Genomic DNA, 57671 nt, shown 5'->3' on the forward strand with positions numbered 1-57671 from the left:
CGCTTTTAGTTCTTGAGTTCATTGCATCCTATTTTTAGCGACGCAAGCTCTTGTCTACCTTCGCAGTGCGATGCTCCTTGTATTTCTCCGTATATTCAACCAGCCCGATCCGGCAGCCTGGACCAATCGTGACTCGCCGTCCTCGCACAACCTTTGCCTCCACATGCTCAAGCCTGATGTTATCACCCTCAATCAGATCAGCCGACAGGGTCTTGTTGATTCCCTTACTAAGGAAGTGCGGAAACCAGGATAAAAACGCCTGCCCAACATCAATCTGTGCCCCGCATAATTCCCTTGCACGACTCGGACCATTCAGTTTAATTCGAATATGCTCCGCGTTCACGGCTCCTTCTGCCGTAATCACACCTCGTATGCGCACTTCTTCAGAGATACAGTCTCCTTGAATTTGCAGCTGCCCTGAGCATTTCAGCTTCTCACCGCGGAGATTCTGTCCTACTTTCATTGCCCCGAGCAGCTTCATATGACGAATCTGCAATGTTCCATCTACACGAAGCTCCCCCAGCGTTGATGCCGAATCACCGGATAATCCGCCTTTTATATGCACATTTCCCAAGAGTTTGAATGAGGATGCATCTAATTGCCCTTGTACAGAGGCGTCCCCCATACAGCGAAACAGCTCGCAGCTCGCATCCCCTTCAATTCGGCCTAGACCCATAATGCTTATTTTCCGAAATGCTCCTCCAGCTGACTCCCCTTCGCCAATCATTCTAAAGTCACTTTTCCAATCGCTGTTAAGCTCACGGTTACCTGTAATCACAACAATTCACCTCTTTACGTTTGAATGTAGCGATCGACGACCGTATCCTCATCCTGATAATAGGATTCCTTATACTCCACAAGACCAATCTGGCAGCCTGGGCCAATAACCACTCGGTTTCCCCTAACCGTTTGAGCATAGGTCTGCTCCAAGTAGATGTCGTCTCCTTCAATCACTTTGGCCTTCAGCTTAGGCGCGAGTCCTGGCACAAAATCATCGAGAAGCTTTACCTTGTGATCACGGCGCACATGAATACGTTCTCCGCCAATATCCTCCGCCTCACAGCCCAGAAGCAGTTTAATATCAATATCACCCGCGTTCAGCAGCCCATGGATCTTGAAGCCGCCCTGTACCTCGAGCTTCTCGCATTCCACATCCCGGTCTGCAGACAGGGTTCCTGCTACTTCTACGCTGCTGGCAATGAGTTTGCCGCCTACGTTAGCTTTGCCGTTGACGACAAGCGATTCTGTATCCAGCTGTCCTCTAATCGAAAAGACACCATCCACTCGAGTTCGGTCAGCTCCCACATTCCCTTTTGCTTTACTTGTGCCGTTAACGATGATTTCTTCTGCAGAGATGTCACCATTCACCGTTGATAGCCCGTTCACGAAGTAGCGATTACATTTGAGAGCACCATTCAAACTTGCGGTTCCGTTCACTTCATAACTGATACAGTCGATATCACTGGAAAATTTGGCCATCCCATCTGCTCTGACATGCTGGTAGATCCCCCCTGAAGTACTGCAAATTCCCGCAATATTCCGATTCCGTCTTTCTGCTTCACTCATAGCGATAACCTCCAGATCGATTTAAATGCACCTTCAGCTGTTCTATATAAACTGCAATTGGTAACCTCAGAACTTCCTTAACGCCTATATCGTAATATATTCCGCTTCCTGCACTGACCATCACAAGAATCGGCACGCCCATTTTGCGGATCAGAATGATGTCACAGCCCTTATCCTCGAACTTCCTGTATTCATGATGAAACGTACGAATGAGAAGCGCTCCCTCATCTCGGGTCATTTGTCCACTGGACAAAGCCTGATCCAGAACATAAAGGCAAAGTAGCTGCTCAAACTCCAGCTGCTCTGTCTCATGAAGCTCCGCTTGCTCTATGTACAATTGCATGGTGATTGGTGTAACCAGCTGTCTATGCATGATTTCTTCCTGTGTCAGAAGAAGCGTGCTGACCGATGGAGAGAACACATCTGCGAGCTCATCCAGAGATAGATCATCTTTCATGTTTTTTATTTTGTGAATTCGTGATAAGATGCTCTCCCTGGGGAAAAACGTCTCCTGACCCGTAAAGGAAGATCTGCGAATGAACCAATCCTCCGGAATTAAATTCTTCCGCTTCCATCGGTATAACTGTCCATATGAAATACCGGTGATCTCCAGCAGATCTTTCTTCGATATCAAGTCCTCCTGCATGTGAAATCAACCTCCTGAACACAATGTAACATAACATTGTTACGCTGTAAATGAAATAGAGCAGCACATTTTCCTTAAGGGCGGTAATTTGCCTGCGGAATAGGCATTCTAAGCGTTGGATAACCGTGAATAACATGCTCACACTTCTTCATTCTATCCACATTTTCACGCAGAATAAGGATAGTGTCTCTGCCTGTCTGTGAGTAATGTGTATAGAAATGTGCATAAACGTGAAAAAATTGTCGTTATTTCGTGCGCGCTGTGTATAACACAATGTTATGCACATGAAAACGCATGATTTTACCCCGAATCGTGAATAAGACTCACCATAAATTCATTTTCAACAGAAAGTTATCAACATTTTGGTATCTGTTGATAACTTTTCGTTCAGCGCTCACGCAATATACAAGACCGAGATCAGGCCCCTTTTTAAACTCTCCACTCCCCACTCATGGTATCAGCCCTGATTGAAATGAATCGTTACGATAAAAATGAAACCGCTTTTTATTCGAACATGCTTTATAATAGAAATGACGACAATTCATCTCGATTTGAAGGGAGCACTTCTAATGGCCTTTATGCAATGTCACTTTTATTCCGAAGTACTAGGACTGAATACAACGATGCACGTCATTCTGCCCCAGCAGACTTTTTCTCAGATTGGAGTGGATACGAAGCAGGGACAAGGGCCCTACCCGACACTCTATCTGCTGCATGGTCTCTCCGATGATGACTCCATCTGGATGCGCCGGACCTCCATCGAACGCTATGCTTCCGCGCTAGGAATTGCGGTAGTCATGCCGAACGCATATCGCAGCTTCTATACCGATATGGCTGAAGGAAGTAAGTATTACACGTACATAACGGAAGAGGTTCCGAATCTGGCGAGATCCTTCTTCCCGTTATCTTCTGCACGTGAGGATAACTTTGTTGCCGGGCTCTCCATGGGCGGATATGGCGCTATGAAGATTGCACTGTCCAGACCAGAGGAATATGCTGCTGCAGCAAGCCTCTCTGGTGCTGTCGATATGGCGGCCCATTATGACAATCTCAAGGCTCAGGATGACGCGCGCAGCGTGGAATTCAAACGGATCTTCGGCGACATCATTGCAGGAACAGAAAATGATCTGATCCATCTTCTGAAACAGTGCGATCAGCAGCCAGGTCCTAAGCCTAAGCTGTTCCAGTGCTGCGGAACAGAGGACTTCCTATATGAGGATAATCTCAGCTTCCGTTCGGCAGCTGAACAAACCAATCTTGACTTCACTTATACCGAAGGACCGGGAGAACATGAGTGGGGATACTGGGATGCACGCATTCAGGATGTTCTGGAGTGGCTTCCTTTGCAGAAATAATAGAACATGTGATAAAAAAGGGATTACTTCAAGGACGGCAGCCTTAGCCTCCTTCAAGCAATCCCTTTTTACATTTAGAACGATCTTAGTTACTCTGTATGCTCTTTAAGCCATTGCGTGGTCAGACCCAGCATCGCTTCGCTCCGGCGAATCGCATCGGCCACTTGAGTAGTAGCCGTACCTCCGTAAACGTTACGCGCATTGACGACCGCTTCCGGCTGGAGCACCGCATAAATCTGATCATCGAACAGCTCGGAGAATTGCTTGAACTCATCAAGGGATAGATCAAGCAAGTATTTTCCGTTCTGGATACAATACAGCACCGTTTTACCGATAACTTCATGTGCCTGGCGGAAAGGAAGGCCCTTGCCTACGAGGAAGTCGGCAATATCGGTCGCATTGGAGAAGTCCTGATTCACGGCTTCGCGCATCCGCCCTTTGTTCACCTTCATCGTAGCAATCATCGGCGCAAACAGCTGCAGTGCTCCTTCGAGTGTTGCCACAGTATCAAACATGCCTTCCTTGTCTTCCTGCATATCTTTGTTGTACGCAAGCGGAAGGGATTTAAGCACGGTGAGCAGACCCATCAGGTTACCGTACACACGTCCTGTCTTACCGCGGACAAGCTCCGGCACATCGGGGTTCTTCTTTTGCGGCATAATGCTGCTGCCTGTGCAGAACGCATCATCAAGCTCGACAAAATTGAACTCCGTGCTGCTCCACAATACGAGCTCCTCACTCAGACGAGACAGGTGCATCATAATAAGGGAAGCATCCGCCAGGAACTCAACGATAAAGTCACGGTCACTTACCGCATCAAGGCTGTTCTCATATACCCGGTCAAATTGAAGCTGCTCAGCAACAAAGTGACGGTCGATCGGGAAGGTTGTTCCTGCCAGTGCGCCTGCACCCAGTGGAAGCACATTAATCCGTTTGTAGCTGTCGATCAGACGCTCGGCATCGCGCTGGAACATGGAGACATACGCCATCAGATGATGAGCGAATAGAATTGGCTGTGCTCTCTGCAAATGAGTATAGCCTGGAATAATCGTATCCAGATTCTCTTTGGCCTGTCCGATCAGTGCTTCCTGCAGCGCATGCAGCATCCCGACAATCTCGATAACGCGAGACCGCAAGTAGAGATGCATGTCGGTTGCTACCTGGTCATTCCGGCTGCGTCCCGTGTGAAGCTTACCGCCCACCGGTCCGATCTCCTCAATCAGATTCTTCTCGATATTCATATGGATATCTTCATCTGAGACTGAGAACTCAATCTGGCCTTCACGAATTTTGCCGAGAACCGTATTCAAGCCTTCTTTGATCTTCTCCACATCATCCTGTGGCAAAATTCCGCATTTACCCAACATTGTCACATGTGCCAGACTGCCTTGAATATCTTCCTCTGCGAGGGCCTTGTCAAAATTGATCGATGCTGTATATTCCTCCACCAAATGATTCGTCTGTTTTGTGAAACGCCCGCCCCATAATTTACTCATGTCTGTGCCTTCCTCCCTTTCACATCTCATGGATAAAGGCCGCTCCTGAGTTCTCTTCAAGGAACGGCCTTACGCTTCCTTACCAGCTTACAGCTGCTTCATCTATAATCATGCCACATTACTTCTAGGGCACATCATTATTGGTTCTGTGCTACACCCGATCCGACCTTGAGACGCAGAGCATTCAGGCGGATGAAGCCTGTTGCATCCCCTTGGTCATAAGCCTGGGTAGGATCTGCCTCCATCGTCGCGATGTCCGGATTGTACAGACTAACAGGGCTCTTCACGCCAGCCGCAATAATATTGCCTTTGTACAGCTTCACGCGAACCGTTCCTGTTACATTCTTCTGGCTCTCCGTCACCAGTGCCTGCAGTGCGAGACGTTCCGGTGCAAACCAGAAGCCATTGTATACGAGCGTGCTGTAACGTGTGATCAAACTGTCACGCAGGTTCATCACTTCACGGTCCATGGTGATGGATTCCATCTTGCGATGCGCAGTGAACAGAATCGTTCCACCTGGCGTCTCATACACACCGCGGCTCTTCATGCCAACGAAACGGTTCTCTACCATATCAACACGGCCGATTCCGTGCTTACCGCCCAGCTCATTCAGCTTCTCCATGACTTCAAGCGGACTCAGCTGCTCACCGTTCAGAGCTACACAGTTCCCTTTTTCAAACTCAAGATCCAAGTACTCCGCTTCGTCAGGAGCATCCTCTGGTGAGTTGCTAAGAAGGAACATTTCCTTGTTCTCTGGTGCACTCGCATCAAACCAAGGATCCTCAAGCACTCCGCTCTCATAGCTGATATGCAGCAGATTGCGGTCCATGGAATACGGCTTCGCTGCCGATGCCGTTACGGGAATACCATGCTGCTCTGCATAAGCGATCATTTCCGCACGACCCGGGAATTGATTGCGGAATTCTTCCAGACGCCATGGTGCGATCACTTTGATGTCTGGTGTAAGCGCAGCAGCATTCAGCTCGAAACGTACCTGGTCGTTCCCTTTACCTGTTGCACCGTGTGCAATGGCTGTCGCGCCTTCAGCAATCGCGATATCAACCATCCGCTTCGCGATCAGCGGACGCGCGATACTGGTGCCGAGCAGATACTGGCCTTCATACAAGGCACCCGCCTGGAACATCGGGTAAATGAAGTCACTGGCGAACTCATCCCGCAGATCGTCGATGTATACTTTGGAGGCACCTGTTGCGAGTGCTTTTTCCTCTAATCCGTCCAGCTCTTCCTTCTGTCCGATATCTGCTGTGAACGCAATAATCTCTGCATCATAAGTTTCCTTGAGCCATTTTAGAATGACGGAAGTGTCCAGTCCGCCGGAATAGGCCAGTACAATTTTCTCTTTTGCCATAATGTCCTCCTTAGTCGCTTGAACAATAGTCCATATAGATTCCAATATCTACAATTTATTTTAACATTAACGAATCCATTTCATATACCTTCAACTGCTTAACTTAAGAGTATATAAAAATCTCTTCATTACCCCATCAGGGCAGCCATCAGTGCTTTTTGGGCATGGAGACGATTTTCCGCTTGGTCAAAAATAGCCGAGTTCGGTCCATCAATGACCCCTTCACTTACTTCTTCACCACGGTGTGCTGGAAGACAGTGCAGGAAGATATAATCCTTCTTCGCTCCTTTAATGAGCTCTTCATTAACCTGATAGTCAGCAAAAGCAGCTTCACGGGCCTGCTGCTCTTCCTCAAAGCCCATGCTTGCCCATACATCCGTGTAGATAATATCCGCATCCTTCACTGCTTCCTCTGGACTGCGGGTCACGACAACCTGAGAACCCGACTCTTGTGCAATGCTCTTCGCCTTCTCCACAATCGCTGAATTCGGTCCGTATCCTTCAGGACTCGCCACCGATACATGAATACCAAGCTTGGCAGCACCGAGCATCAGGGAATGAGCCATGTTATTGCCGTCGCCTACATAGGCCATCTTAAGGCCCTTCAGCTGTCCCTTGTGCTCCAGCACCGTCTGGAAATCAGCCAGCACCTGGCAAGGATGCGCATCGTCGCTCAGCCCGTTGATTACGGGAATATCCGCATACTTGGCAAGCTCCGTCACATTGCTGTGCGCAAACGTCCGAATCATAATCCCATCCAGGTAACGAGAGAGCACCTGAGCTGTGTCGCTGATGGTCTCACCGCGTCCAAGCTGAATATCATTTTTGCTTAAGAACAGCGCATGCCCGCCTAGCTGGAACATCCCTACTTCAAAGGATACGCGCGTACGTGTCGATGATTTTTCAAAAATAAGTCCGATGGTCTTGCCCTTCAAAGGCTGATAGACCTCACCGCTTTTTTGCTTCTTCTTGATATCAATAGCAAGCTGGAGAAGATATTCAATCTCCTCTTTGCTATAGTCTGTAAATTCAATAAAATCCCGGCCTTTGAGGTTCAGCTGTGTAATTGTCATGTGTTCATCCTCCTTCAAACTTCGTTCGCAGCGATGTGTTCTTCAATCAACGTCTTGATTAGAGCCACTGCTGTATCAATTTCTTCTGTGGTCACGTACAGGTTTGGCAGGAAGCGGATCACTTCAGGCCCTGCATTCACGAACAGAAAGCCTCTGCTCTGGCCTGCTGCGACAATATCGCCAACCGGTCCCTGACATGCAATCCCAACGATCAGACCTCGGCCGCGTACCTCGGTTACAAATGAAATGCCTGCCAGCTCCTTGCGCAAGGATTCGATCAAGTAATCTCCCATTTGCTGTGCCCGTTCAGGCAGCTTCTCTTCAATGATCGTCTCGATCGTTGCATTGACTGCTGCCATCGCCAGCGGTGTGCCCCCGAACGTAGTCGCATGACTTCCTGGGGTAAATGCATCACGCAAATAAGCTTTACCCAGCATCGCACCAACCGGGAATCCACTGCCGATCCCTTTGGCTGAAGTGAAAATATCCGGCTCCACATCATAATGCTGATGAGCAAACAGCTTGCCTGTTCTGCCCATGCCTGTCTGCACCTCATCCATAATCAGCAGTAAGCCGTGTTCCTCGCAGAGCGCCTTCACTTTTCTCAAAAATTCCGGCTCGACGACATGAATGCCGCCTTCAGCCAGGATCAGCTCTAGCATAATCGCCGCCGTATGCGGTGTAATTGCTGCTTCCAGTGCAGGGATATCATGCAATGGCACATGAACAAAGCCTTCTGGCAGCGGAAGGAAGCCTTCCTTCACTTTATCCTGTCCAGTTGCAGTGAGCGTCGCTAGTGTCCGGCCATGGAAGGACTGTTTGAAGGTGATAATCTCAAACTTGCCTTTGCCAAGCACTTTTTGCTGATATCTGCGCGCAAGCTTAATCGCCGCTTCATTAGCCTCTGCCCCGCTGTTGCAGAAGAATACCGCATCAGCACAAGTATTTGCTGTCAGCAGCTTCGCTGCCTGCTCCTGTCCAGGAATGGTGAACAGATTCGATACATGCCACAGCTCATCCAGCTGTTCCTTCACTTTATTCACAATCTTATCCGGCGCATGACCCAGATTGGTGACGGCGAGACCGCTCATGAAATCCAAATATTTATTGCCCTTGTCATCCCACAGGTAGCTGCCCTTGCCCTTGACCAGGCTAAGCGGATACCGTGCATAGGTTGGAAAAAGCGAGCTCCCTGCCTCATTCGTCACTTGCTTATCAGGTGCTGCCGCTTGTGTCTGCTGTGATTGATTCGTAACGGTCATCATCTACACTCCCATCTGATTTTGGCGCATGCGCCGTTTTAATAAAAAACATTCGTTGCTCTAATTGCGAGCTGTCCGTTCATACACCTAGATCTTCTTGCTGTCATCGTTACATCCGTACGATTCTTGTGCCAATGACTTCTCCCTCAAGCACCCGGCTCAAGATCTTCGGCTCGCTGCCGTCCACGATCACGACCTCTTTCACTTTGCCTTGAATGCATTGAATGGCGGCTCTAACTTTTGGAATCATTCCACCGTATATTTCGCCGCTCTGGATCATGTCTTCAATCTCCTGCACTGTAACTGAAGGAAGCACCTTCTTCACTCCATCGACATTCTTCATAATCCCGGGCACATCGGTGACGACAATCATGCGGTCCACGCCAAGGTGGGAAGCGACAGCTCCAGCTGCCGTGTCTGCATTGATATTGTAGCGTTGTCCTGCTGCATCAACACCTATAGGCGCGATCACCGGCATATATCCCAGATTGACGATTCCTTCTATAATAGAAGACTCTACCTGAGTGACATCTCCTACATGACCGACCTCAGCGCTGTTGCTCACCGGCTTCGCCTGAATCAGACCACCGTCCACACCGGACAGTCCGATTGCTCTTGCACCAGTCCCTTGAATAAGACGGACGATCTGCTTGTTAATACTGCCTGCCAGCACCATTTCCACAACATCCAGCACTGCCTCTGTCGTCTTGCGCAGTCCACCGACAAATTCAGTCTCAATACCAAGCTTCGCCAGATTGTCCGAGATCGCCGGACCGCCGCCATGAACGATAACCGGTGCTATGCCTTCAGCCTGAAGATCACGCAAATCCTCGAAAAACGAAGCCGGCAGCGCCGCAAGTGTACTGCCTCCGCATTTCATGACAAACGCTCCTGCTGTATGCCCGGTCGAGCTCTTCTTCACTTCTGTGCTTGCCTGCGTCATTCCCCTCTCCCCTTTTCCAAGTATCTTTAAGTTCTATAAGCTGCATTAATCCGTACATAATCGTAAGTCAGATCACAGCCCCAGGCAGTCGCCTTACCTGTACCCCCATGAAGATTAACATAGATCTGAACCGTATCTCCTTGAAGATAGACAAGTGCCTCATCTTCACTGAATGTCACAGGGCGAGAGCCTTGCAGCACCAAAATATCCCCCAGCTTCACATCAACCTGCTCTGGATTCAGCGGCACGCCTGCACGACCAACGGCAGCAATGATTCGTCCCCAGTTCGCATCTGCGCCAAACATCGCTGTCTTGACCAGACTGGAACCAATGACCGTCTTCGCGATGGCTCTGGCAGAATCATCTGTGTCTGCACCTTGAATGTTCACCTCAACCAGCTTCGTAGCTCCTTCGCCGTCTCTCGCGATCGCCTTGGCCAGCACTTCGCATACATAGTTGAAAGCCTCTGCAAATGACGCCCAGTCTTTATGCTTCGGAGTCAGTGTATCGTTGCCTGCCAGGCCGCTGGACATCGCAACCAGCATATCATTCGTACTGGTGTCGCCATCCACTGTAATCATATTGAAGGTCGCATCTGTCGATTGACCCAGCAGCCCTTGCAATGCCTGCTGTTCAATCGCTGCATCACAGGTTACAAAAGCAAGCATCGTCGCCATATTCGGATGAATCATTCCTGAACCCTTTGCCGCTCCGGCAATCGTGACTTGTTTACCGTCCACTTGAGTCGTGACACAGATTTCTTTTTTCACAAGATCGGTGGTCAGAATCGCTTGAGAGAACTCACCTGCCGCCTCTGCATCCTTCCCGATCTTCGCAGGCATCGCCTTAATTCCCGCGTGCACACGATCCATCTTGAGCAGTTCACCAATAACTCCGGTAGATGCAACAGCCACATCCGCTTCAGCCACACCCAGCTCACGCGCAGCAGCGGCTCTCATCGCGTATGCATCTTCTTCTCCCTGCTTGCCCGTCACGGCGTTTGCGTTACCGCTGTTCACAATGATCGCTTGAAGCTTGCCATTCTTCAGACTGTCTCTTGTCACTTGAAGCGGTGCTGCTTGGAATACATTCGTTGTATACACGGCAGCAGCATTCGCGATGACATCACATTTGATGGCGCCAAGATCGTTACGCTCCGCCTTTTTGAGTCCACAATGCAAACCTCCTGCGCTAAACCCTAATGGCGATACGATCGATCCGTTATCCACGATGCTAAAAGCCTGAATTGCAACCTGTCCCATGATTTCTTCCCCATCCTATCCAAGTTAATATGAAAAGCCGGACATGCACGGATTATGCTTCCTTCTATTTATGGGTATACTGGTGAGAATTGAAGCCCTGTCGCTTCATCCCAGCCCATCATCAGATTCAAATTCTGAATGGCCTGCCCAGCAGCACCCTTCACGACATTATCAATAACAGCGAAAATGGTAACTCTTCCTGTGCGCGAATCGGCTGAGAAGCCAATGTCACAATAGTTGGATGCGAATACTTCCTTCGTCGCCGGCCAGCTGCCCGCCTGCCTGATTCGAACGAACGGCTTGCCTTCGTAGTACTGGTTGTATGCATCAATGAAATCCTGGTCTGTATAATTTCCGTTTAGGGATGCATAAATCGTGCTCATGATCCCTCTAGTCATAGGTACGAGCTGTGTTGTAAACGTGACCGTTACTTTATGACCTGCAATATCGGTTAATACCTGCTCAATCTCCGGAATGTGCTGGTGCTTATTAACCTTGTAGGCTTTGAAATTCTCGTTAATTTCAGCATAATGAGAAGTCAGGCTTGTGCCACGGCCTGCTCCGGATACACCGGATTTCGCATCAATAATGATGCTTGCGGGATCAATCATGCCTGCTGCGATGGCAGGAATCAGACCCAGCAGCGTTGCTGTCGGATAACAGCCCGGGTTAGAGATGAAGTCTACACCTTGAACCTTCTCTCCGTACACTTCGCTCAGTCCATAAACAGCCTGCTCCAAATACCGATTCTCTGCAGGAGCGTGTTTATACCATGTTTCATACTCTGCTCCATCCTTCAGCCTGAAGTCGCCTGACAGGTCAATGACCTTGAGACCCGCATCAATGAGCTGAGGAACGAGCTGTGTACTTACGCCGGATGGAGTCGCGGTGAATACCAGATCCACATTTGCTGCCATTTGGGCTACGTCGATGCCGTCCAGTGTCTGCTCCATAATGGTATTTAAATGGGGGAACCCTTCTGCTATGGATACTCCGCTCGTTGATGACGAAATGACGGAAGTGATCTCTACGTTCGGATGATGCTGTAAAAAACGAATGAGCTCCACTCCGCCGTACCCAGTGGAACCCACAATTGCGACTTTTAATTTGTCCTTCATAATGTCTCCCCTTCTCTCTTCAGCTGAGCTCACAGTTCATGCAGCTCTCTATGTATGCAGCACTCTATCTGACGGTGCCTGTCATATCGGCAATTGCTGAATTTCTGCTTACTATTATCCGATTTCCTCAAACCATTTAACGATACGTTCTCTTTAATAGATGTGAATTATTATACATCCACGCTTATATAAATACAACACTTTATGCATGATTTCTATTTGTTATTATTCATTCCTGTTTCTTCCTCAGCTCAAAAAAATGATGACAGGCTATGAAATCTCTTTTCGTTGATTCCGATTGAGTGATATGATGCATAATAGGGTTAATTAAGATAGATTGATTATTAGGCCCAGCTACATAGATATCATCGAATTTGGAGGAACAACTCACTTGGATATCAACCATATCAGCTACATTGTAGTGATCATCATTAACATGTTACTAGCGGCCGCTCTTATATTTCTGGAACGCAAAGACGCTTCTTCCACCTGGGCCTGGCTGCTGGTGCTTACCTTTATTCCGATTGTAGGGTTCGTGCTCTACCTGCTGCTCGGGCAGAATCTTACAAGATACCGCCTTTTTCAATGGAAGGAACGCGCCAAGCTCAACATCGACCAGATGGTCATCGATCAGATTCGCCACCTGCAGGAGAAGGATTTCCCATTCCGCAAACAAGACACATTAGAGTACAAGGATTTTATTTATATGCATTTGATTCAGAACGGTGCATTATTTACGGAAGACAATAGTGTCGAAATCTTCTGCGACGGACATCATAAATTCAACAAGCTTATGGAAGACATTGAAAATGCAAAGGATCATATTCATATCCAGTACTATATTCTTCGAGGAGATGGGCTGGGGAGAAGCATACGAAATGCGCTGATCAAAAAAGCCCAAGAAGGCGTATACGTGCGGGTGCTGTATGATGCGCTCGGCTCACGGAGCATGAAGAAGAGCTTCTTCAAGGAGCTGGTTGCCGCCGGCGGGAAGGTCGAGGTCTTTTTCCCATCGAAGTTCAGGCTGATCAACCTGCGTCTCAATTACCGTAATCACCGCAAGCTCGTTATTATTGATGGAATTATCGGCTATACTGGCGGGTTTAATGTCGGGGACGAGTATCTCGGCAAGGATATAAAGTTTGGATACTGGCGCGATACCCACCTGCGAATTCAAGGAACTGCGGTTTCCACGCTGCAGGCCCGGTTCATTATGGACTGGAATGAAGCGTCCCGCTATCATGACATTACATTTGTGCCCGAACATTTTCCCGAGCCCGAAGGCAAGGATCATGTCGGTATGCAGATTGTAACGAGCGGGCCTGATGCCGAGATCGAGCATATCAAGAATGGTTATATCAAAATGATCTCTGCTGCGAAGAAATCCATCATCATTCAGACGCCGTATTTCATTCCTGATGCCAGTATGCTCGATGCGGTGCGGATCGCCTGTCTGTCAGGAATTGACGTGCGTATTATGATTCCGAATAAGCCGGACCATATGTTTGTCTACTGGGCAACCACCTCGTATGTCGGTGAGCTTATTAAGGTTGGCGCCAAGATCTATATCTATGACAATGGCTTCCTGCATACGAAAATGATTGTCGTGGATAAGAAAATTGCGACCATTGGTACAGCCAACTTCGATGTCCGCAGCTTCCGGCTTAACTTCGAGATTAACGCATTCATTTATGATACCAAGATTGCGCTTGAGCTGACGGATGCTTTTGAAAAAGATATGCAGCTCTCTGCCGAGATGACGGCAGAACACTACCGGCAGCGTTCACTCTGGATTCGGTTCAAGGAATCGATATCCCGGCTGCTGTCGCCTATTTTATAGCTTTATAATAGAGAAAAAGGGAGTGCCTCCGTTTAAACGTGAGGTCACTCCCTTTTGTCATTTCAATAATAACCCATAACTATATAGTCTTGATTGAAGCAAATGATCGTATTATGAAATTGATTCACTCGGTCTGCCTAGACCTCTGTAGTTGTACATCTATTCATCAACATGTGTACTTGCAACGATCGAACGATTTCTTACACTTCATTTATCCACAGTGCGTCTATAAAGTACAATTGCAAATAAACAGCTAAAGCCCAGCTCTGTGTCTAGAACGTCTTCTTGAACCCTTCTCCCAGCACCTCATGGGCGTTCGTAATGGTCACAAATGCATTCGGGTCCACCGAACGAACGAGCGTCTTCAATCTCGCAATCTCACTTTGACCCACAACCACCATCAGCACCGTACGTTCATCATCCGTATAACCGCCTTGGGCAGAGAGCTTTGTTACTCCTCGGTCCAGATCGTGCAATATTGCCTGCTTAATCGGTTCTGTGAAATTGGATATGATATAAGCAACTTTGGACGTACCAAATCCCATTTCAACGGCATCGATCACTTTTCCCGTGACATATAAACTGATAAGCGCATACAGTGAGTTCTCTAGTGACAGCAGCATCCCCGCTATGACAATAACCGCTCCATCTAAGAGCATGACACTCAGCGACAGCCGGAGACCACTGTATTTCTGAATAATTTGCGCAAGGATCGTCAGTCCCCCGGTTGATCCTCGTCCGCGGTATACGATACCAATTCCGAGTCCAACACCAATTCCGCCAAAGATCGAGGCCAGCAGCGGGTTGCTGGTCGGCACTGTCCAATCCTTGGTTAGATAAACGAACAACGGAAGCATGACACTTCCCAGCAGAGACCGGATGGCATATTGTCTTCCCAGTATCGAATACCCTGCAATAAATAATGGAATGTTCAGTGCCCACTGTGTAAATGCCGGTTCGAATCCGAAGGCCGCCTGCCCCAGAATCGAGATCCCCGATACACCCCCTGAGGCGATTAAGTTCGGCACGAGGAACAAATTAAAGGCAATCGACATGACAAATGCCCCGAATATGATGAAAAAGGCATCAACGGCCACTCGCAGCGGACCGTCTACCGGAATGAGATTTGAAGCTCGTTTGTTCCTGCTCTTGCGCTCTTGTGCGTGCTGCATCTTGATTACTGTCTCCCCTTAAATAGATGATCAATGACAAAAGTTCATAATTAAAGACAACCAAAAAAATTCCTACACGGCTATACTTACCCTTACCATGTAGGAATTCCATATAAATTATTCAGACTCCACCTTAATTTGCTTGCGGAGGTATCCATCAATGAAAGCATCGAGATCGCCGTCCATCACTGCACCTACGTTCCCCGTTTCCACGGATGTACGGTGATCCTTTACCATACTATAGGGATGGAATACATAGGAGCGGATCTGGCTGCCCCATGCAATATCCGACTGTTCTCCTCGGATTTCATCCAGTTGTTTTTGCTGCTCTTCCAGTTTTCTCTCATATAGCTTTGAACGAAGCATGGTCATGGCACGCTCACGGTTCTTGATCTGAGAACGCTCATTCTGGCAAGTAACGACGACACCAGTGGGAATATGCGTGATCCGTACAGCAGAGTCCGTCGTATTGATGTGCTGACCGCCGGCGCCGCTCGCACGGTACGTATCGATCTTCAGATCTTCCGTCCGGATGTCCACTTCCACGTCCTCTGTAATCTCAGGTACAACATCACAGGATACGAAGGAGGTATGTCTGCGCCCAGAGGAATCGAATGGCGAGATTCGTACCAGACGGTGCACACCCTTCTCGGCTTTGAGGTAACCGTAAGCGTTATAGCCCTTAATGGACAAGGTCACACTCTTGATGCCTGCTTCATCCCCAGGAAGGTAATCCAGCACTTCCACCTTGAAGCCGCGCTTCTCTGCCCAACGGGTATACATCCGAAGCAGCATCTGTCCCCAGTCTTGAGATTCGGTACCGCCTGCTCCTGGATGCAGCTCCAGAATGGCGTTCATCTTGTCATAAGGCTGATCCAGCAGCAGCTGCAGCTCGAATTCCTCCAGCTTGCTCACCAGGGCTGTGATTGCTTCGCCAATCTCTGCCGCGATGCTCTCATCGCCTTCCTCTTCGGCCAGCTCGATCATCATGCTTGCATCATCATATTCCTGCTGCAGCTTCTTATACTGATCGACAGAGCCTTTCACCGCATTCATCTCGGAAATGAGGGCCTGTGCTTTATCATTATCATCCCAAAAATCAGGGGCTGACATCTTCTCTTCGAAGTTCGCGATCATTTCATTCTTCAGATCTAAGTCAAAGAGACCCCCTAAGGTTGGTTAATTTCTTGCTGATCTCGCGCAAATCCTGCTTAATGCTTGGTTCAATCATGATTCACTGATTCCTCTCTTTACTTGTAGTTGAACACTCCCACCATCTAAAGAGATGGGGGATTCTTGGATTGTCAAACCCATCGGTTTGAAACTGTCCTGCTTGTGCAGTACCCCAAGAGAAGCTGTGGTTCCCACAACTTGTCTGTGCGAGCAGCTATATAGCGACTCGCTTAATATTTTGAGCGGCATTGTCGTCCCGATCATGGCTCGTCTTGCAGGATGGACAACTCCATTCCCGTATAGACAGAAGTTTGATCTTTGGATTTACATAGCCGCATACATGGCAGGTTTGGCTTGTCGGTGCGAAGGTATCCGCAAACTTCAAGGTTCGTCCATACCATTTCGCTTTATAGGTAAGCTGGCGTTCAAATTCACCCCACGACGAATCCGCTATCGATTTCGCAAGTTTGGTGTTTTTAAGCATGTTCACCACATCTAAGCTTTCTATGCTGATCGTTTGGTTTTCACGAATCAGCTTGGTTGTCAGCTGCTGCAAGAAGTTCTGGCGAATGTTCGCGATCTTCTCATAGATGCGAGCCACGTTCATCTTGGCTTTATGCCAATTTGAGCCTCCCTTTGTACGGCGGCTCATGCGGCGTTGCCAGAAGGCTAACTTCTTTTCATAGCGGCGAAATGCCTTCGGGCTTTCTACCCGCAGCCCGTCTGAACAGACGGCAAATTCCTTTAAGCCCAAGTCAATGCCGATATGCTTATGTGCGGCAGGGAGCGGCTCTTGCTCCACTTCACAAAGGATGGAGACGAAATACTTGCCTGATGCATTGCGCCGTATGGTCGCTGAAATGATACGACCTTCGCATGCCCTGGAGTTGGCAAAGCGCATCCACCCCAGCTTGGGAAGCTTGATCTCATGACCACGGATCGCAATATTCCCATTCGTATGCTTAGCCGTGTAGCTCTGAACAGGATTGCGGCGGCTTTTGAAACGCGGAGCACGGCTTTTCTTCTTGAAAAAACGATTAAAGCTGTCTGCAAGATGGCGTGCGGCAGTTTGAAGCGCCGTACTGTCCACTTCTTCAAGCCATTCCAGTGAGGTTTTTAATACAGGCAGTTGTTTGGCACATTTGCTGTAAGACAACCCTTTGCCTGTTTCAGCATAAGTTGTATTCCACTGTTCTAGGAAGTGATTAAAGACGAAACGGCAACAGCCCAACGTTTTTTGAATAAGCAACTGCTGTTCATTGTTAGGGTAAATGCGATACTTGAAAGCCTTTTTTACCAACATGCCCAAAACCTCCTTTATCTGGATGCTTAGACACATTGTAGCACATACGTTCGTCTAGTGGGCAAAAAAGTCGCTCCCCCTATTCAAGTGCTTGAAGAGAAGTATTCTCGCTAGGGTATGATAAAGCCCCACTGAGACCTGCGTACATGAATACGGGCAAGTCTCAAGGAGCTGTATTATTAAATAAAATCTATTTTGGATTATGCATCACGCTATAGCACGTATTCTTCCCATCACACAGGTGGGATTCTGAGCAAAACCCTTAATTTATATTATATTCTATGCCGAATTAAGAAGTTTGACCATGGCAATGTTTATATTTCTTACCACTGCCGCAAGGACAAGGATCATTGCGTCCGATTTGGTCTGCTACCTTCACGGGACGCTTCTCCGCAGGTTCACCGCTTGTCGAGATCTGCTTCTCGTCCACAACCGCTTGACGCTCCTGGTTGCTCTCGATTTGAGCTCTCATGACATAAGTCGCGACTTCCTCCTGAATCGTGGAGATCATCTCGTTGAACATCGCAAATCCTTCGAACTGATACTCGCGAAGCGGATCTGTACCGCCGTACGCCCGAAGGTGAATCCCTTGACGCAGCTGATCCATCGCATCAATATGGTCCATCCATTTGCTGTCTACCGCACGAAGCACAATAACCTTCTCGAACTCACGCACCATTTCTTCCCCAATGCGTTCTTCACGGGCATCATACTTCTCCTGTACCTTGCCAAAGATGAACTCAACGATCTCTTCAACCTCTTTGCCCCACAGATCATCGCGGGTAATTGCGCCCTCTTCGAGCATCTTGCTGTTTATATAATCTGCCACTTCCTGCAGCTCCCAGTTCTCTGGGATATCATCCGGACAGTGAGCTTCCACATTACGCTGAATCGTTCCACGGATCATCTCCATCACGATCTGCTTAATGTTCTCGGACTCCAGCACTTCACGGCGCTGCTTGTAGATGACTTCACGCTGCTGATTCATCACATCGTCATATTGAAGAACGACTTTACGCATATCGAAGTTGTTGCCTTCAACACGCTTCTGAGCCGATTCTACGGCACGCGTAATCATCTTGCTCTCGATCGGCTGATCTTCCTCGAAGCCAAGACGCTCCATCATGTTCAGTACGTTGTCCGCACCAAAGCGCTTCATGAGCTCATCGCCAAGCGACAGATAGAACTGCGTCGAACCCGGGTCACCCTGACGCCCGGCACGACCGCGCAGCTGGTTATCAATCCGTCTCGACTCGTGGCGCTCGGTACCGATAATGTGCAATCCGCCAAGCTCCGCTACGCCTTCACCGAGGATAATGTCTGTACCGCGTCCAGCCATGTTGGTCGCAATCGTTACTGCTCCAGCCTGACCTGCGCCGGAGATGATCTGTGCTTCCTCTGCATGGTATTTCGCGTTCAATACCTGATGCTTCACGCCCTTGCGCTTCAGCATCTCAGACAGAACCTCTGAGTTCTCAATGGATACGGTACCCACGAGCACCGGCTGCTTCTTCGCATGGCGTTCTACAATCTCGTTCACCACGGCTCTGAACTTGCTGTCTACGCTCTTGTAGACTACATCCGCCATATCCTGACGCTGGTTCGGACGGTTCGTCGGTACTTGAAGCACTTCAAGTCCATAAATCTTCTTGAACTCTTCTTCCTCCGTCTTCGCCGTACCGGTCATACCTGCCAGCTTCTTGTACATCCGGAAATAGTTCTGGAAGGTAATCGTCGCGAGCGTCATGCTCTCATTCTGAACTTCAATGCCTTCCTTCGCTTCGATCGCCTGGTGCAGGCCATCACTGTAACGACGACCCGCCATCAGACGGCCTGTAAATTCGTCAACGATGACAACTTCACCTTCGGCAACGACGTAATCTACGTCACGACGCATGATGACATTCGCCTTAAGCCCCTGCACGATATGGTGATTCAACGTGACATGGGCTTGGTCGTACAAGTTATCAATGCCAAAAGCACGCTCCGCCTTCGCAACCCCTGCTTCCGTCAGCGCTACGGACTTGACCTTGATATCTACAGTGTAGTCTTCTTCAGCGACCAGCTTCTTCACGAAACGATCGGCTGCAAAATAAAGCTCTGTCGATTTCTGGGCTTGTCCGGAAATGATGAGCGGTGTACGCGCTTCGTCAACGAGGATGGAGTCCACTTCATCAATGATACAGAAATACAGCGGACGCTGTACCATCTGTTCCTTATAAAGAACCATGTTGTCACGCAGGTAGTCGAACCCGTACTCGTTGTTCGTTCCGTAAGTAATATCACATGCATATGCAGCCTGCTTGGACGCATGATCCATACCGCTCAGGTTAATTCCAACAGTCATGCCAAGGAACTCATAAATCTGTCCCATCTCTTGGCTGTCACGCTGAGCCAAATAGTCATTGACCGTAACCACATGAGCACCCTTGCCAAGAAGTGCATTGAGATATACAGGCAGCGTTCCGACAAGCGTCTTCCCTTCCCCTGTCTTCATCTCTGCAATACGGCCCTCATGCAGTGCAATACCGCCAACCAGCTGTACGTCGTAGTGACGCTTATTCAAAACACGCTTCGATGCTTCCCGTACAGTAGCAAAAGCTTCCGGCAGCAGTTCTTCAAGAGTAGCCCCTTTCTCGATCCGTGCGCGGAACTCCTCTGTCTTCCCTTTGAGCTGAGCGTCGGAAAGCGCGGCAAATTCCGGTTCCATTTTATTAATCGTATCGACCGTCTTCATCAGACGTTTGACATCACGCTCGTTGGTGTCGCCGAAGATCTTCTTCACTAGTCCTAGCATGGTTAACCCCTTTCGTGCAAAACAGATGTTAGAATCAAACTCGGCATGCAAAGGGTAAATGTTAGGAACTTGAGTGGTTCGTTATTCATTCAAAGTTCTTACATGCACAAGCTGATGTTCATATCGAATCAATCATTAAATTTTTATGCATATCCAAAATGCGGTGAATCCATTTCAAAACTCAGTACAAGGATGAATTTGATTCAGTAGTATACATAAAAATGGTTTTGCCTAAATTGTAACAGTTTGTCAAGGCAGTCGCAACAAGGGCAAGCCCTTTATTTTCACCGAATTCCGCGATTGAAAAGAGCAGTGAAACACATCACAGCCCTATCCCTTCTTCCGGCAAGACCCTGTATATATAGACGCATGAGCCTAATATTAAGTTTCGCTATTTGACGAAGACATTATGTGGAAAAATACAAAAAAGAGCCCCTGCTCATCAAAGAGAGGGCTCCGGGTTATTTTCCAGTTCATCCAAATTCTCAATTCAAACCTTAACAGCACAAATCCTGCACGATTCAGCCATCATCATTCTGGCTGCTTATTCCTGTTCAATCAAACCATACTTGCCGTCATTACGCTTGTACACGACATTGACCTCATTGTTCTCAATATTGGAGAATACAAAGAAATTATGGCCGACCATGTTCATCTGCAAAATGGCTTCTTCCACATCCATCGGCTTCAGGAAGAACCTCTTCGTACGGACCACTTCGAGATCATCATACTCACTGTCCAGCTCCTCATCCGTAACTGGGGACGGGCTGGCAGGAACATTTTCAACAAAAAACGTCTTCAGATTATCTTCTTGACGGAATTTGCGGTTGATCTTCGTCTTATGCTTGCGGATCTGACGCTCAAGCTTCTCCACCACAGCGTCAATGGACGCATACATGTCAGTGCTCTCGTCTTCTGCGCGAAGGACTAGACCTTTCATCGGAATCGTAACCTCAACAGTGTGGAACCCGCGGTTAACATTCACGCTGAGCGTCACATTGCCATCAGAGGTTAGAGGTTCATCGAAATACTTCTCTAGCTTGCTAAGTTTCTTGTCGACATATTCTTTCAAAGCATCGGTAACCTCGATTTGTTGACCTCGAATACTCAAATTCATAGGGCAATTCCTCCTTTTCCTTTGCACCTCGATTATAACATGTTTGTTAGGCGAATGTAAAAAGAATGACGGCGTTTTACACATATATAACACAAAGTTATGACAATTGTATGAGGAGCGTTTGAGGCGGGCAGGAATCGGTTAAAATACTGTGTTAGCCTTGTGAAATGAGAAGAAATCTGCGGAATTTGACGGAGACTTCCGCTTATTTTGTCGGAAATTTAATATGATGTGAAATTAAAATTTCTGGTTATGCAAGAAAATAAGCTTTAGATCTCGGTGAGATAAGGTTGAAGTTGTCTTGCATGGGGCTGAGATTCTAAGAAGGCACATATCTTGAGTGATAACAAAATCTAAGAGGTACTATGAGTAAAGTGTATTTACAATCCATTTAGGTATTTACTAAAGTGAGGTATCCACAATCCTGCATGAATAACTACGAGGCTTTGCAATGGGTAATAATGAATTGTGGATAGAGGTTCAAAATTTGATATTGGATACTCCAACGAGACCATGCTTGTGTTTGTCCTTCCATGTGTAACTTGGTACTCCAACTAAACAAGGATGAGAAATCAACCCTTCCAGCGGGAACAAAAAAAACCTTGAGACAACTGTCTCAAGGTTGACGCTAGCTAAACTCAATTGTTAACCATCTAACCGTTATATGTAGGTCGGGCTAAGCCGGGATGATTATAATTTGATTACGTTAGCAGCTTGTGGTCCACGTGCGCCTTCGACGATTTCGAATTCTACGGATTGACCTTCTTCCAAAGTCTTGAAGCCTTCGGATTGGATTGCGGAAAAGTGTACGAATACGTCGCCGCCTTCCTCAGTCTCGATGAAACCATAACCTTTTTCTGCGTTAAACCATTTAACTTTACCTTGCATGCACGAACATTCCCTTCGTCATCAAATGAAGTGAGCTTGGCTCACATCTCCGACTATACCATCCAAACTTATCCATTGTCAATTGGAAAAGAAAATGATTACCTTCAAATAAATAACATATGAATGTTAATATATTGTCGAAAATTGTTGTATTGAGTGAACTCACTATAAAATTTGACTATCAGAAGCTTCGCCCGTTTCTGTTGATTCTGTTTCATTTTCTATAACTTCGACTAGGTAAGTTTCTTGCACCAGCACTCCCGTACCACTTACAATTCGCACGATATATTCATAGGTGCCTGAATTACTGAAACTTACCTTGAACTTGCTCGTTGCATCTTGAAGCGGGAATCCGCCTTCAGGACCATATTTCACTTTTCCTTCGTTAAATGGGAGTGAATAGTAATTTCCATCTCGAGTCTCATGGTACTGCATTTGGATTGCACCTTGCTGCTCTAGATTTGCTAGCTCCAGCTCCACCCACACCATGGTGTTGTCCGATACACTTCCTTTAGTCGTGCTCACTTCAAAGTCATACTCTTTAGAGGCTGTAACTTCAATCGGGAGTGAGCTTGTAATGATTGGTTTAATTTCGGCAACTTCAACAGTGTACGTTTCTTCCACGATCGTGCCACTCTCGCTCACAATTCGCACGATATATTCATAGGTGCCCGCTTTACTAAACTTCACCTTGAACTTGCTGGTTGCATCTTGAAGCGGGAATCCGCCTGCTGGGCCGTATTTCACCAGACCATCTTCATTGAATGGGAGTGGATAGTATGTTCCATCTTGGATCTCATGGTACTGCATTTGGATTGCACCTTGCTGCTCTGGATTCTCCAGCTTCAGCTCCACCCATACCATGGTGTTGTTCGGTTCACTTCCTTTAGTCGTGCTCACTTCAAAGTCATACTCTTTAGAGGCTAAAACTTCAATCGGGAGTGTGCTTGTAATGGTTGGGTCTGTCTCGACCACGACGATAGTATACTTTTCTTCGACGATTGCACGATCACTGCTCATTACTCGTACCGTATATTCATAAGTGCCCGATTTACTGAAACTTACCTTCAACTTACTTGCTGTATCTTGGAACGGGAATCCGCTTTCAGGACCATATTTCACTTTACCTTCGTTAAAGGCAAGTGGATAGTATTTTCCATCTTGGATCTCATGGTACTGCATTTGGATTGCATCTTGCTGCTCTGGATTCTCCAGCTCCAGCTCCACCCATACCATAGTATTGTCCGGAACACTTCCTTGAGTTGTGCTCACTTCAAACTCATACTCTTTGGACGCTGTAACTTCAATCGGGAGTGTGCTTGTAATGGTTGGTTCTGTCTCGACCACGACGATAGTATACTTTTCTTCGACGATTGCACGATCACTGCTCATTACTCGTACAGTATATTCATAAGTGCCCGATTTACTGAAACTCACCTTCAACTTGCTTGATGTATCTTGGAACGGGAACCCGCCTTCAGGGCCATATTTCACTCTACCTTCGTTAAAGGCAAGTGGATAATATTTTCCATCTCGGATCTCATGGTACTGCATTTGGATTGCATCTTGCTGCTCTGGATTCTCCAGCTCCAGCTCCACCCACACCATGGTGTTGTCCGATACACTTCCTTTAGTCGTGCTCACTTCAAACTCATACTCTTTGGACGCTGTAACTTCAGTCGGGAGTGTACTTGTAATGGTTGGTTTTACTTCTGCTTCGGCAACTTCAACAGTGTACGTTTCTTCCACGATCGTGCCACTCTCGCTCACAATCCGCACCGTATATTCATAGGTGCCAGCTTCACTAAACATTACCTTGAACTTGCTGGTTGCATCTTGCAGTGGGAATCCGCTTGCTGGGCCGTATTTCACCAGACCTTCTTGATTGAATGGGAGTGGATAATATTTTCCATCTCGGATCTCATGGTACTGCATTTGGATTGCACCTTGCTGCTCTGGATTTTCCAGCTCCAGCTCTACCCATACCATGGTGTTGTCCGGTACACTTCCTTGAGTCGTGCTTACTTCAAACTCATACTCTTTGGACGCTGTGACTTCAGTCGGGAGTGAGCTTGTAATGGTTGGTTTATTTTCCTGAGCTTCTTCCAGAGCGATAATTGCATTTTCTACAGCAACCAGCTTCTCTATTGATTCTGCCCCTACTAGCTCCTTCTGTGCCTCATCAAGTGCATTGTATGCTTCTCTTACAGTTTGTACTGTTTCCTTCTGTGTCAATTCAATTGCCTCTGGAGAAGGTAAACTATTTATCTGTCTTTTTACTTCTTCAGCTTCTGTTTCCAACTGTATGATGATTTCTTCAAGCTCTGTTAGTTTTGTGACGAATTCTTCATCTACTAGTTCCTTTTGCGCTTCTGTTAAAGAATTATAATTCCCTCTTGCTGATTCAATCTCTAGTTTGTTTGTTAGTTCAACTTCACTGACTGCTGGCAGTTCGTTAATTTGTGATTCTACATTGGATGCAGCTGAATTATCTAATTCTAGTTGAGCAATCTTTTCTATTGCTGCTTCTAGTTTTGTTTTACTCAAATTAGGAACAAGCGCTTTTTGTGCATCCGTTAAATTTGAAAAAGCCTGCTTTGCATCTTCCACAGCCTGCTTATCTTCAAGTGTTACTGCTTCAGGCAAAGCTTCTATTTTTACTGCAACATTTTTCGCTGCCAGTTGATCTGCCGATAATTCTGGAGGATTACTATTTCCAGATCCCCCACCACTTGAACCACCGCTACTTGTACCGCCACCACTTGTTGCCGGAGGAATCGCTGGTAAGATCACATTATCTTTTTGAGAACCGTCTATTTGGATTGGCTTAGTCTGGAAGGAGGATCTCTCTGCTCCTTCATTCACGGTAGCTTTACTAATTGTCCCGGAACCTAGCAATTTCGTAATCGCATCAAGTACAAGCTGAGCAATTCGAGCATTGCTGCTCACTGTGATTTCATTGTTACGTGCATTTGGATCTACGAGGAAATTTTCAATAGAACCTCGCCCAAACTCAACTGATATGGAAGCAGCGTACAAATCAACATCATCAAACGTTCCGTTCAATGCTACTTTACTGCCTGCCGGGAGTACATCGGACAGTTCGACATCAGTAAATCCATTTCCTGAAACATTATCTTCTTCCAGCTTCACTGATGACTGAACAATTACGTTCGATGCAGTTGTGGATCCTTCCGCAACGATGCGAACAGTACCGTCTTTTTTATTTACTACAACGTTCAGCAGTACAGAATCCACAAAATGAATGGAGTTCTCACCGCCGCCTTCTACATTGGTTGTACCATGCACTTTTACATTCTGAATTGTGACATCTCCTGCTCCAATACCTTCAGCAAACAGAAGATCCCCTTTAATCTCGGTGTTCACGAGCGTGACATCTGGCACGCTAATAATGACGTTACCTTCGATAACTGTCTTCTCTTCATCAGAGCCATATGTTCCAGCTTCGTCATATGTAATCGTATTCAACTCTTTTTCATTTGCTATCGCGTTATCAATCAAAACTATTGCTTCTGCTCTGGTCAAAGAACGGAGAGGAGCAAACGTATCATTCGGATATCCCTTCATTACTTCTCGCTCTACTACGGAAGCAACTGCTGCTTTACTCCAGCCAGCAATACTGTTACGATCTGTGAATTGATTCAGTGTATTATAATCACTGCTTTTTACATTTAGTAAATTAGCAATCATCACTGCTGCTTCTTGTCTAGTTACGGTTGTACCAGGTCGGAAAGTATTGTCCTCATATCCTTGTACATATCCGGCCTCAACGGCTTTGGCAATATCGGTATATGCCCAGTTTGATACAGATAAATCCTCAAAAGATATTGGCGCCTGTGCTGAGTATCCAAAGCTCCGATTGATTAAAGACACAAATTCAGCACGTGAAATCGACTGATTAGGCTTAACCGTTCCATCTGCATATCCATTAAGGTTCCCTTGGTTAATCCAGGTTTGAAGCTGGCTCTCCGCCCAATGTCCTTCCAAGTCTTTTCCTAATTGTGCAGCTCCTACAGTTCCCAATGAACTAAGTGCCATACTGATACTCAATAACCCTGTGACTGTACCCCGAACTTTCTTACTCACTTTTATTCCTCCCAGATGTTTGAATATAGAATTAAAGTTGGAACAGCTAAAACTCAGGTCCTAGAGACTAATTTCTCTGATATGAGAGATATAGTTATATCTGTAGAACTAAGTCTAATGAACTACTCATCTAGGAATATAATACCATTTTAATTTTACTTGTGCTAGATGTTGTCAAAAAATATATTATTTTGGATGATCATTGAAGGTATCTCACGTCTTTAAATGCAAAAAAACGGGCTATCCCTGGTCTTAAATTGCTTAGGGAAGCCCATCTTCATTTGGTGAAAGTATACTTTTTAAGAAACAGTAATAGTCCTTAAGAAAAAAATGACGGTGCAAAGTGAACCATTTGGCACCGTCATTTTTTATCAATTCATTTCAACAAGCAAGCAGTTTTATAAGCCCTACAATTATTAAAGTACAGCAGAATCTTCACTCCTCATTTTCGACGATCCATTAAAATACTGCCCGGACTATAGGGATGATCGTAAGCACTATGTTGTGCTTTTATACGACTTCGTTGCTGCAGCCAATCTCTCGCTTCTAATTTAAGTCTTTCCAAACTATCTAGTATTATCTTGTCATATTTCAACAAGTTATTAACTCTAATCTTATCTTCTTTTGTGATATTCACTTTATTTAATTCGACCGAGATAGAGTCAATAACTCTTTGTCGTTTATCTACAAATTCCACAGCTCTTTCGTAGCTAAGATCATCAGAAACTTCCATAAATTCATCAGTAATCTGTTCTAACTCATCAATTAATTCTTTCATTAGCTTATCCTTTTGCAAGCGACTTGCTTGCCTGGTGCCATGTATCACGTAGTTCAGTGAGCATCTCTAAGACTTGCTCTGCTGGCTCTGCTTTCTTTTTTATGTTTGCTTGAATTAGCGTATAGTTCATATATTCATACAACTGATATAATGACCTAGAAATCTCAATTTTGTGATTTAAAGTCGACATAAGTTCGCTAATTATCGTCTGTGCTTTACCGAAGTTCGTATTTACATGTTCAAAATTTTTATTCTCAATCCCTTGAATCCCCGTCTTAATAAAACGAATAGCACCATCATATAACATAATAACCAGTTGAGCAGGATTTGAAGTTTGGACCGATGTTTGACGGTATTTTTCAAATGCATTTACAACCATTAGGCATCCTCCTTAAAATCACGCGAAATAGCCTGCCAAGCTTGAAGATTGTGATTCATACTTACTCATCGCTGTTTCCATTGCTGTAAATTGTTTATAATACCTTGTCTCAAGATTTTGCAGCTTGAGTTCCAAGGTTGAAATTCTGTTATTGTAATCTTTTAAGCGTCTACCCATTACGCTCTCTTCCTTAAAGATACTATTAATATCCGAAGAGAACTTAGAGGTTCCTGCCTTCTCCACCAATTTGTTAAGTGCAGTGTCAAAGGCACTCTCAAGTTGGGAGTATATTCCCTTGTTAGTTCCATCAGATGATCCCTGAAAGGCAGTCATAACCTTCTCTGGATCACTTTCTAATGCAGCCTTCAACTTTTCTTCATCAATATACATCTTGCCGCCTTCATAGTACTGGCCGGTAGTAATTCCTATGGAACTTAGATCCCCGAGATGACCAGTAATTGCTGAACGCATGGATGTCACTAAACTTCTTAAAATTTCATCATTCTTAAGGAGCCCGCTCTTTGCCTTATCTTCCCAAAGAGTAATCTCATTCTCTTTCATAGCTTCTTTCTGTTCATCAGATAACGGAGCATAGTCCCGGTACTTCTCTTCGCCTATTTTTGTATTAAATAAACTAAGCAATTCATTATAGCTTTCTACGAAACTTTTGATAGTATCAACGGCAATCGTAGGGTCATTTTGAATCGAGATAGTTGAAGTTGTATCTCCACTTGCAGCTAATAGTGTTAATTGGACGCCATTGACTGTAAGGGAATTAGTTGTCGGATTATATGTTTTTTCCACTCCACCAGAGGTAATAATAACCTCCCCGGCTTCACTGGCAACAACCGGACTTGTTCCTGACCCAATAAGACTCAAGAACGAACCCCCATCCCCATTATTGAGAGTAATATCCTTACCGAATTCTTTCGCTGTAATATTTAATTGTCCACTCACTTCATTGAAACTTGCAACAGCATTAATATTCGGAGTAGCATTAATTTGCTTAATGGCGTCAGAAATTGTTAGATCTTTACTTAATTTTACTTCCTGATTATTTATAGTTAATAAATAATTCCCTTCTCCATCTACATTGGCGGTACCGTTTGGCAGTTCTCCTAGTTTCGTGGTTAGTGAAACACCCGTCATCTGACTTGACGCTATATAGGATTTTGTAGCTATGCTTTTCACATCAACAGTCATATCCGACTTAACTGCACTTGCAGTAGCACTAGCCCTAAATGCATTTGTATTGCCGGAAACCACTGCTTGATTTGTATTCATCGAAGAAGATAACTTAAAGGTTGCCAACTTATTATTTTTAAAATCAACAATCTTACTATTCATCTCGCGATAACTATCTCGAGTCCAATTTAATAAAGTCTTTTGCTGATTTAATTTATCAAGTGGCACTCGTTGAGCAGTCATTAACGATGTCACCATACTGTCTATATCCATTCCAGAAAATCCTGTAACCCTCATTATTTACCTCCCTATGCCTTCTCGTCTATGATTATTCCCGCAATCTCCATCATCTTTGCTACTAAATCAAGCGTCTTTTCAGGAGGTATCTCACGAATCAAGGACCCGTCCTCCTTATTCAGAACCTTAACCATAATTTGATGGGTCTTCTCGTGTACACTTATGTCTAGTGTAGTTGTAGGACCTGCTAAAATTTTGGCTGCTTTCTCAATTGCTAGTATTAGTTTCTCTTCGCCTATTGGAATCTGAACACCTGTCTTCTTTAAAATATTAATATCGGCAGTACTTCTAGCTGTAATAATTCGGGCGGGTTTTTGGTTTAAAGTCACTAAACTGTCCTGTTGACCCAATTCGACTGTTTTGTTGCTCACCGCGTTGATTGATATAGAAGATGATTGTAGGTTCATTTTAAAACCTCCGATGGCATATTCACTTAATTTATCGGTCTTTTTTCACCTTATATGAAGGTGAACAGAAAATTTAATATTATAATAGACAATTTTCATAGACACCAATTAATATTTATAGAGGAACTAATAATTAGGATGTCTCAGAACTATAATCAACATTAAGTAGCATTAACTTCAAAAAGATGTAGTAGTGAATTCTATGTATCTACTAAATGTTCAAAAAAATACTAAATGCAAATGAGATAACTCTAAATTTTTAAGAGTTATCCCAAAATATTATTCAAGACAGATTGTCAAGCCAAGTGCGACACTTCATACTCAAAAGATTCGTGGGCTGTTTTCCAGCCTAAACATTTTCTTCGTCTGCTGTTAATGAGATGGAGAGCGTGTTCTGACTCTTCGTCAGATACCTCTGCGAAGTCCTTTCCTTTTGGAAAAAACTCGCGAAGGAGGCCATTTCCATTCTCATTGGATCATCGTTGCCAGGAGGAATAAGGATCTGCAAAATACACCTTCATACCGTGTGTTTCTTCTAGATCTCGAAAGCCATGCGAATTCTTTACCACGGTCTACAGTAGCACTCTGAAAGGTACCCACAGGGTACTGCGCAGTGGCTACGCCTACAGCAATTTCTATGGACAATGCAGTACGTTCAGGCATGTTAATGGCAGTGTATAGCCGTGTCTTTCGCTCGATAAATGTGGCGACACACGCTTTGCTTTTCCCCCGGCTGGAGACAACGGTATCCAGTTCCCAGTGGCCGAAGGTTTTGCGTGAACGAATCTCTTTAGGACGCTGTTTAATAGAAGTGCCTACAGGGAAGCGCCCCCGTTTCTCCTGGGGTTTCTGTCTCTTACCTTTATGTCTTAACTGCTGAGCTGTAGTACGAGTTAAACGGCCTTCATACAGCCACCGATAGATCGTTTTAACCGAAACCATGGGCTTGTCTTTTAGAGGATAGCTCATTGAAATTTGCTCAGGAGACCAGGTTTCATGAAGTCGCTTCTCTATCTCTTCACCAAGCGTCCCCGTCCACTTTCCTTGTGAACTTTGGGCTTGACGAAGACAATGATACCGCTCATCTTAAGCTACCGCCTGATAACCATCTGAACTTTGATTTCGTTTTAATTCTCGGCTGATTGTAGAGTGGTGGCGATCCAATTCACGAGCAATGGCTCGAGCAGATAGTCCTAGTTGATAGAGTGCTTCTAGTTTACAACGTTCTATTATGGTAAGATGTGAGTAGCTCATGGACTGATTCTCCTGTGTGAAATTGGTGTGGTAACTTTATTCTACACGAATCAGGCCATGGGCCATTTTTTATTTTTTTGAACTAGGTGTCGCACTTCATATTACAATCCGTCTAAAGAAAATAACTTGCCTATTGCTTATTTTAATTGAACTTTATCACAACATTCTCAATGTAATCGGCTGAGAACATTTTATCTACATGTATACTTTGTAGGGTGCCATCGTGTAAAATTATGTAATACTCAGCCCCATATAAAAATTGGAATTTATTAAGCAACATCTTCATATCCTCCCAGTCATTCTTCATCCTTAACCTATTCAATTCAAAAACAACTTGAGATACAGAAGAATTCATTATTAAACGATCCATGCCTAAAAATGTTTGATATTCAGCACCCTCAACATCAATTTTAATAAGATCGATATGCCCTAAAGTCTCTAGAAGCTCGTTAAGCGGTTCTGCTTCAATTTCAATTTTTTTACTTACCTTATCAGAGATGAAATATTTAATATAGGCATCATCTGGCTCATACAAAGATGAGTTCCCTGAGAATCTCTCAGATACATAAAACGAGAGTAGATCGTTATGAGAATATACGGCTTTGTTAAATGCGGTAGTATTTTGACAAAGATTTAAGGTTATATTCTCCATTAATAAATTAAAGGTCGATGGATTAGCTTCATAAGAAATAACTTTTCCCGTGCTACCAACTAAATAACTTGCTAGTACAGTAAAATAACCAATATTTGCTCCAGCATCTATTACTTTATTTCCTGCTTTAAGTGTATTGATTAGATACTTTGTCAGTGAAGGGTCAAAAATACCATGTATCGTTAAATCAGGCATCAAACTATAGTCATTCGAAGGAGCAACTAATTTTCCACCCCAGGTTGAACTAATTAACATTTTACCATTACCTATATATGCTCCGAACATTATTACATTCCTCCGTTGATGAATCCAGCTATACCGACTTAAATTTCAGCCAAGAAGTGTCTAGGAGATTATATGATTTTTTAGCCCCCAGACTCTTAATATTTTCAAGAGCTTCTTCATAATTCGGGTAGTGAACGATTGCATTTTTGAAATGATAATAAGCTAAGTCAAAATCACCCAATATGGTTAAGATTTCTCCAATATAATTTTCCACAATATGATCTTTAGATTCGCATTTATAAAGATATCTTAATGCAGCTGTATAGTTATTGTTTATAATCTCATTAATAGCGTATATAAAGTATTGATCTTCTATACTATTACATTCAGTAATGCTTTTTTCATACCAACTTACTGCATCAGGAGCCATATTTCTCCTAAACAAAAATAAACTTAATATGGCGTAGGCTCTTATCTTTCCGTTGCGCCCTACATTATTAAAAGCTTCTGGAATTAACTCTTCTACTGAGTGTTCGTGAATAATTTGCCTAATGTGTTGCGTTAAAATATCATAATTAAGTTCCTGGGTCGTATTAGAATCATGCTTCCTATAAATATACAATGGATCTGGCACATGAACGCTTTCCCATTTTTTTAGAGCCTTTAATATCAGATGAGTATCCTCGCCTATTCTCAAATTCACATCATACCTTAAATCGTCAAAAACTTCTCTGCGAAGCATCATACTTGCTCCATTTATAAATGTACCAATTTTCAGAAAAAATCTGAGGACGCGTTTTTTTTCCATACTTCTTGATTGCCAATATCCCGTTGGACTGCCATCTTTATCTACGGTTAACATGTCCGAATGGACAATCCCTATATTTGATGATGTAAATTGTCTTTTTAAGATTTCAAGCCTATTATGAAGAGAAACATCGTCTGCATCCTGAAAAACAATATAATCTCCGCTTGCAACATCAATGCCCTTATTTCTTGCAGATGCTGCTCCTTGATTTTCCTGATGAATCAATATAATTCTGTCATCATTAATAGTGTCAATGATTTCTGCACTTTTATCCGTTGACCCATCGTCGATAATTATAAGTTCAAGATTAGATTCTGTTTGGTTGAGAATCGATTCTACGGATTGTTTAATGTAACTCTCCACATTATAAACAGGCATAATTACACTTATCACTTCAATTCTCCTCTATAGCAATACTATCAATCAGCCATTGCTGATTGTTACCCTTTGAAAAATAAATTATTCCTTGTACTTCATCCATAAAATGCAAACCGTTTTGTACACCGTCATTCATCATAGAAAATCTAGCATAAATCCTATTAGCATCCATCTCTATATCTGTATTTAGAATTGTAGCATTGACTATAATTTTGTTTTCGACTGTATTTTTGTATTCTTTATCCATTTCAGAGAGTAAACTACTTTTTATTTCCTCAGAAAAATATTGTTTCCAATCATGTGGGTACCCATTCTTATAATGAAATGTACCTAACGACTCCATCCCATTTATTACTAAATCCTCCAATAACGCAACCTCAGTCTGATTATTTAAAGACAGATTATATTCAGGAACATTTATTAAGTCACATTCTCTATATATATGATAAGCAGGGTAATGCGTATCTACATACAATTTCATCCCAAGAGCTTGCGCTCGGATACAAAAGTGACGATCTTCACCCCAGAATGATATATTCTTGATCTCGCTAAAATTAACACCCTTCTTAATTGCATTTTTACTTATTAGAGTACAGGCACCAAGGCCGCCAACTTCATAAACACCTGGGTTTCTAAGCATACTTAAGAATTCTTTATTTCTATCAATTAACTCTTTTTCAGTGATCACTTCTCCTCTTGAAAAATTATACTGTTGATACTGATCGAATAACCAAACTTGAGGAAGCTCTGGAAAATCAGGCTGCCATTTAGTCCAAAATATATTGGAAATAATATCCTTTTCTACTCTTAACAACTGTTGGAGAGTATCAGGATGTAGCACTAAATCTGAATCTATCAAAAACAAGTAATCAAATTCGAAATCTTCCGCAATACGTAATATCATATTTTTAAAATTTGCTACTTTCCAAATAAGCTGCTCATTCCATATATGAGTTTCTTCGTTACAGTCATAATGCTCACTAGACTCACTTTTGTAAATCGTTACATTTTTCTCTAGTTTACTGAATTGTTCTAAAATCAGCATAGAATCAATGGACTCATTGTCATCTACAAACAGATAGTGTAGTTCTATATTTTCTTTATTCAAATTTAGTAATGATTTTAAAAAATGATTCAATATATTAGGTTTTTGATGAACAGGACTACCCACTAGTATTTTCAATTATATGCCCTCCGCAAACACTTATATCTTCAGCTAATCCATTTTACATACTTATAATTCTTTTCTATTCTTTCTTTTATTACTTGGATAGATTTTGAATCCCCAACTTTTTTATAAGCATTGTAACATCTTTCCAATGTACTATATCTAGGAGATATCTTCATCAACTTACTATATAAAACAATAGCATCATCTAAATGGTTATTATTTAAACAAAGGTCTCCCAGCAACTCAATTACTTTAATGTTATTAGGCATGCTATTGTGCAAAGGAATTAGAAGATCAATTGCTATTTCAAAAAAATTGTAATTAATCAAAACCTCACATAATTTTATTTTTGTTTTTTCATTTCCTTTTAAAAGAACACTTGATACATACTCAAAGACATCGTATTCTCGAAGAATAATCAATTTTGAAGAGAACTCAATAAGAACGTTTTCTATTAAAGGAGTTAATAACAAGTAACTAGAGACTTCATCCTCACGGTTGACTATTTTTTTTATAGTTTTATGTTCTTTTTGACTAAAGTTTAATTCTTCCTTAACTCGCAGATATAGACCATTATCTTTTAAAATTATTGCTAGTAACAGAACATCAAAGTAGTTCTCCTCAGGTATTACATCCATATTATCCCATATGATCTTCGCCTTATTATATTGTCCGCTATATTGTTTGGCCGAGGCAGTCACATTAGATTGTACATTAATGTTATATTGGGACATATATGTTTCTAGTAAAGGATGACGAATTCCATATAAGACATCTAGTAATAGTTTAAGATCGCTAATACTAGATATATCATAGATGTTCTCTATATTCTTCTTTACTTCTTCAACGCTTATATTTGATTTTGACACAATATCAAAATATCTGCGAAGTCCTGGAGCGTACACCTTTTTCTCTCTTATAACGTTTACAATAGCATTAAAACTCTTTCCTAATTGTTTTTGTTTTTCGTACAATTCAGCTAACCTATAATAGGCCAAATAACCACCAGAACCTTCAGTAACCATCATCCCCTGATCTCCAAGTTCCAAGCACTTATTAAAAGTGTTTTCGGCGTCTTTATTATAGCCTGCGTCCATAAAGAGAACACCTTGTATATATCTTAATTCAGTATCGGTAGGATATATATTTACAGCATCGTGGAGTATATTTAATGCGTCCTCAAATTTTTTTAGGTGTCCTAGAGACTGAGCTAGTTTACACAATAATTCAGGCATAAAAACTCGATTTGAGCTTAAAGGATAGGCCTTCTTAAAATATTTGATAGCTTTCTCGTATTCGCCTGCTGACATATAGGTTTTTCCCATGTTAAACAAATTGTATGCATTGGGGTTTTCCTCAACTTCTTTAAGCATGATAGAGAGATTCCTTCTTACCTTATCCTTTCCATCCATCACCTCATTGGTGTAACCGATATGATGAATAATAGACTTGCCCTCTCCCCCAATAAATCTATGGTTTTCATCTTGTATGTTCAAATGTTCGTGTAAACGGTTCTCATATCTAAAGCCTTTAGAATTTGCAAATAAACGCACAGCGCTATGTGTAAACGCACCGCCATAGGACAATTCATTCTTAATTTTCAGAAGATAGTAATCTAGACCTGATTGGATATCATTCTGTAAATTACAGTTTAATTCTAGAAACTCATCAGCATCTAGTACCAAAATGTAATCACTCGTCGCTTTCTGTATTGAATAATTTCTTGCGGAAGAAAAATCACCAGACCACTCAAAAGTATGGATATTGGATGTAAATTCACTGACAATATTCAATGTATCATCTGTAGATCCAGTATCTACTACAATAATCTCATCCACTTTTTTGATTACACTTTCTAAACAGCGTCTAATATTTCCCTCCTCATTCTTTACTATCATACATAGCGATATTGTTTTCTTCTGCATCATCATTCCTCACATTTCATATCGTAAAGTGTGCTTGTACTATTTATCGGATAACAGACGCCACTTAGTTACACACAAAACAAAAAAAGAACCCCAAAGGGTTCTTTCTTATAAAAAGACTATTAACGAAGCAATTGCAATACGCCTTGCGGTTGTTGGTTAGCCTGAGCCAGCATTGCTTGAGCTGCTTGAGCAAGAATATTATTTTTTGTCTGGTTCATCATTTCTTTTGCCATATCCACGTCACGAATACGTGATTCAGCTGCAGAAAGGTTCTCTGAAGTTGTTCCTAAGTTATTAATTGTATGATCTAGACGATTTTGGTAAGCACCTAATTTAGAACGCTCAGAAGAAACTGTCTCAATTGCAGTATTAATAGTTTCAATAGCAGCATTAGCGGATGCAGCAGAAGAAATGCTGATACCATCGTTTGTAACAGCACCGGTAGCACCAGATGCTGCAGCATTAGTTGAATTCGTTCCAGCTACACCTAATGTTTCAGCGTCCATAGCTGTGATTGTAAGAGTAATATTTTGATCTTTATTTGCACCGATGTGGAAAGTCAGGTTCGCCGCACTTGTTACACCACTGCTTACGCTTGCAGATCCATCCAACAATTTCTTGGTATTGAATTCAGTCGTATTCGCGATACGAGTGATTTCTTTTGCGAGCTCGTCTACTTCATTTTGAAGAGCTGTACGATCGGAATCAGTGTTTGTATCGTTAGAAGATTGAACAGCAAGTTCACGCATACGTTGAAGGATGCTGTGTGTTTCGTTCAATGCACCTTCAGCAGTTTGGATCAAAGAGATGCCATCTTGAGCATTCTTAGAAGCCATATCAAGACCACGGATTTGTCCACGCATTTTTTCGGAAATTGCCAAGCCTGCTGCATCGTCACCAGCACGGTTGATGCGAAGACCAGACGACAATTTCTCGATGGATTTATTAGTGTTGTCTGTGTTTACCGACAATTGACGGTGTGTGTTCATTGCAGAAATATTGTGATTGATAATCATATTATAATTTCCTCCCTGAAATAAGTAATATCCCACGTCCATGTGGAACGCCAAGTCAAAAGGTCGGCCGCCCTTATCCTAAGCGCTTATAACATATATCGACTACTATCACACTATTTTTAATAGTAATTTCAAACTTTACTCATTTTTTTTACTAAATGAACTTTGCTGAAATTGCTTCATTAGAACCTGAACATGATCTTTTGTTGGAATAACTGATTGCTTATTGGCTTCTTGTATAGAGACATAGACCTCTTTACGGAAGATATCAACTTCGGAAGGAGCGGAAATACCTATCCTTACGTTATCGCCCTCAACTCCAAGCACCGTGATTTCGATTTGATCTCCAATCATAATGGACTCTCCGCGTTTTCGGGATAGCACCAGCATATTATTCACCTTCCTTTGCAAGTAGCCGTTCCGCTCCTGAAAGTTCACTGAGCTTGTGACGAGTAGCATATTCTGTATCGTGAAGAATAATCTGTTTTCCTTGATTAGTAACCGGGTTAATAACAATTGGGGCAAGCAAGTTTATACTGGATTCTCTAAGTGAAGCTTGAAGTGTGACTATACATAATACGCTAACATTATTTTCGATTTTCAGTTCCAAAGACTCATGGTCTGGAAGCTCAAATTCATAGTTAGGCTCAAGTGTAAAAGGATCCACAACTAGAAACGAAAGCTGCGGCTCCATGATCGACTGCATCATACTAAATGGATTGTTATCTCCGTAAGGAATGATTGCAAACTGCGTTTCTTCCTCAAAGCCTGGTATCCCTTTGTTAAAATGAATAATCTGTTCTTCCTGCACTTCAATCTTCCCCCAAGATGAGGTTTCAATTATCATTGTCATGTCGTTCTCTCCTTTGGTACATAAACTAAAAGAGCTACAGATATGGCCATCGCCTCTCCATAGCTCTTATATTACACGGTTTGATCCATTTCGGGTGGTATAAACTGGACAGAAGGATATTGCATCATATAAATGTCAAGTTTCCCTCTATTATATTCAATCTCAGGCTTATTGACCTGTACACTGATTTCAACAGGACTTCGCACAATTTCGATATCCACCGGTCTTACATTGAACCGAACATCTACGTTATCAATTGATGCCTCGCCTCTGAACTCTCCTAATCCCGGTAGCGGCTTACTCTTACCATAAACCTCGGCAACTGTATTACCCGGCTTAAAAAATTCGGCCATCCGGTTGCCTTGTTCGACTCGCTTAGCAATTCCTTCAAGAAAGATTTGCTTTATATTAGAGTACAACCGCTGTGTCATCTCTAAATGAGGACCGCCCGTATAAGCAGCTCTCGCTCGAGAAGAATCAACGATAAGTTCAGGCTGGTGATGATTAATTGTTATAACAGCTGGCTTACTCTGGATCTGGAGATCAGCTTTTGGCTGACTAATAGAATACTGTCCTGGATCTGCATCAAGGCCGATACGACCTTGATGCTGTCTAATCTGCAGTATAGGGATTGTGCTCATTTAAGATTCCCTCCCTGTGTTTATCTTAGGAAGTCAACCAGAGAAGATGAAATAATCTTAGAACCGACAGAAAGAGTTGCGTTATAAATATTTTCTTGAATCTGTGACTGAATGGCAAGCTCGGCATAATCCGCATCTTCGGTCTTTGCCTGCAAGCTGGTTAAGTTGTATTCCATATCACCTAGTCTATTTTGCATCAACTCTACTCGGTTCATCTTCGCACCGATTCCTGCCTGCGCAGCAAGAAGTTTATCTACACGAGTATCAATCTGACCTAATTCAGCTGAAATATCCTCAAGTTTGCCATCTGCCAGTGCTTGACTCAAACGGTCAGCGATCGCAAACACATTATCAATTTCTCCCGCAGCTCCTAACACTACGTTTCCGTTTACGTTAACTGCAAGCTCAATCCCGCTGCCTACAGCATAATTTACATTACCTGTGTCGATTATGCTTGTAGCAAATCCGGAAGTATCAGAAATTCCTTCTGCATTCTTCGGAAAATCATAAGGCTTCTGATTATACGTTTGGCCGTTCAGAATATATTTGCCGTTTAGCTGACCGTTCCCAATTTCAATTAGCTGCTCTTTAAGCTGACCAACCTCAAGTCGAATACTTTCCAGTGACTCCTGAGGATTAGTACCATTAGATGCAGTAACCGTTATCTCACGCATCCGCTGCAGCACTTCGTTTGTTTGCGAAACAACGGTATCGGTATAATCCAACCAGGAAATTGCCGAATCTACATTACTTTGATACTGCTCATTAGAATTTAGCTCCGTACGGTATCGCAATGCGTATGTAATGCCTACTGGATCATCCGAAGGCTTGTTAATCTTCATGCCTGTGGACATTTGAATCTGTGTATCATTCATTTGCTTTGCGTTACGATTTACGTTATTCATGAGTGTACTACTCATCATATTCGAGGTCACTCTAAACATAGTAAAGCCCTCCTACTATCAATCTTTATCTTCCTACAGTTCCTGTACTATTAATCAACTTATCCAATAATTGGTCAAAAGTAGTCATAAATCTAGCAGATGCGCTGTACGCATGCTGGAATTTAATCATATTACTCATCTCTTCATCTAAGGACACGCCGCTGACAGATTGTCTTGAATTCTCTACTTGGATCACCAGAGATGTTGAGTTCGTGGCTTTGCGGTAAGCCTCCTGTGTCTGAATTCCGAGCTCACCGACCATGGATTTGTAATAATCATTAATCGTTGTGGAGTCTGTTCCACCGGGTACGGTAAAAGCCTGATCCTTCAAGCTTCCCATCAGGTTAGCCAAGGAGTTATTCCCCTTGATTGCATTGCCATTAGCATCCACACGTAGTGATGAAGCAATTGCGTTGGGGTTAGACTGAATAACTTGATTCAGGGTGATATTTGCTGCGGTAATCGGACCCCCGTCCGTCGATGTGAAGAATGGGATGCCTGCACTTGCGGAACCATCCAACGCATAACCCAATTGATGCAGTCCGTTAATTCCTTGTACGGTAAGCGGTGTTTCGTTCTTAAGAACAGCTCCTGCCGGAAAAGCCTGCCCCGCAGTAACAGTAGATTCCACACCATTTACGGTAATAACTGTATCCTCACTGGCCACTGTACCTTCACGAATGGAAGAGCCTGCTGGAATCTTAACCGTGACATCTCCGTTTGCAATGGTATTCGCCAACTGATTCAGATCATTCTGAAAGCCGGTTACAAATTGCTCCCGGGATACGATCATCCCGTAGACTTCCCCGCCTGTAAGGTCACCAGCGGCATAAGCATCGGTAAGAATGTCGCTGGTCACCTGAGTAACAGCTGTACCATTCACTAGTTCTTGTCCCCCTAAGGAGATGCTATACCCTTGATCATTCTCGGTTACTGTAACGTTCACAATCTTGGACAGTTTATCTGTTAAGAGGTCTCGTTGATCTCGAAGATCATTTGCATTATCTCCAAGTGATTCGATCCGGCTAATCGTTTGATTAAGCTCTCCAATGGAAGTAATATATCCTTGAATCTCTTGCGCCTTAACCCCCACATTATTCGTGAGATCCTGACTTAACCCGCTCAGCTGATTGCTCATTAGATTCATAGCATCAGTCAAGGCAAGAGCAGTCTCTTTGACAATATTACGGGCGGTTAGATTCTCAGGGTCTTTACTCAGATCAGACCACGCACCCCAGAAGTTGTCTAGTACAGTTTGGAGCCCTGTATCTGAAGGTTCGGTCATAATCCCCTGAATTTTATCAAGCGTATCATACTGAACTTCCCAATTTCCTAGACTGGAGTTCTCACTGCGGTACTGGCTGTCCAAGAACCCTTGGCGAACACGCTCAATCGCGGAGAACTCGACCCCAGATCCGAGCTGCCCCGGATTGGTAGACCTAAGAAACGCAAGCGGTTCCATTGGGGAAGAGGCTGTCATTTTGACGACTTGTCTTGAGTACCCCTCCGTATTCGCGTTCGCAATATTGTGGCCTGTCGTATTCAGTGCAGCGGTCTGTGTAAATAAACTCCGTTTGGCTGTTTCTAATGAATGAAAGGTTGAAACCATTGTATAATCCTCCTATTTAAGCACGAGAGTCAAATAATCCGAATTGCCCCATCGTACTCTGACGTTGATCCGGGTGCTGGTATACTGGTGCCTGGGTCGGTTTATCTACGAGCACATCCAGCGAATAATCAATGAAAGCAAGGGACTGCTCTACCAATCTCTGATTAAGATCATTCACTTCCTTGAGCTCTCTTAAGGTATTGCTTAATTCATTCTGAACCTCTTGTAGCCTTCTCTTATCCTCTACATCAAAGACGAGACGCGAGATTTCGGAGATGTTAAGATTCAGCTTTGATTTGATTCCCCGTTCCAGTAAAAAAGCGCCTACAGCCTCGCTCCGCTCAGCCTCCTGACTCTGAATCTGCTTCAGGATCATCGATTCTTGATTCAATAGCTTGATGAGCGTATCCGTATCATTTTTTACAATAGCTTCTCGTTTCACTTCGGCCGTATGCAGCATTTGACGATGAGTGACAATTAATTTCTGGAGTGCATCAATCAATTGATTTAAGGACATATTGTTTGGCTTCTCCTATTTCTCCGAGCTCGGTTTAAAATACGGCATCATGCGTTCTGCCAGCTGTTCTGTGTCGACCTTATATGTTCCTGAAGCGACCTGTTGCTTCAGTTCCTGAATGCGCTGTGCGCGTTCGCTGCTATTCACTTGTTCCTGCTGCTTGAGCATTTCCATAGCTTCAGGCGAGATGGATACCTCATCCTTACGCTTGCTCTTCTTATTTTCGGTCTGTTGACCGGATTCTATATTTCTCGAATAAGAGTTAATCGCTCCAATTCGTCCGGATTCATTAATCTTCATAATGAACACCTGCTTTCATAAGAATTTAGGATCAAGAATCGTCCTAAAATAAAAAACCGATAATCTTTACTAAAGTTATCGGTAGAGGTTGAAACATTGTTTATAGACTATGTCTGAAATGAGTCATGCATCCTAAGAACGCTTGAATTTGTCGATTGCATTGTAGGCACCAGAGCCTAAAGTGGAGGAGTCCTTCCGACTAACCTCCTGGGTTGCACCCGTCAGTTCCTTGGTCAAACGCGCACGACAGCCGTCGCACATGTGGCCCTCTCGAATAAAAGTACCACACACCTCGCAGGGATAGGTCAAATTGGGTGCATCCTTCACCGATATGCGTCCCTCTTTGATAAATTTCGTTATTTGTTTAACGGATACACCTGTCGCATCCGATAGCTGTTGTATGTTTGCGCCCTTCTCTTTGCGTAAATACTCCACACATTCATAATATTGCTGCTCAACCTCTTTTAGACAAGCAGGACAAGCCTCCAACACGTTTAACACGTATAGCTTGCCGCAGCGAGGACAGTTCCCGACATTCATCCTCTTTACGCCCCCTTCTGCATGAAAACCATTTACTTTTCGTCATTATAACCTACCTTAAAATAGCTTGTCATCTGGATAGGAGTACTCTGTTACATACAGATGACCATTGCATGATTGTGTAAAATCAATTCTATTCTGAATCTCATCTATCCCTAAAACTATATCCCGAGCTTTCAGATTACTTCCTACTTTATATATCGGTAAATTGATTCAGAAATTAATCTTAGTTCCTCATTATCAAATATTCTTCCTATTAAGATCTAGCCCAAGTAACAGTATACATTGAAATATGAATGTCTCTCTTTGATCCCCATTCTCTAATTACTTTACAGCATGCTTCCAAGGTGCTGCCTGTCGTGTAGACATCATCTACCAGCAGGATTTTCATCTGAACCTTATCGTTTATAGTATGATTCTTGTCTCGATGAAGCTTGCCATTCATCTTTTCACTTATTAGAAAATTGAGGATTCGTTCCGTGTCCGGACGCAGGTCAAAAGCATGCTGTATCGAGATTTCTCTTTCTCTTCTACCCTTGAAGCTCTGCTTCTCTGTATGCTTGGTTCTTTGCAGTAACGGAATTACAGGTAACCCCTGATACCTCGATAGCTCAACGGCCATCCGTTCGGCCTGATTAAATCCTCGCTCTATTAGTCGCTCATGGCTTACAGGCACATAAGTAATCGCATCGGCTCGCCAGATATCTGGTCTGTGCTTGTTTATGGATAAATCATGGCGGTGGATAATAGAAACCTTACCTTCGTTATATTTAGATTGTTCTGCACTCTCACCCTCATGCTCATCCACCCGACCGATGTCACCTCGAAGCAGCTGTGCGGAATACTCTCTTTGCATTCCCAAATACGCCTTATTAAGCATGGCCCCGAATAGCGGAGCGAATCTTTCTTTCCCCCGGTACTTGTATACCGCCAGCCATTCTCTCATTAAAGAATCATATACTACAGCACTTCGGTTACACTCAAAGGATCTGCGGTTATGATCTCCTCTGGAGCAGTCAGGGCAGCCTATTGCCCGTCCACATGTAACACAGCGAATCTGAGTAATCCAAGGTATAGAACGAACGCAGCGATGACAAATACCGGGCAGTTCCTTAGATAGCGGAGCATATGTACCACAGGCGAGACAGGTATTCCCGGAAGGGGATGCCAGGCTATGCATAAATGCAGATATACGGTTTACAATGTTCATTCCCTTAGCCGTCCTCATTTCATTGGTCTATGATTGTAGCGGTGTTATGCAGCTGTAAAAATCACTGTTTCAGCTGGAATGTAATCCACTTAATCTAACTGAAACATTCGACGGTCGCCCCCCTCTGGCATCCGGCGCCTCCGGCAGCCTCTAACTTCGCCGCGTGTAAAGAGAGGCGGTGCGGTTAATCTACTAGATAACCGTTACGGCGAGCGATGGCATTCATTCTTTTGATCTGGTTGACGGCGATTTTCTGCGCACGATTCACTTCTGGAGCGCCGAATATGACGGTCCCGGCCGGATCATCCTTGGATCTGCCCGCTCGACCTGCCATCTGCACAAGCGATGCGTCATCGAACAGCCGCGTATTTGCATCTAGAATAAAGACATCGCTCATGGGGACGGTCACACCACGCTCTAGTATAGTTGTTGTTACGAGCAGGCGAATTTCTCGATCGCGAAAAGACATGACCTTCTCGCCCCGTAAAGGGTCCTCGGAAGAGGTGCCTTCGACACGAATACCTGGCAAGCTTGCTCGAAGAAGCACCACGAAGGACTCGATCTGTGAGATCCGTGTAACGAATAGAAACACCTGCGCCCCTCGCTCCAATGAACGCTTTAGCCTCAATTGAAGCTCGCGTGGCAGCTTACGCTGCTTAATCTGCTGCGCTACGTACGGCAGCTTCATGTATATCGGAACAGGCAGCGGGTGACGATGAAAGCGAACCGGTACTCTGGCATGAGCCAGCTTGCCCCGGGCTGCTTCCCGCTGCAGCTGTGCAGGCGGGGTGGCAGATAGATAGATGAAGCTGCCTCCCGGCTTGCAGCATGCTTCGGCCGCATAGGCAAGCATGGGGTCGTTGTGGTAGGGAAAGGCATCGAGTTCATCGATGATGACCAGGTCAAAGGCGTGGCGGAAGCGCAGCAGTTGATGGGTCGTAGCGAGGGTCAGCTGCCCTCGCTGCCAGCGTTCGCTGCTTCCGCCATAGAGGGTGACCCGCGCCGTATCCGGGAAGGCGCGGGCCACCCTCGGTGCGAGCTCGAGCACCACATCGCGGCGCGGTGTGGCGACGAGCACGCTGCCCCCGCTTGCGAGGATGTAATCCAGCAGCGGGTAGGTCATCTCGGTCTTGCCTGCGCCGGTCACGGCCCAGAGCAAGAACCGGCCCTTCGCCCGGGCGTCCTCACGCCGCCGGGCCAAATACGCAAGCGCCGCGCCTGTGGCTGCGCTCTGCGCGGGGCTTAGTCCCCACCGACTCACCAGATCGGTGGGGGAACCCCCGGCCGTGCCCCGCACGGCCGGAAGCGCTGCGCCTACGAGCAGCAGCGCGCAAGATCGGCTGCGCCCGAGCGCGAGGCAGACCTCGCAATAGGCGCACGCCGCAGACCCGCAGGCCGCACACGCACTCTGCTGTGCGGCCATGCTGCCGCATCGGCGGCAGCGCAGCTGCTCTCGTCTGACCCAAGGCCAGACGAATCGCGCAAAGCGCGCCGCCTGCGGCGGGGCAAGGGCGGGCACGTATCTAACCCGCCCCGCCAGATACGCCAGCTGCACTGCAGCCTGCCATTCGCTCCCTACTTCGGGAGCGGTCTCCGCAAGCAGTGCCTCTGCCTCCGGCATAAGCAGCTGTCTTCCTGCCAGCTGCTGTGCCACACGCTCTGTCTTCACTCTCAGCTGGTATAACTCATCCACTGAATTAAACCTTTGGCTACCCGCTCTCCTCTGATCTCCATCCTCTGTACTCGCAACCACTCTATACGGTTCAACTCCCTGCGTATGTGAATTGTCCCTCAACTCAGATCTCCGTGTTTCTACGCTCCCATGGGCTGCCGTCTCTGTACTCATGCAATGCTCATACAACATCCCACCCATCACAATTCTTGGTCTTCCTCCTGGTCTAAGCATCGCTTTTCCAGGCACTATTGTTGCAGCAGGGTCGGCAGATTCTGTACACCCCCTCTCTCTGTACAATTCACCCTCTGACTCAGTCCTCTGCCCCTTTGCTAAATCACCAACAATTCCTAACTTCCGCTTCCCTCGGTCCTCCAGCCCGCTATGCCCAATTCGGAACTCCCTTATCGCCACACACTCTCGTAACATCCGCTCTCCTTGCTCCCCAGGCTCCGCACTGATCAGCGGGGCAAGTAAAAACTTCACCATCTCCCTCCACTGAACTTCAGTTCTCTCTGATCCCTCAATTCCCAAAGTCCTCGTCCCGCCTTTAAATAATCCCTCCTGTACCCGATACGCCCAGGATAACGGCATTGCCTCTGAGATCATAACCACCTGCCATATGTCTGATGGAGATGCTTCACGGAGCTGCTCTCTCCACCACAGCCAATCTACACTCAAATGAAGTGACAGATATATTCTCCACTCCCTGTAATTTCCGGACTCCGCACATAATCGGATTGCGTATATCCCAATTCTCATCTCATCCCCTCATTTCTCGTCCTTCCAATTTCGACCAAACACCCATATATGAACGCAAAAAAAGCACATACCCGGCGTATTTGCCGAAGTATGTGCTTCATACTTTTCATCTACAGTTAAATTAAACCAAAAAGATCCTATATTTACAATATTAATGACAATACCGCAACTTTTTAACGATATATTCGTCTTATAATATGATTAATGTTTAGTTACGAACGGAAATTCCGTTAGACTTGCATCGTTGCGAAGATCAACGAACTTGACCTCTTCGTACGCCGCAGGCTGTAAGGCGAATAAGGTGCTCATCGGCTCCTCACTTGCTGAGACAATGCTCAAATCTACGCCTGCAATACTACCGAGCCGGTAGAGAAGCGGAAGAGTATCATCTTTGGAATCAAGGTCCATCACAGTTACTTTATGACTCCTACCTCGAAACAGAGCGTCGATGGACAATCCGCGGATAATCCACTCCAGCTGAAGCCCATGGTTACATGTGATGAGAACATAGTGAACGGGTATGGCGGCAGGCTGCTGCTTGGTCTGTGAACGTGCGTATAAATACCGAACGCATAAGGCTGTTAAGCCATAGACAAGCGCAATCCATATCAAATGTTCGATCAAATACGACTACACCTCCCTATTGCATCCATGGATGCAATTAACCGCAAAACTACTCACTTCACAGCAGCCGTGTGAATGACCAGCCGGCGGATCTTGTTTATACCGCCAATATATGCGGATACCCGGGACGGTGACACAGTCAAATGAACCAGCAGAACATATGATAAATCTTATTTTTTACTAACACGATAGATTGAGCAGATAGAGCGACAGTTCCATTCGTTATGATTGGGTGCGAGCCAACAATAGCGAAGATAGACCGTACTGCGCGATTTCAAATCTTTCTATCAAGCATACATTGAACTAAAGCATCTTCAATTCTGTGCTTTAGTTCTTTACTATACTATAGAAATGTAACATCCTATCTTTATGAAAAGAAATGTTATTTTTTCTTGCGCTTTCAAAAATTCCATAACTATATAATCGAACTAAAGTAAAAGCTAACTTGTTACTTGCCGTAACCTTCGAATCAGAATCACATCCGTAATCAGATTAAAAATACGACAAAATCAACGTTAGCGTCCTCAACTTTAGATCAACCTATATCTTCTCACGCTTCAAGGCAGTATGAATATACAGCACAAGAAACGCTCCCCCGTACATGCTTCCTATGTAGTACCAGAGACCACTAGCTGTACGCATGACTTCAGTAGTTCCCCCAGGGCAAGCGGCAGATCACACTTCCCTTATACCGAAGGCTACGTTCCCTTTACAGGGTAACCCATCCATATTTAATGGAGTTGATTACAGCTTGTGTACGGTCATCCACTTCCATTTTTTGCAGAATGCTGCTGACATGGTTCTTCACTGTCTTCTCACTGATAAAGAGGAACTCACCAATCATCTTGTTGCTCTTACCTTCCGCCATCAAACGAAGCACTTCGGCTTCACGGCGGGTCAGCGGATTGTTATCGCCTGCAACGAATTTAACGCCCGCTTCCTTCACGCCGCCTTCATTCATAGCGCCTGTCTCATTCAAATATGTCATCCGGCGCAGCTGCATAATGAGCTTGCCTGTTACTTTTGGATGGATAAAGGCATAGCCTTCATGCACAGAACGGATCGCGTTAATAAGCGACTCTGCCTCCATGTCCTTCAGCAGATAACCATTCGCGCCCTTGCGCAATGTTTCGAATACATAGCTCTCATCATCGTGAATAGACAAAATAATAACCTTCACGTCCGGGAACAGCTCTCTCAGCTTCTCCGTCGCTTCAACCCCATTTTCTACAGGCATATTAATGTCCATAAGAACGATGTCCGGCTTACTCTGGTTGCAGAACTCCAATACCTGAATGCCATCGCCGCATTCGCCAATGACCTCGATATCGTCCTCCATGTTCAAGATTCGTTTCAGACCCTCACGAAACAGCTGATGATCATCAGCCAGCAATACCTTAATGTTACCCCTTATCATGTTCTGGTTTTCCATCCTGCTACTCCTTTCCCTTTTCCACGTTTGTCGGGATATGAATCACAATCTTGGTGCCTTGATTCTCTCCTGATTCAATTTCCATTCGGCCTTCGAGCAGCTCGACTCTCTCACGCATCCCAATCAGACCAAAGTGTGAATGGTCCTTGCTCTTCTGTTCCAGCAGTTCGGGCTTAAAGCCAAGCCCGTTATCCTGTACAACAATCTTGACGAGCTGTGCCTGAAAAGTAATCTCCACCACGACATAGGTCGGGTATGCATGCTTGGCTGCATTCGACAAGCCTTCTTGCACTAAACGATAAACGGCAGCCTCCATAGCCGAAGACAAACGGTGTTCCTTCCCTCTGGTTTCAAAAAGCGCGCGAATCTTCGTTTTTTCTTCAAAATCCTGCACGTATTTTCGAAGCGTGGGAATTAAGCCCAGGTCATCTAGTGCCATTGGACGCAAATTGAAAATAACTTTGCGCATTTCTCCAAGGCTTGAACGAACCTGCTTCTTCAAATCTACTATTTCGGCCTGCACCATCTTAAAATCCTGCTTAACCAGCATTCTTTCTACAATTTCCGTCCTAAGCACTAAGTTTGCAAGCATTTGCGCAGGGCCGTCATGGATTTCCCGGGCGATTCTTTTGCGCTCTTCTTCCTGGGCCAGGATAATCTTTAAACCGATCATTTGTCGATTCTTGGCAGACTCGATGATTCGGGTTACCTGACCTAATTCGCCGGATAGGTACTCCATAACGACATTCATCTGTGAACCGATGGTTTCTGCGCGCTCCACAGATTCCTCAATGCTTCTCGCACGCTTCTGCAGATCGTCGCGGCGTGCTTTAAGGTACATTTCCTTCTCTCTGTAAATCATCAAATCCAGCTGAAGCTGTGTCGCCTTTTCATAAGCTTGCTTGATGTCATGCTCGGAAAAGCGGACGAAATCCCGGCTGACCTCTGTCAGCCGGATTCGGGACCGGCGGAAATTAAGCTCAAGCTGATCGACCTTCTCGATCGTTTCCGCCGTCTCTTTCAGGATGGATTGAATCTCCTGATTGAGCGTCTTCAGCTCGGTTCGAGCTGAGTCCATTATTTCAAAAATCTGATATTTACTACTTTCCATGACCTGCATGGCGTTTTTTATGACGCGGTCAAGAGCATCAGCTTGAAAGTCCACAAATGTTCGACTCCATTCCTAACGTTTCCAGGATATATCATACCATATCACGAGTCGATAGTGACGGTCTTCGTTTTCTGTTCCCATTTTACGGTAAGGCCAAGCTGTTCAGATACTAGTCTGAGCGGGACTAAAGTCCTACCGCCGGAAATATACGGAGCCACACTCGCGCTTAGGCGCTGCCCGTTAAGGATAAATTCCTTCTCGTTTACTGTAAGATCAATCAGCTTGCCGCCGCGGAGAATCGTCACACGCTGGTTCTTACTGTCCCAGGTTGCTCTGCCTCCGAACGCATCCAGCACATGCTTGATTGGTACATAGGTTGCATTATTCTTCAGTACAGGCGCTGCATCGATTGCCTTCTTCGTTCCATTGAAGGTGACCGATTTTTGTCCAATGACAAACTTGGCAGTTCCTGTTGGTAATCCTGCTTCACTAGATAGGGAAGGCATGGTTAGAGCAATATTATCAAAGGCTACTGTTCCTGCCATCGCTCTCTCATCCTGACCTTCCTCAAGATTGACGACATATAACCGCTTCAGCTTCGCCGGATACGCAATGTCTGAACCGCTTAGATCGACACTAATGTTCTTCCAGCCTGTCCAGTTGATATTACGGGCAAGATCAATGTATACCGTTTTGCCGTTTGCATCAAGCACTTCTGCCCGCAGCCAATTCAGACTGTGATCGCCAAGGACGTCCATAGACAGCGCCGTAGCACTGGACTCGATTTGTTTGCCGGAAGTGCCGTTAAGCTGTGCATAAGCATACATTTTACCACTTCCGCCGTTCATATCATAGCTCAGTTCCAGCACTTTGGAGCCGGACTTCTCGCCAGTTCCGTTAACAACGCGTGCTGCTCCGGTGACGCCGGATGCATTCGTCGTGAAGCTGATTGGATAGCTTACATTCTCAAAGTTTTCCCACATCGTTTGTCCTGCAGTCGTCAAGACAACGACCGTGCTGAAGCCGTCATAACGGCCAATGGCATAGCCCACCGATGTGCCTGAATTTACAGAGGATACAGTGAGTGTATCACCCGATACACTTCCCTTAAATCCAACGAATTCCCACTTCAAGCTGTCTGCCGGCAGGGAGACGGATTGTCCATCTTTGGTCGTTGCGGTAATCGGAATAGCAATGGCCGCTCCTTTTTGCAGCGAACCTGTACCTGCTCCAGCCTTAAGTGACTTCAGATTGCTTGCGCCCACAACGGTGATCTGCATCTTCGCACTTGCCGAGCCGCTCACTGCGGTCAGGGTTGCTGTACCGCCGCCTGTGGCAGTTATTTTGCCGCCGCTAGTGCTGATGACATTGCCGTTACTGGATTTCCAAGTGACCGAAGCGCCGCTCATATCATAAGGATTATAATACGTATCGTAGCCCTTGAGGCTGTAAGTTCCTTCCTGTCCAACGAGCATAGAGGACGTTCCGCTAATCGTTAGTCCCTTTAGCTGCCCCTGTGGTGCCAGAGAATATACACCCAGACCATTAATAACAGCACGCTGCTCTGTGCCATATTCCGTTGCAAAAGCAAGGCCTGTGTTCATTTCACCAAGCGGTCTCGTGATCATCGTTGTCGATCCGCCGCCGTCAAGGTTCATCCCTTTCCACACGCCAATACTTACCATGAACTTCTGCAGCTCCGACAGTGACATTCCCGAGCTTGAGCTGTTATCCTGAACTGCAATTAAATACACATATCTGCCGTCTTGGGAATACCCTACTGCCGTACGGGCTCGGTACCCTCCAATACTGGACACATCTCTGGAGAAGGAAGCCTCTCTCCCCCCATTTACCAGCAGGGTATGTCCGCCAATCATCATATCGAGATTGTTCGGGTTCACGGTTTGTCCCGTGGTCTTCGCGATCAGCTTATAATCCGCACGAATGGATTGTCCGACGGCCAGATTCGTATTAATCCATTCTCCTGCCGTACCATGAGCGCGCAAAATATACGCACCCTCCGGAATGGTCGTGTTAAGTGGAGTTTTATAGGAAATTTGCTGAATGACATCGTTCTGTACCAGCACTTCTGTAGCAGCAGCGGTTGCCGGGTCATTCGGCCGCTTCACTGAAGTCCATGCGGATGTATAAATATACATCGAATTTGCATGACTGTATTTAACAGACCCAGACTCCAGAGTGTAATCTTCCTTATTCATGCCTCTCAGCTTAAAGGTAGACCCATTAGAAGCCGTAACCGAGCCTTCAAAGCTGTATTCATCAATCATCGGTTTGCCGTCCTTGGTCACCGTTAAAGCCTGCATCCCCGACAGCTCAGAAGGAGTCGACATCAACACTCCATCCATGACTTGCCCGCCAATCGGTGCGCCTTCCCCGCTCACATTAAAATAATCACCATTCACGCCGGCTACTGCGCCGGTTTCCTTCACCATTCCCCCAGTGCTCTGTTTACTGTTGAACTTGCCTTGTTTACCTGTCATCACATCCAATTTCACATTCGGATTATTCAAATCCACTTGAATTACATTCGCCAGCACGTTTGATGAAGCCCCAGAACGCGTTGTTGTATATCGATAATTGATCATTTTGGCTCCCGCCGTGATCATCTCTTCTGATATTTTGGTTGTACTTGCCGCCATGGCCACACTTGATATTTGAAGGGTATCCTGCAGAACCTGTCCTGTTCCAAGAACGGGGGTCACCCATAATACGCCTGCGATCGTCACAATCATCCACTTCTTGCCTGACCTTGCCGCCAGTTTCCCCGTTTGCTTCCTCTCTTTGCTCATAAAAAAAGCGCCTCTCCCATCCTATGTGCTTTCTATTAATGAGTTCAGCCCCGCAAGTCTCTGTCATAGAGATTCACGGAGCTGAAGACACGAACATCCTCTCAATAATAGACTGCTAAAAATGGAAAAAGTTACGCTCTTTCTCTAACTTTATCAATAGAATCTAGCAAGTTGAACATATCCATCGGTTTTGTTGAAAAAAATACATAAAGGTATCCGCATCTATTTCATCTATCCACTAGACTTCGGTTCCTTTGCTCTAACTTTTACTCTCTTATTCAGTATAAATGCTCAGCATTCTAGTAATCATGACTGCTGCCTGGGCACGTGTCGCATTTCCACCCGGTTTAAATGTATTCTGTGTCATCCCCTCAATGATCCCTTGCTGGACAGCCTCAGCCACGATATGGGGTGCTTGAATGTACGCACGATCCTTAAACTTGCTCAGAATACTGTTCGCTGAACCATTAAGTCCGGAATCATGACCGCCATAGTGCAGAGCACGAACCATCATGATCGCCATTTGCTCACGCGTGATCAGCTGATTTGGCTTAAAGGTTCCATCCTGATGACCTGTAATGATGCCCGCTTTTGCTGCCGCACCAATATAGGCACCCGATACGTTGTAAGGTACGTCGCCAAATTGCTGCGTTGTATCCCAGCTCCCATTTAAACCTAATGCTCTTGCAATCATGCCAGCAAATTCGGCACGTGTAATCGCGGTATTTGGACCGTATTCTGCGCCTGCTGCAGTATCAATAATCCACTTGGCTGCCAGACCTTCAACCGCTTCTTTACCCCAGTGTCCATATAAGCCCATATACTGTACTGGATGATTCGCTGCAATCAATGCCTGGTTCTCTGAAAGATTCGCTTGTACTAGCACAGCGTCCGTTATTTGCGAAATTTTACTCGGCACCGGACTCAGTCTTTGAATCGTGCTATCCAGCTTCACTACGCCAAGCGTTCTGCTATTTGTCATGCTGCTGAGTCGCAGCTTAAGCTGTCCCTTGAGTGCTACTTCTGCCTTAGTAGAGGTATCACTTACGATAAAGGAGCTGACATCTGTATAAGCGGACAGCTTCGTTGCTGATGCTTGAGACAGCATGGTATCCATCGCGACCGACGAGCTGGATGGCACTTCTTCAATCTGAAGATACAGCGTCGTCTTCGTGATGTCACTGTACACTCGTGCAGCCATAGAGGTGAGATCCAGATCGGACACACTTACAGTGAATATTCGGTCTCCATATCTGACACCAATCACCGCATCAGGATACTGACGTTTCAATTCATCCAGCGTCTGTACCGGAAAACCAACCATTGCCGCAGCTTCCGTCTCTGGAACTTCTACAACCAGCATCTTGGATACTCCAGAAGCCGAGCTTGCAAACGCGAATGCCTGTTTTAATGTGTCCGCACTGACGGTATATGAACCCACAGCCCGATTGTATTTAGACAAAGCTGTCGTTCTCTTGGTAGCCGCCGTGCTAAGCGCATAGCCTGTTTCATTAAACAACCCGGAGTTTAGCACGGATAATCCACTTGGCATTCCAGCCGCGCCTCCGCTGCCACTGCCTGGGTTGGTGCTGCCTGTCGTTTTATTTTGCAGAGTGATTGGCCCAAAGCCAGCGATCAATTCCCCTGCCGCTGTTCGAAGCGGCGTTGTACCTGGTGTGTACATCATCGTAACCGCTTGTCCAGTCAATACAGGGTTAGATAACGTTAATGTTAATGTCTGTCCCTGAACTGCAGCCATTGTCGGTTGCATATTTTGTCCGCCTGCATTTACCGTAAACTGGGAAGAAGCTGTCCCCGATCCTTGCATAGCCTCGGTCATCGTCAGCAGTACGGTTGAACCTTGAACCTCAGCCTGTCGAACACTACCGCTGCCGTACACCGTAACCGGCACCAGATTGATATAACCAGCCGGATTATAATTAAGATCCGTCAGCCTCTTAACACCTGGAATATAGGATAAAGTTACGTCTTGATTCATTTGTATTGTATTGGCAAGAGTGAGCGTAACCGTATCTTCCTCTGCTTCCACGGCGTTAACAAACAACGGCGCTCGGTTTACAAGCACAGAGAACTGACTTTTTAGCGGTAAATCATTCGTACGAAGCGCTTCATTATACCGAACGTACATTTTATTCCCACTAGCGGTTACCTCTAGCAATTCCGGAGCTTTTGTATCGTTACTGTTTCTTACAAAAAAATCAGTAAACCCTGCAAGTGACTGCTCCCTGTTATCTTTCAGCGGATAAGATCCCGGAGTGTAGTTCACCCGGATGACTTCGCCATCTCTTACCGATCGATCAAGCGTCAGTGTAACAACGGAACCATTACTTATGGAGATACTGCTTATTCCGATACTGCTGCCATCTGCTGTTACCACAAACTGATCTTTAGCTGAGGAAGAGGTCACTTTTACACTTTCCGTAAAATATAAATAGAGTGTATTGCCGTATACCGTACCTTCCCTCGGTTTAGATAGAACAGAATCCAAATCATTTATGATCTCTCTGCTGGAAAAAGCGGCAACGGCATTCCCCGCATCATCCTGCAGCGGCCTGATCCCCGGCGTATAGGATAAACGTACGACCTGACCTACGGCTACTCCCGTATCGAGCATAATATAGACGCTGTCTCCTGAAATGCTGACATCACTGATACCTCTGATCTCACCGTTGACCGTAACCGAATAGCTTGATATTAATGGCCTCGTATTCGAATTCAACCATTCGTCGTAAGTAAGACGGATCAGCGTGTTACTGTACATTTTGGACGTTTGCAATACAGGAGCCGTAGTATCCTTTGTAAAGGTCTTAAAGCTCCAGGAGTTGCTGCCAACGAGCCCCCCAAATGTATTACCTGCCGCATCTCTGAACACACCACCGGGTACATCAACCTGATACGTCGTATTGTGTTCTAGCTGAGCAACAGGGCTAATCACGAGCTGCCTGTGATTCTTATCGTTAATAGCGGTCGTCGTATTTACGACGCTGCCGCCCGCTTTGCGTAGAGTAACGTTCCCTCTGTAATTGATATCGAGTGCTTTATTAAAAGTTAGTGTTATCGGTTGATCCACGGGTGCGCTCATATTTCCGTCATATGGAGATAAGGAAGTGACTGTGAGTGCGGTCGTATCGGTTGATACCAGGAAACGCCAGTCTCCCTCACGTATTTCGGCACTTCTGTTCTGCTGCGCATCCCAGAAGGCTCCAGCACTTACCCGAACCTCATATGATGTATTATTTTCAAACGAAATTGAAGGTTTGATCTTGATTGTATTGGTACCTCCCCCACTGACATTAGAGGATGTGGACGAGATGGTTTCAACGGTCTGACCACTCTTACGGTTAATGATCTGAATTGTACCTGCCGCCGGATACATCTCCTTCGCAAATTGGAGTGTCAATGTTGAAGCCGGGAGTATCCCTGACGCTCCGTTCGCTGGCAATTTCTCAATGACAGATACTTCCCCCATCCCCACTGTCCAGAAACGCCATTTGCTCGCATCTTGAATACCGGCAAAAGGTACCCCCTGTTCTTTCGTGAACGTTCCTGCATCAATCAGCACATAATAGCCGCCGCTTTGCAGCTGGGTAGTGCCCAAATTCATCGTAATGTATGTACCGTACCCCTCAGGAGAAACCTCATTTCCTCCTTTAGTATCGTAAATCTTTACTTCTGTTGCTAAATCAAATGCTTTCACTTCCTTATTATCAGACAAAGAGCGAATGCGAATCGAGCCTTCCCCTTTTTTGACCGGCTGGGTTAACTCCATCGTTAGGCTCGGGTTCTGAGCCACTTCAACTTGTCCGGAATATGGACTGATATCCTTTACATCTTCAATTTGCGTAGATGCTTGTGTCACTACTGCTTCTGCCGCGTAGTTCTTCTCTATACCCCAGCTGAACACCATTTGTGCGCATAAAGCAGCTGTCAGCAGTAGTGATAGTTTTTTCTTCATTGAAAAGTAATTCCTCCTTCCAGCATTTTAGATAAAGAGTAGCTTAAAAATATGAGTATAGACCTCTTCTTTTCATCGGTCAGTTGGAAAATATAGTTTAGCCGATGCTACGGAAATGCTCTCAGAATAGATTGGGTCCAGGTTACGAGGTTAATTTTCTTTGCTAATAATAAATCAATCACATGCTACAAAGTATGTATTTTGACATTTAAAAAAAGCCCTCGATGGTTACCCATCGAAGGCTTAAATTTGGTCGCTCTCTCATATCGAGCTTATTCAATCCGTTCTGCTTGCTAATTATAGACCAGCTTGGCTCTTCAATACGTCTGCTTTGTCCATGCGTTCCCATGGCAGATCGATATCTGTACGGCCGAAGTGGCCATATGCCGCTGTTTGCTTGTAGATCGGACGACGCAGATCCAGCATACGAATAATGCCCGCCGGACGAAGGTCGAAGTTGTTCCGCACGAGTTCAACCAGCTTCTCTTCGCTGATCTTGCCTGTGCCATATGTATCGACGTTGATCGATACCGGATTCGCTACGCCGATCGCATATGCAAGCTGAATCTCCACCTTGTCAGCAAGTCCCGCTGCAACGAGATTCTTCGCTACATAACGCGCTGCATAAGCTGCAGAACGGTCTACCTTCGTAGGATCCTTACCGGAGAAAGCACCGCCGCCATGACGCGCATAGCCGCCATATGTATCCACGATAATCTTCCGTCCTGTAAGTCCTGCGTCCCCTTGAGGTCCACCGATGACAAAACGGCCTGTCGGGTTAATGAAGTATTTTGTTTCATTGTCCAGCAGTTCTGCCGGAACGACAGGAGACAGCACATGCTCACGAATGTCAGTCTGAATTTGCTCCAGCGTAATATCTTCGGCATGCTGTGTAGATACTACGATGGTGTCCACACGAACCGGCTTGTTGCCGTCATATTCAATCGTGACTTGGGTCTTGCCGTCCGGACGAAGGTATCCAAGTGTACCATCCTTACGAACTTCAGCCAGACGACGAGCAATACGGTGAGACAGAGCAATCGGGAGCGGCATAAGCTCTGGGGTCTCATTGGTTGCAAAACCAAACATCAGACCTTGGTCTCCCGCACCGATATTTTCCGTTTCCTTCTCCATTAGAGCCGGGTCGCGGTTCTCTAGGGCCGCATTAACACCCTGAGCAATGTCCTTGGACTGCTCGTTCAGGGAAGTAAGTACAGCGGAAGTCTGGTAATCAAAACCATATTTCGCGCGTGTATATCCGATCTCTTTAATGGTGTTACGCGCAATGGCCGAAATGTCGATATAATCAGCTGTTGAAGTAATCTCACCGATAACCAGCACAAGTCCGGTCGCGACAGATACTTCACATGCTACACGGGCATTTGGATCGGCTTCAAGAAATGCATCCAGTACTGCGTCTGATATCTGATCACAGATTTTATCCGGATGTCCTTCAGTTACGGACTCTGATGTGAATAAGTGACGCCCTTTAACAGACATTGTAGTAATCAACCTCCCACATATATGGATATTATGGTCTTTCCCCCATACGTTTATCCTTAAACAAAAAACGAACCTTTTCCACCATGGAAAAGGTTGCAATACATCCTCATACGACATGTTAACGTATTTGTCAATCCGTGTCAATCAGATAAAGTATGAATATTCCAGTCGGATATTACGGTTTTATTGCCTTTTTTACAG

The 57671-nt window shown here is 45.0% G+C and carries 44 protein-coding genes and 1 pseudogene; 2 read left to right on the forward strand and 43 right to left on the reverse strand.

The window, feature by feature from the left end; genetic code table 11:
• Positions 1-34: 34 nt before the first annotated feature.
• From ACFSVM_RS22295 to ACFSVM_RS22305, 3 genes are read right to left on the reverse strand one after another with little or no spacing between them, the layout of a single operon-like run.
• Entirely contained in the window at positions 35-778 is a 744-nt protein-coding gene (locus ACFSVM_RS22295; RefSeq protein WP_379264647.1) for a hypothetical protein, read from the reverse strand.
• Between the two features lie 14 nt (positions 779-792).
• The gene (locus ACFSVM_RS22300) at positions 793-1566 is read right to left on the reverse strand and encodes a hypothetical protein (RefSeq protein WP_379264649.1); all 774 of its coding nucleotides are present in this window, start codon (positions 1564-1566) and stop codon (positions 793-795) included.
• Positions 1559-2212 carry a YhbD family protein gene (locus ACFSVM_RS22305; RefSeq protein ID WP_076314544.1) on the reverse strand — a complete coding sequence of 218 codons (654 nt, stop codon included), beginning with the start codon at positions 2210-2212 and terminating at the stop codon, positions 1559-1561. Before ACFSVM_RS22305 ends, ACFSVM_RS22300 begins: the two co-directional genes overlap by 8 nt.
• A 569-nt stretch (positions 2213-2781) precedes the next feature.
• On the opposite strand from ACFSVM_RS22305, the gene ACFSVM_RS22310 reads away from it, so the two are divergent.
• Positions 2782-3567 carry an alpha/beta hydrolase gene (locus ACFSVM_RS22310; RefSeq protein WP_379264651.1) on the forward strand — a complete coding sequence of 262 codons (786 nt, stop codon included), beginning with the start codon at positions 2782-2784 and terminating at the stop codon, positions 3565-3567.
• A gap of 89 nt (positions 3568-3656) precedes the next feature.
• Here ACFSVM_RS22310 and argH read toward each other — a convergent pair whose 3' ends face one another.
• The 7 genes from argH to argC all read right to left on the reverse strand — a co-directional run bounded on the left by argH (position 3657) and on the right by argC (position 12091).
• Positions 3657-5063, reverse strand: coding sequence for an argininosuccinate lyase (gene argH / locus ACFSVM_RS22315; protein WP_076314542.1), 1407 nt, complete (start codon positions 5061-5063; stop codon positions 3657-3659).
• 137 nt (positions 5064-5200) lie between these two features.
• Positions 5201-6433: an argininosuccinate synthase gene (locus tag ACFSVM_RS22320; RefSeq protein WP_076314541.1), complete on the reverse strand. Its 1233-nt coding sequence runs from the start codon at positions 6431-6433 to the stop codon at positions 5201-5203.
• Positions 6434-6561: 128 nt separating this feature from the next.
• Positions 6562-7506 (reverse strand): ornithine carbamoyltransferase, encoded by a 945-nt coding sequence (gene argF / locus ACFSVM_RS22325; RefSeq protein WP_379264654.1) that lies wholly within the window; start codon positions 7504-7506, stop codon positions 6562-6564.
• A gap of 14 nt (positions 7507-7520) precedes the next feature.
• The gene (locus ACFSVM_RS22330; RefSeq protein ID WP_177178713.1) at positions 7521-8771 is read right to left on the reverse strand and encodes an acetylornithine transaminase; all 1251 of its coding nucleotides are present in this window, start codon (positions 8769-8771) and stop codon (positions 7521-7523) included.
• Positions 8772-8877: 106 nt separating this feature from the next.
• On the reverse strand, positions 8878-9711 hold the full coding sequence (argB, locus tag ACFSVM_RS22335; protein ID WP_090724639.1) for an acetylglutamate kinase: 834 nt from the start codon (positions 9709-9711) through the stop codon (positions 8878-8880).
• Positions 9712-9737: 26 nt separating this feature from the next.
• Positions 9738-10973 carry a bifunctional glutamate N-acetyltransferase/amino-acid acetyltransferase ArgJ gene (gene argJ, locus ACFSVM_RS22340; protein ID WP_379264657.1) on the reverse strand — a complete coding sequence of 412 codons (1236 nt, stop codon included), beginning with the start codon at positions 10971-10973 and terminating at the stop codon, positions 9738-9740.
• A gap of 68 nt (positions 10974-11041) precedes the next feature.
• Positions 11042-12091 (reverse strand): N-acetyl-gamma-glutamyl-phosphate reductase, encoded by a 1050-nt coding sequence (gene argC, locus ACFSVM_RS22345; RefSeq protein WP_379264659.1) that lies wholly within the window; start codon positions 12089-12091, stop codon positions 11042-11044.
• Positions 12092-12527: 436 nt separating this feature from the next.
• Between argC and cls the strand changes: the two genes are divergently transcribed.
• Positions 12528-13931 carry a cardiolipin synthase gene (gene cls / locus ACFSVM_RS22350; protein ID WP_379265219.1) on the forward strand — a complete coding sequence of 468 codons (1404 nt, stop codon included), beginning with the start codon at positions 12528-12530 and terminating at the stop codon, positions 13929-13931.
• Between the two features lie 272 nt (positions 13932-14203).
• Here the strand turns inward: cls and ACFSVM_RS22355 are convergent, their stop codons facing one another.
• The 33 genes and pseudogenes from ACFSVM_RS22355 to metK all read right to left on the reverse strand — a co-directional run bounded on the left by ACFSVM_RS22355 (position 14204) and on the right by metK (position 57467).
• Positions 14204-15103 carry a YitT family protein gene (locus ACFSVM_RS22355; protein ID WP_076314534.1) on the reverse strand — a complete coding sequence of 300 codons (900 nt, stop codon included), beginning with the start codon at positions 15101-15103 and terminating at the stop codon, positions 14204-14206.
• Between the two features lie 117 nt (positions 15104-15220).
• Positions 15221-16334, reverse strand: a protein-coding gene (prfB, locus tag ACFSVM_RS22360) for a peptide chain release factor 2 (RefSeq protein WP_143757775.1) whose coding sequence is annotated in 2 segments (ribosomal slippage) — positions 15221-16261 and positions 16263-16334 — 1113 coding nt in all. Because the reading frame shifts where the segments join, the coding sequence is not laid out codon by codon here.
• A 156-nt stretch (positions 16335-16490) separates the two neighbouring features.
• Positions 16491-17579, reverse strand: a complete 1089-nt coding sequence (tnpB, locus tag ACFSVM_RS22365) for an IS200/IS605 family element RNA-guided endonuclease TnpB (RefSeq protein ID WP_379264662.1) — start codon at positions 17577-17579, stop codon at positions 16491-16493.
• Positions 17580-17868: 289 nt separating this feature from the next.
• Positions 17869-20376 (reverse strand): preprotein translocase subunit SecA, encoded by a 2508-nt coding sequence (gene secA / locus ACFSVM_RS22370; protein ID WP_076314532.1) that lies wholly within the window; start codon positions 20374-20376, stop codon positions 17869-17871.
• A 544-nt stretch (positions 20377-20920) separates the two neighbouring features.
• A complete protein-coding gene (hpf, locus tag ACFSVM_RS22375) occupies positions 20921-21493 on the reverse strand; it encodes a ribosome hibernation-promoting factor, HPF/YfiA family (protein WP_076314531.1) in 573 nt (190 codons plus the stop codon).
• Between the two features lie 690 nt (positions 21494-22183).
• Positions 22184-22381, reverse strand: coding sequence for a cold-shock protein (locus ACFSVM_RS22380; RefSeq protein ID WP_007132290.1), 198 nt, complete (start codon positions 22379-22381; stop codon positions 22184-22186).
• A gap of 165 nt (positions 22382-22546) precedes the next feature.
• Positions 22547-26488, reverse strand: a complete 3942-nt coding sequence (locus ACFSVM_RS22385) for an S-layer homology domain-containing protein (protein WP_379264666.1) — start codon at positions 26486-26488, stop codon at positions 22547-22549.
• 442 nt (positions 26489-26930) lie between these two features.
• Positions 26931-27266 carry a hypothetical protein gene (locus ACFSVM_RS22390; RefSeq protein WP_379264668.1) on the reverse strand — a complete coding sequence of 112 codons (336 nt, stop codon included), beginning with the start codon at positions 27264-27266 and terminating at the stop codon, positions 26931-26933.
• A 4-nt stretch (positions 27267-27270) separates the two neighbouring features.
• Positions 27271-27645: a flagellar export chaperone FliS gene (gene fliS / locus ACFSVM_RS22395; RefSeq protein WP_379264670.1), complete on the reverse strand. Its 375-nt coding sequence runs from the start codon at positions 27643-27645 to the stop codon at positions 27271-27273.
• A gap of 18 nt (positions 27646-27663) precedes the next feature.
• Positions 27664-29127 (reverse strand): flagellar filament capping protein FliD, encoded by a 1464-nt coding sequence (gene fliD / locus ACFSVM_RS22400; protein ID WP_379264672.1) that lies wholly within the window; start codon positions 29125-29127, stop codon positions 27664-27666.
• Positions 29128-29138: 11 nt separating this feature from the next.
• Entirely contained in the window at positions 29139-29534 is a 396-nt protein-coding gene (locus ACFSVM_RS22405) for a flagellar protein FlaG (RefSeq protein ID WP_379264674.1), read from the reverse strand.
• Between the two features lie 296 nt (positions 29535-29830).
• A pseudogene (locus tag ACFSVM_RS22410) lies at positions 29831-30788 on the reverse strand (IS30 family transposase).
• Positions 30789-30930: 142 nt separating this feature from the next.
• On the reverse strand, positions 30931-31725 hold the full coding sequence (locus tag ACFSVM_RS22415; protein WP_379264676.1) for an FkbM family methyltransferase: 795 nt from the start codon (positions 31723-31725) through the stop codon (positions 30931-30933).
• Between the two features lie 28 nt (positions 31726-31753).
• Positions 31754-32866, reverse strand: a complete 1113-nt coding sequence (locus ACFSVM_RS22420; RefSeq protein WP_379264677.1) for a glycosyltransferase — start codon at positions 32864-32866, stop codon at positions 31754-31756.
• A gap of 1 nt (position 32867) precedes the next feature.
• A complete protein-coding gene (locus ACFSVM_RS22425; protein WP_379264679.1) occupies positions 32868-34034 on the reverse strand; it encodes a glycosyltransferase in 1167 nt (388 codons plus the stop codon).
• Between the two features lie 29 nt (positions 34035-34063).
• Positions 34064-35953 carry a glycosyltransferase gene (locus ACFSVM_RS22430; protein ID WP_379264681.1) on the reverse strand — a complete coding sequence of 630 codons (1890 nt, stop codon included), beginning with the start codon at positions 35951-35953 and terminating at the stop codon, positions 34064-34066.
• Between the two features lie 116 nt (positions 35954-36069).
• Entirely contained in the window at positions 36070-36966 is an 897-nt protein-coding gene (gene hag / locus ACFSVM_RS22435; RefSeq protein WP_379264683.1) for a flagellin Hag, read from the reverse strand.
• A gap of 138 nt (positions 36967-37104) precedes the next feature.
• A complete protein-coding gene (locus ACFSVM_RS22440; protein WP_379264685.1) occupies positions 37105-37320 on the reverse strand; it encodes a carbon storage regulator in 216 nt (71 codons plus the stop codon).
• A gap of 37 nt (positions 37321-37357) precedes the next feature.
• Entirely contained in the window at positions 37358-37819 is a 462-nt protein-coding gene (fliW, locus tag ACFSVM_RS22445; RefSeq protein WP_379264687.1) for a flagellar assembly protein FliW, read from the reverse strand.
• A 71-nt stretch (positions 37820-37890) separates the two neighbouring features.
• On the reverse strand, positions 37891-38460 hold the full coding sequence (locus ACFSVM_RS22450) for a DUF6470 family protein (protein WP_379264689.1): 570 nt from the start codon (positions 38458-38460) through the stop codon (positions 37891-37893).
• Between the two features lie 20 nt (positions 38461-38480).
• The gene (gene flgL, locus ACFSVM_RS22455; RefSeq protein WP_379264691.1) at positions 38481-39404 is read right to left on the reverse strand and encodes a flagellar hook-associated protein FlgL; all 924 of its coding nucleotides are present in this window, start codon (positions 39402-39404) and stop codon (positions 38481-38483) included.
• 25 nt (positions 39405-39429) lie between these two features.
• Complete coding sequence (gene flgK, locus ACFSVM_RS22460; RefSeq protein ID WP_379264693.1) at positions 39430-41013, reverse strand: flagellar hook-associated protein FlgK; 1584 nt, start codon at positions 41011-41013, stop codon at positions 39430-39432.
• A 16-nt stretch (positions 41014-41029) separates the two neighbouring features.
• On the reverse strand, positions 41030-41530 hold the full coding sequence (locus tag ACFSVM_RS22465; protein ID WP_379264695.1) for a flagellar protein FlgN: 501 nt from the start codon (positions 41528-41530) through the stop codon (positions 41030-41032).
• A 15-nt stretch (positions 41531-41545) separates the two neighbouring features.
• Complete coding sequence (gene flgM / locus ACFSVM_RS22470; RefSeq protein ID WP_047912367.1) at positions 41546-41830, reverse strand: flagellar biosynthesis anti-sigma factor FlgM; 285 nt, start codon at positions 41828-41830, stop codon at positions 41546-41548.
• A gap of 132 nt (positions 41831-41962) precedes the next feature.
• On the reverse strand, positions 41963-42370 hold the full coding sequence (locus ACFSVM_RS22475) for a TIGR03826 family flagellar region protein (protein ID WP_379264698.1): 408 nt from the start codon (positions 42368-42370) through the stop codon (positions 41963-41965).
• 256 nt (positions 42371-42626) lie between these two features.
• Complete coding sequence (locus tag ACFSVM_RS22480; RefSeq protein ID WP_379264700.1) at positions 42627-43580, reverse strand: ComF family protein; 954 nt, start codon at positions 43578-43580, stop codon at positions 42627-42629.
• 184 nt (positions 43581-43764) lie between these two features.
• Positions 43765-46014: a DEAD/DEAH box helicase gene (locus tag ACFSVM_RS22485; protein WP_379264702.1), complete on the reverse strand. Its 2250-nt coding sequence runs from the start codon at positions 46012-46014 to the stop codon at positions 43765-43767.
• A gap of 201 nt (positions 46015-46215) precedes the next feature.
• A complete protein-coding gene (locus tag ACFSVM_RS22490) occupies positions 46216-46638 on the reverse strand; it encodes a hypothetical protein (protein ID WP_379264704.1) in 423 nt (140 codons plus the stop codon).
• A 709-nt stretch (positions 46639-47347) separates the two neighbouring features.
• Positions 47348-48070 carry a response regulator transcription factor gene (locus ACFSVM_RS22495; RefSeq protein WP_047912369.1) on the reverse strand — a complete coding sequence of 241 codons (723 nt, stop codon included), beginning with the start codon at positions 48068-48070 and terminating at the stop codon, positions 47348-47350.
• Positions 48071-48074: 4 nt separating this feature from the next.
• Positions 48075-49235, reverse strand: coding sequence for a sensor histidine kinase (locus ACFSVM_RS22500; protein ID WP_076314513.1), 1161 nt, complete (start codon positions 49233-49235; stop codon positions 48075-48077).
• 47 nt (positions 49236-49282) lie between these two features.
• Entirely contained in the window at positions 49283-51991 is a 2709-nt protein-coding gene (locus ACFSVM_RS22505) for a stalk domain-containing protein (RefSeq protein ID WP_379264707.1), read from the reverse strand.
• 274 nt (positions 51992-52265) lie between these two features.
• A complete protein-coding gene (locus ACFSVM_RS22510; protein WP_379264709.1) occupies positions 52266-55967 on the reverse strand; it encodes a SwmB domain-containing protein in 3702 nt (1233 codons plus the stop codon).
• 297 nt (positions 55968-56264) lie between these two features.
• Positions 56265-57467, reverse strand: a complete 1203-nt coding sequence (gene metK / locus ACFSVM_RS22515) for a methionine adenosyltransferase (RefSeq protein ID WP_379264711.1) — start codon at positions 57465-57467, stop codon at positions 56265-56267.
• Positions 57468-57671: the final 204 nt, after the last annotated feature.

It is taken from the genome of Paenibacillus shunpengii, assembly GCF_042684905.1.
Lineage (GTDB): Bacteria > Bacillota > Bacilli > Paenibacillales > Paenibacillaceae > Paenibacillus > Paenibacillus shunpengii.

Coding starts and splice junctions, on each gene's coding strand:
- ACFSVM_RS22320 (WP_076314541.1), bottom strand. CDS start 6,433: ATGGCAAAAGAGAAAATTGTACTGGCCTATTCCGGCGGACTGGACACT.
- ACFSVM_RS22305 (WP_076314544.1), bottom strand. CDS start 2,212: ATGCAGGAGGACTTGATATCGAAGAAAGATCTGCTGGAGATCACCGGT.
- ACFSVM_RS22390 (WP_379264668.1), bottom strand. CDS start 27,266: ATGAAAGAATTAATTGATGAGTTAGAACAGATTACTGATGAATTTATG.
- ACFSVM_RS22480 (WP_379264700.1), bottom strand. CDS start 43,580: ATGAACATTGTAAACCGTATATCTGCATTTATGCATAGCCTGGCATCC.
- ACFSVM_RS22415 (WP_379264676.1), bottom strand. CDS start 31,725: ATGTTCGGAGCATATATAGGTAATGGTAAAATGTTAATTAGTTCAACC.
- ACFSVM_RS22430 (WP_379264681.1), bottom strand. CDS start 35,953: ATGATGATGCAGAAGAAAACAATATCGCTATGTATGATAGTAAAGAAT.
- argB (WP_090724639.1), bottom strand. CDS start 9,711: ATGACGCAGGCAAGCACAGAAGTGAAGAAGAGCTCGACCGGGCATACA.
- hag (WP_379264683.1), bottom strand. CDS start 36,966: ATGATTATCAATCACAATATTTCTGCAATGAACACACACCGTCAATTG.
- ACFSVM_RS22510 (WP_379264709.1), bottom strand. CDS start 55,967: ATGAAGAAAAAACTATCACTACTGCTGACAGCTGCTTTATGCGCACAA.
- secA (WP_076314532.1), bottom strand. CDS start 20,376: ATGCTAGGACTAGTGAAGAAGATCTTCGGCGACACCAACGAGCGTGAT.
- ACFSVM_RS22475 (WP_379264698.1), bottom strand. CDS start 42,370: ATGAATGTCGGGAACTGTCCTCGCTGCGGCAAGCTATACGTGTTAAAC.
- cls (WP_379265219.1), top strand. CDS start 12,528: ATGTTACTAGCGGCCGCTCTTATATTTCTGGAACGCAAAGACGCTTCT.
- argF (WP_379264654.1), bottom strand. CDS start 7,506: ATGACAATTACACAGCTGAACCTCAAAGGCCGGGATTTTATTGAATTT.
- argH (WP_076314542.1), bottom strand. CDS start 5,063: ATGAGTAAATTATGGGGCGGGCGTTTCACAAAACAGACGAATCATTTG.
- ACFSVM_RS22495 (WP_047912369.1), bottom strand. CDS start 48,070: ATGGAAAACCAGAACATGATAAGGGGTAACATTAAGGTATTGCTGGCT.
- ACFSVM_RS22405 (WP_379264674.1), bottom strand. CDS start 29,534: ATGAACCTACAATCATCTTCTATATCAATCAACGCGGTGAGCAACAAA.
- metK (WP_379264711.1), bottom strand. CDS start 57,467: ATGTCTGTTAAAGGGCGTCACTTATTCACATCAGAGTCCGTAACTGAA.
- flgM (WP_047912367.1), bottom strand. CDS start 41,830: ATGAAGATTAATGAATCCGGACGAATTGGAGCGATTAACTCTTATTCG.
- ACFSVM_RS22440 (WP_379264685.1), bottom strand. CDS start 37,320: ATGATTGGAGATCAAATCGAAATCACGGTGCTTGGAGTTGAGGGCGAT.
- tnpB (WP_379264662.1), bottom strand. CDS start 17,579: ATGTTGGTAAAAAAGGCTTTCAAGTATCGCATTTACCCTAACAATGAA.
- hpf (WP_076314531.1), bottom strand. CDS start 21,493: ATGAATTTGAGTATTCGAGGTCAACAAATCGAGGTTACCGATGCTTTG.
- ACFSVM_RS22450 (WP_379264689.1), bottom strand. CDS start 38,460: ATGAGCACAATCCCTATACTGCAGATTAGACAGCATCAAGGTCGTATC.
- ACFSVM_RS22380 (WP_007132290.1), bottom strand. CDS start 22,381: ATGCAAGGTAAAGTTAAATGGTTTAACGCAGAAAAAGGTTATGGTTTC.
- flgK (WP_379264693.1), bottom strand. CDS start 41,013: ATGGTTTCAACCTTTCATTCATTAGAAACAGCCAAACGGAGTTTATTT.
- ACFSVM_RS22465 (WP_379264695.1), bottom strand. CDS start 41,530: ATGTCCTTAAATCAATTGATTGATGCACTCCAGAAATTAATTGTCACT.
- ACFSVM_RS22300 (WP_379264649.1), bottom strand. CDS start 1,566: ATGAGTGAAGCAGAAAGACGGAATCGGAATATTGCGGGAATTTGCAGT.
- flgL (WP_379264691.1), bottom strand. CDS start 39,404: ATGTTTAGAGTGACCTCGAATATGATGAGTAGTACACTCATGAATAAC.
- ACFSVM_RS22485 (WP_379264702.1), bottom strand. CDS start 46,014: ATGAGAATTGGGATATACGCAATCCGATTATGTGCGGAGTCCGGAAAT.
- argJ (WP_379264657.1), bottom strand. CDS start 10,973: ATGGGACAGGTTGCAATTCAGGCTTTTAGCATCGTGGATAACGGATCG.
- argC (WP_379264659.1), bottom strand. CDS start 12,091: ATGAAGGACAAATTAAAAGTCGCAATTGTGGGTTCCACTGGGTACGGC.
- ACFSVM_RS22505 (WP_379264707.1), bottom strand. CDS start 51,991: ATGAGCAAAGAGAGGAAGCAAACGGGGAAACTGGCGGCAAGGTCAGGC.
- fliW (WP_379264687.1), bottom strand. CDS start 37,819: ATGACAATGATAATTGAAACCTCATCTTGGGGGAAGATTGAAGTGCAG.
- fliS (WP_379264670.1), bottom strand. CDS start 27,645: ATGGTTGTAAATGCATTTGAAAAATACCGTCAAACATCGGTCCAAACT.
- ACFSVM_RS22310 (WP_379264651.1), top strand. CDS start 2,782: ATGGCCTTTATGCAATGTCACTTTTATTCCGAAGTACTAGGACTGAAT.
- ACFSVM_RS22355 (WP_076314534.1), bottom strand. CDS start 15,103: ATGCAGCACGCACAAGAGCGCAAGAGCAGGAACAAACGAGCTTCAAAT.
- ACFSVM_RS22330 (WP_177178713.1), bottom strand. CDS start 8,771: ATGATGACCGTTACGAATCAATCACAGCAGACACAAGCGGCAGCACCT.
- fliD (WP_379264672.1), bottom strand. CDS start 29,127: ATGAGGGTTACAGGATTTTCTGGAATGGATATAGACAGTATGGTGACA.